General features: G+C 41.0%; 49 protein-coding genes and 1 tRNA gene (1 of these 50 cut by a window edge). 35 read left to right on the forward strand and 15 right to left on the reverse strand.

The features are described from left to right. Together MHO82_RS10450 and MHO82_RS10455 are read right to left on the reverse strand one after the other, a co-directional pair. A protein-coding gene (locus MHO82_RS10450; RefSeq protein WP_239183935.1) for a type I polyketide synthase crosses the window boundary here: on the reverse strand, positions 1-6,160 show its 5' portion. It extends 1,493 nt beyond the left edge of the window; only the first 6,160 of its 7,653 coding nucleotides appear in the window; it begins with the start codon at positions 6,158-6,160; its stop codon lies off the left edge, out of view. Next, positions 6,160-6,960 carry a hypothetical protein gene (locus MHO82_RS10455; protein ID WP_239183886.1) on the reverse strand — a complete coding sequence of 267 codons (801 nt, stop codon included), beginning with the start codon at positions 6,958-6,960 and terminating at the stop codon, positions 6,160-6,162. The genes MHO82_RS10450 and MHO82_RS10455 overlap by 1 nt, the downstream gene beginning before the upstream one ends. A gap of 385 nt (positions 6,961-7,345) precedes the next feature. Here MHO82_RS10455 and MHO82_RS10460 point away from each other — a divergent pair, with 385 nt between their 5' ends. The 4 genes from MHO82_RS10460 (at position 7,346) to MHO82_RS10475 (ending at position 10,925) form a co-directional block, all read left to right on the forward strand. Beyond that, complete coding sequence (locus tag MHO82_RS10460) at positions 7,346-8,143, forward strand: 4'-phosphopantetheinyl transferase superfamily protein (protein WP_239183887.1); 798 nt, start codon at positions 7,346-7,348, stop codon at positions 8,141-8,143. Between the two features lie 126 nt (positions 8,144-8,269). Then, a complete protein-coding gene (locus MHO82_RS10465) occupies positions 8,270-8,764 on the forward strand; it encodes an Lrp/AsnC ligand binding domain-containing protein (protein ID WP_239183888.1) in 495 nt (164 codons plus the stop codon). A gap of 103 nt (positions 8,765-8,867) precedes the next feature. Next, on the forward strand, positions 8,868-10,220 hold the full coding sequence (locus MHO82_RS10470; protein ID WP_239183889.1) for an MATE family efflux transporter: 1,353 nt from the start codon (positions 8,868-8,870) through the stop codon (positions 10,218-10,220). Positions 10,221-10,442: 222 nt separating this feature from the next. Then, positions 10,443-10,925 (forward strand): glutathione peroxidase, encoded by a 483-nt coding sequence (locus MHO82_RS10475; protein ID WP_239183890.1) that lies wholly within the window; start codon positions 10,443-10,445, stop codon positions 10,923-10,925. A 25-nt stretch (positions 10,926-10,950) separates the two neighbouring features. Here the strand turns inward: MHO82_RS10475 and MHO82_RS10480 are convergent, their stop codons facing one another. Further along, positions 10,951-12,120: a nucleotide sugar dehydrogenase gene (locus tag MHO82_RS10480; protein ID WP_239183891.1), complete on the reverse strand. Its 1,170-nt coding sequence runs from the start codon at positions 12,118-12,120 to the stop codon at positions 10,951-10,953. 337 nt (positions 12,121-12,457) lie between these two features. Between MHO82_RS10480 and MHO82_RS10485 the strand changes: the two genes are divergently transcribed. From MHO82_RS10485 to MHO82_RS10500, 4 genes are all read left to right on the forward strand, one after another. After that, on the forward strand, positions 12,458-13,219 hold the full coding sequence (locus MHO82_RS10485) for a transporter substrate-binding domain-containing protein (RefSeq protein WP_239183892.1): 762 nt from the start codon (positions 12,458-12,460) through the stop codon (positions 13,217-13,219). Positions 13,220-13,488: 269 nt separating this feature from the next. Further along, positions 13,489-14,964 (forward strand): MFS transporter, encoded by a 1,476-nt coding sequence (locus tag MHO82_RS10490; protein WP_239183893.1) that lies wholly within the window; start codon positions 13,489-13,491, stop codon positions 14,962-14,964. 86 nt (positions 14,965-15,050) lie between these two features. After that, a complete protein-coding gene (locus MHO82_RS10495; RefSeq protein ID WP_239183894.1) occupies positions 15,051-15,200 on the forward strand; it encodes a hypothetical protein in 150 nt (49 codons plus the stop codon). Between the two features lie 168 nt (positions 15,201-15,368). Then, entirely contained in the window at positions 15,369-16,934 is a 1,566-nt protein-coding gene (locus tag MHO82_RS10500; protein WP_239183895.1) for a CoA-transferase, read from the forward strand. A 220-nt stretch (positions 16,935-17,154) separates the two neighbouring features. Here MHO82_RS10500 and MHO82_RS10505 read toward each other — a convergent pair whose 3' ends face one another. Continuing rightward, entirely contained in the window at positions 17,155-17,892 is a 738-nt protein-coding gene (locus tag MHO82_RS10505; RefSeq protein WP_239183896.1) for a transporter substrate-binding domain-containing protein, read from the reverse strand. Positions 17,893-18,277: 385 nt separating this feature from the next. On the opposite strand from MHO82_RS10505, the gene MHO82_RS10510 reads away from it, so the two are divergent. Both MHO82_RS10510 and MHO82_RS10515 read left to right on the forward strand, forming a co-directional pair. Further along, entirely contained in the window at positions 18,278-18,826 is a 549-nt protein-coding gene (locus MHO82_RS10510; RefSeq protein WP_239183897.1) for a DUF2975 domain-containing protein, read from the forward strand. A 9-nt stretch (positions 18,827-18,835) separates the two neighbouring features. Further along, the gene (locus MHO82_RS10515) at positions 18,836-19,066 is read left to right on the forward strand and encodes a helix-turn-helix transcriptional regulator (RefSeq protein WP_239183898.1); all 231 of its coding nucleotides are present in this window, start codon (positions 18,836-18,838) and stop codon (positions 19,064-19,066) included. Positions 19,067-19,156: 90 nt separating this feature from the next. Here the strand turns inward: MHO82_RS10515 and MHO82_RS10520 are convergent, their stop codons facing one another. After that, entirely contained in the window at positions 19,157-19,780 is a 624-nt protein-coding gene (locus tag MHO82_RS10520) for a porin family protein (protein ID WP_239183899.1), read from the reverse strand. Between the two features lie 412 nt (positions 19,781-20,192). Here MHO82_RS10520 and MHO82_RS10525 point away from each other — a divergent pair, with 412 nt between their 5' ends. Next, positions 20,193-21,083 carry a LysR family transcriptional regulator gene (locus MHO82_RS10525; RefSeq protein WP_239183900.1) on the forward strand — a complete coding sequence of 297 codons (891 nt, stop codon included), beginning with the start codon at positions 20,193-20,195 and terminating at the stop codon, positions 21,081-21,083. Between the two features lie 44 nt (positions 21,084-21,127). On the opposite strand, the gene MHO82_RS10530 is transcribed toward MHO82_RS10525, so the two are convergent. After that, positions 21,128-21,784, reverse strand: a complete 657-nt coding sequence (locus MHO82_RS10530) for a CatB-related O-acetyltransferase (protein ID WP_239183901.1) — start codon at positions 21,782-21,784, stop codon at positions 21,128-21,130. Between the two features lie 89 nt (positions 21,785-21,873). Here MHO82_RS10530 and MHO82_RS10535 point away from each other — a divergent pair, with 89 nt between their 5' ends. Next, complete coding sequence (locus MHO82_RS10535; protein WP_239183902.1) at positions 21,874-22,776, forward strand: LysR family transcriptional regulator; 903 nt, start codon at positions 21,874-21,876, stop codon at positions 22,774-22,776. Positions 22,777-22,827: 51 nt separating this feature from the next. On the opposite strand, the gene MHO82_RS10540 is transcribed toward MHO82_RS10535, so the two are convergent. From MHO82_RS10540 to MHO82_RS10550, 3 genes are all read right to left on the reverse strand, one after another. After that, complete coding sequence (locus MHO82_RS10540; protein WP_239183903.1) at positions 22,828-24,300, reverse strand: BCCT family transporter; 1,473 nt, start codon at positions 24,298-24,300, stop codon at positions 22,828-22,830. Positions 24,301-24,474: 174 nt separating this feature from the next. Then, complete coding sequence (locus MHO82_RS10545) at positions 24,475-24,843, reverse strand: VOC family protein (RefSeq protein ID WP_239183904.1); 369 nt, start codon at positions 24,841-24,843, stop codon at positions 24,475-24,477. Positions 24,844-24,904: 61 nt separating this feature from the next. Then, on the reverse strand, positions 24,905-25,606 hold the full coding sequence (locus MHO82_RS10550) for a YafY family protein (protein ID WP_239183905.1): 702 nt from the start codon (positions 25,604-25,606) through the stop codon (positions 24,905-24,907). 171 nt (positions 25,607-25,777) lie between these two features. On the opposite strand from MHO82_RS10550, the gene MHO82_RS10555 reads away from it, so the two are divergent. Both MHO82_RS10555 and raiA read left to right on the forward strand, forming a co-directional pair. Further along, positions 25,778-26,554 (forward strand): siderophore-interacting protein, encoded by a 777-nt coding sequence (locus MHO82_RS10555; protein ID WP_239183906.1) that lies wholly within the window; start codon positions 25,778-25,780, stop codon positions 26,552-26,554. 272 nt (positions 26,555-26,826) lie between these two features. Next, on the forward strand, positions 26,827-27,183 hold the full coding sequence (gene raiA, locus MHO82_RS10560) for a ribosome-associated translation inhibitor RaiA (protein ID WP_239183907.1): 357 nt from the start codon (positions 26,827-26,829) through the stop codon (positions 27,181-27,183). 115 nt (positions 27,184-27,298) lie between these two features. Here raiA and MHO82_RS10565 read toward each other — a convergent pair whose 3' ends face one another. Beyond that, entirely contained in the window at positions 27,299-28,129 is an 831-nt protein-coding gene (locus MHO82_RS10565; protein WP_239183908.1) for an SDR family NAD(P)-dependent oxidoreductase, read from the reverse strand. Positions 28,130-28,325: 196 nt separating this feature from the next. Then, the gene (locus tag MHO82_RS10570) at positions 28,326-29,039 is read right to left on the reverse strand and encodes a glutathione S-transferase family protein (protein WP_239183909.1); all 714 of its coding nucleotides are present in this window, start codon (positions 29,037-29,039) and stop codon (positions 28,326-28,328) included. Between the two features lie 226 nt (positions 29,040-29,265). On the opposite strand from MHO82_RS10570, the gene MHO82_RS25870 reads away from it, so the two are divergent. The 9 genes from MHO82_RS25870 (at position 29,266) to MHO82_RS10615 (ending at position 37,611) form a co-directional block, all read left to right on the forward strand. Beyond that, positions 29,266-30,507, forward strand: a complete 1,242-nt coding sequence (locus tag MHO82_RS25870; RefSeq protein ID WP_239183910.1) for a LysM peptidoglycan-binding domain-containing protein — start codon at positions 29,266-29,268, stop codon at positions 30,505-30,507. Between the two features lie 36 nt (positions 30,508-30,543). After that, complete coding sequence (locus MHO82_RS10580) at positions 30,544-31,650, forward strand: peptidoglycan DD-metalloendopeptidase family protein (protein ID WP_239183911.1); 1,107 nt, start codon at positions 30,544-30,546, stop codon at positions 31,648-31,650. A gap of 11 nt (positions 31,651-31,661) precedes the next feature. Continuing rightward, on the forward strand, positions 31,662-32,270 hold the full coding sequence (locus MHO82_RS10585) for a hypothetical protein (RefSeq protein ID WP_239183912.1): 609 nt from the start codon (positions 31,662-31,664) through the stop codon (positions 32,268-32,270). Positions 32,271-32,441: 171 nt separating this feature from the next. Continuing rightward, positions 32,442-32,759 (forward strand): hypothetical protein, encoded by a 318-nt coding sequence (locus tag MHO82_RS10590; RefSeq protein WP_239183913.1) that lies wholly within the window; start codon positions 32,442-32,444, stop codon positions 32,757-32,759. Next, positions 32,747-33,070 carry a hypothetical protein gene (locus MHO82_RS10595; RefSeq protein ID WP_239183914.1) on the forward strand — a complete coding sequence of 108 codons (324 nt, stop codon included), beginning with the start codon at positions 32,747-32,749 and terminating at the stop codon, positions 33,068-33,070. Before MHO82_RS10590 ends, MHO82_RS10595 begins: the two co-directional genes overlap by 13 nt. 579 nt (positions 33,071-33,649) lie before the next feature. Further along, entirely contained in the window at positions 33,650-34,387 is a 738-nt protein-coding gene (locus MHO82_RS10600) for a nucleoside recognition domain-containing protein (RefSeq protein ID WP_239183915.1), read from the forward strand. After that, entirely contained in the window at positions 34,387-34,854 is a 468-nt protein-coding gene (locus MHO82_RS10605) for a YjiG family protein (RefSeq protein WP_239183916.1), read from the forward strand. Before MHO82_RS10600 ends, MHO82_RS10605 begins: the two co-directional genes overlap by 1 nt. A 12-nt stretch (positions 34,855-34,866) precedes the next feature. Further along, complete coding sequence (locus MHO82_RS10610; protein WP_239183917.1) at positions 34,867-35,991, forward strand: M20 family metallopeptidase; 1,125 nt, start codon at positions 34,867-34,869, stop codon at positions 35,989-35,991. A gap of 219 nt (positions 35,992-36,210) precedes the next feature. Then, the gene (locus MHO82_RS10615) at positions 36,211-37,611 is read left to right on the forward strand and encodes a serine hydrolase domain-containing protein (RefSeq protein WP_239183918.1); all 1,401 of its coding nucleotides are present in this window, start codon (positions 36,211-36,213) and stop codon (positions 37,609-37,611) included. 50 nt (positions 37,612-37,661) lie between these two features. On the opposite strand, the gene tyrS is transcribed toward MHO82_RS10615, so the two are convergent. After that, on the reverse strand, positions 37,662-38,945 hold the full coding sequence (gene tyrS, locus MHO82_RS10620) for a tyrosine--tRNA ligase (RefSeq protein WP_239183919.1): 1,284 nt from the start codon (positions 38,943-38,945) through the stop codon (positions 37,662-37,664). Positions 38,946-39,065: 120 nt separating this feature from the next. On the opposite strand from tyrS, the gene MHO82_RS25875 reads away from it, so the two are divergent. From MHO82_RS25875 to MHO82_RS10675, 11 genes are all read left to right on the forward strand, one after another. Then, positions 39,066-39,839 (forward strand): helix-turn-helix transcriptional regulator, encoded by a 774-nt coding sequence (locus MHO82_RS25875; RefSeq protein ID WP_239183920.1) that lies wholly within the window; start codon positions 39,066-39,068, stop codon positions 39,837-39,839. 219 nt (positions 39,840-40,058) lie between these two features. After that, the gene (locus MHO82_RS10630; RefSeq protein ID WP_239183921.1) at positions 40,059-40,796 is read left to right on the forward strand and encodes a hypothetical protein; all 738 of its coding nucleotides are present in this window, start codon (positions 40,059-40,061) and stop codon (positions 40,794-40,796) included. Between the two features lie 167 nt (positions 40,797-40,963). Beyond that, positions 40,964-41,557 (forward strand): VTT domain-containing protein, encoded by a 594-nt coding sequence (locus MHO82_RS10635; protein WP_239183922.1) that lies wholly within the window; start codon positions 40,964-40,966, stop codon positions 41,555-41,557. Positions 41,558-41,637: 80 nt separating this feature from the next. Further along, positions 41,638-42,717, forward strand: a complete 1,080-nt coding sequence (locus MHO82_RS10640) for a D-alanine--D-alanine ligase (RefSeq protein WP_239183936.1) — start codon at positions 41,638-41,640, stop codon at positions 42,715-42,717. Between the two features lie 17 nt (positions 42,718-42,734). After that, positions 42,735-43,283: a DinB family protein gene (locus tag MHO82_RS10645; protein ID WP_239183923.1), complete on the forward strand. Its 549-nt coding sequence runs from the start codon at positions 42,735-42,737 to the stop codon at positions 43,281-43,283. A gap of 4 nt (positions 43,284-43,287) precedes the next feature. Continuing rightward, the gene (locus MHO82_RS10650; RefSeq protein ID WP_239183924.1) at positions 43,288-44,079 is read left to right on the forward strand and encodes an NRDE family protein; all 792 of its coding nucleotides are present in this window, start codon (positions 43,288-43,290) and stop codon (positions 44,077-44,079) included. Positions 44,080-44,148: 69 nt separating this feature from the next. Continuing rightward, positions 44,149-44,589: a YHS domain-containing (seleno)protein gene (locus MHO82_RS10655; protein ID WP_239183925.1), complete on the forward strand. Its 441-nt coding sequence runs from the start codon at positions 44,149-44,151 to the stop codon at positions 44,587-44,589. A gap of 57 nt (positions 44,590-44,646) precedes the next feature. Next, positions 44,647-45,102 carry a hypothetical protein gene (locus MHO82_RS10660; RefSeq protein ID WP_239183937.1) on the forward strand — a complete coding sequence of 152 codons (456 nt, stop codon included), beginning with the start codon at positions 44,647-44,649 and terminating at the stop codon, positions 45,100-45,102. After that, positions 45,102-46,868 carry a GNAT family N-acyltransferase gene (locus tag MHO82_RS10665; RefSeq protein WP_239183926.1) on the forward strand — a complete coding sequence of 589 codons (1,767 nt, stop codon included), beginning with the start codon at positions 45,102-45,104 and terminating at the stop codon, positions 46,866-46,868. Before MHO82_RS10660 ends, MHO82_RS10665 begins: the two co-directional genes overlap by 1 nt. 111 nt (positions 46,869-46,979) lie before the next feature. Continuing rightward, positions 46,980-47,642 (forward strand): alpha/beta hydrolase, encoded by a 663-nt coding sequence (locus tag MHO82_RS10670; protein WP_239183927.1) that lies wholly within the window; start codon positions 46,980-46,982, stop codon positions 47,640-47,642. A gap of 96 nt (positions 47,643-47,738) precedes the next feature. Further along, positions 47,739-48,971: a GGDEF domain-containing protein gene (locus MHO82_RS10675; RefSeq protein WP_239183928.1), complete on the forward strand. Its 1,233-nt coding sequence runs from the start codon at positions 47,739-47,741 to the stop codon at positions 48,969-48,971. Between the two features lie 86 nt (positions 48,972-49,057). On the opposite strand, the gene MHO82_RS10680 is transcribed toward MHO82_RS10675, so the two are convergent. Further along, a complete protein-coding gene (locus tag MHO82_RS10680) occupies positions 49,058-50,104 on the reverse strand; it encodes a porin (RefSeq protein ID WP_239183929.1) in 1,047 nt (348 codons plus the stop codon). 3 nt (positions 50,105-50,107) lie between these two features. Then, the gene (locus MHO82_RS10685; RefSeq protein ID WP_239183930.1) at positions 50,108-50,584 is read right to left on the reverse strand and encodes a hypothetical protein; all 477 of its coding nucleotides are present in this window, start codon (positions 50,582-50,584) and stop codon (positions 50,108-50,110) included. A gap of 103 nt (positions 50,585-50,687) precedes the next feature. Here MHO82_RS10685 and MHO82_RS10690 point away from each other — a divergent pair, with 103 nt between their 5' ends. Then, positions 50,688-53,342 (forward strand): ATP-binding protein, encoded by a 2,655-nt coding sequence (locus tag MHO82_RS10690; RefSeq protein ID WP_239183931.1) that lies wholly within the window; start codon positions 50,688-50,690, stop codon positions 53,340-53,342. Between the two features lie 382 nt (positions 53,343-53,724). Here the strand turns inward: MHO82_RS10690 and MHO82_RS10695 are convergent. Beyond that, positions 53,725-53,801 (reverse strand) — tRNA-Asp (locus MHO82_RS10695). Positions 53,802-53,822: the final 21 nt, after the last annotated feature.

The raw sequence follows: 53,822 nt of genomic DNA on the forward strand, positions 1-53,822 counted from the left end.
GTTTTAGTAAGGCGTCCACTTTCTTTGGTGTTGGCTTGTCGCCTGTTGCTTGAAGATGAGCGATTGCTGCTGGTTTTAGCTGGTTCTCTTCTTTACCTTGTGCCCACTGTGGCAGCTCGTTGGCTGTGATGTGTTTGCTACGGCCAGCAAGAATGAAGTGTGATTGGCACTGTTTTGCTAGTGTTAAGGCACATTCAAATGTTACGCCTTTTGCGCCACCAGTAACCAAAATCTTATCTTCTTTTGCTAGGTTAGCGGCTTTGTGTTTCGTTGATGCTTCGCCAGCAATCAATGTTGCACGGCCAGCTTCGCTGATACCGACTTCTGTGTATTGAGTGTCAATATCAAACAGTTCAGCGGTAATAGCTTCTGCTAGGTGACGAGCATCGACAGCAGGTGCAATGTCAAGGGCGCGACAGTACACATTTGCCCACTCGTGGCTTAATGTTTTTGTCAGGCCTGATAGTGCTGCTTGGTTTAGCTCTGCGTTTAATAGCTGTGAAGATTCAAGGTAACCAAAACCACCATCGATACGGCTTACTGTTAGGTAGCAGTGACGATTAGTGTGTTTGTTGGCGGTGTTAGTTAGCTGCGACTTAAGTAGCTTCGCCCATAAGAAGGCTTGTTCTAGGCTTTCTTTGGCTTCTGAACTTAGCACTACGCCATTGTCATTTTGAGCGGCATGTTGAGGCTGAAGGTGGATAAAACCATTGATCTCGCCATGTTGCTTTTCAATGTCAGTGATTAGAGTTTGAACACTGTCTTGATCGGTTTTTGCCAATTGGTAGCTAGCAATATCACTGCTTAGCGGTGATTGTGCTTGCTCAAGAGTTGCTGGGCTGCGAACAACCGCCACTTTAAGGCCGTGAGTGGTCAGTTTTTCTGCTAATACACCCGCGTTATGGCCATCATCAGTAATTACGATACAAGCATTTTTTGCAAAGCAGTCGGCCAGCTTATCTGCCGCTGGTAACTTTTTTAGCGCTACCTCACTGTGAGGAGGAAGTTCTACATTCGCTTTAGCTGTTACTGCTGGTATTTCATTAACGGCTGTTGACGTGTTCTGTGCTGCTGAGCTTGAAAGCTTGCTTTGCATGTAAGTGACGATTTCACCCAGTGTGCGACACTCTGCTAAATCTTCTGGGTTTAGCTCAGGAAGCGCAGGCAGTTGGGCTTGCACTGTTCCTAAAATCTCAACACGTTTAATGGAGTCGATACCTAAATCGGCTTCCATGTCCATAGCGAGATCAAGCATTTCTGCTGGGTAACCTGTTTTGTCTGCTACTACATCAAGCATGGTGCTTTGAACGTGCGCGGCATTTAACCCGCTGTCGTTTGATGTCGCCGGGGCTGCTTCAGAAACTGCGGTAGCAGGAGCAACCACGGCTGCTTGTGCTGGCAATTTACTGTTCATGTAATCAACGATTTCGCCAAGAGTACGGCACTCAGCTAAATCTTCAGGGTTTAGGTCTGGAAGGGTAGGCAGTTGGTCTTGCACTGTTCCTAAAATCTCAACACGCTTGATAGAGTCGATACCTAAATCGGCTTCCATGTCCATGGCAAGATCCAACATTTCTGTTGGGTAGCCCGTTTTGTCTGCGACTACATCCAGCATAGTGAGTTGAACTTGTGCGGCGTCTAGACCGCCAGTGCTTTCTGCTGCTGTTGTCGTTACTGCTGTTGTTACAGGAGCAGCAACGGCTGTTTGAGCGGGCAGCTTGCTATTCATGTAATCAACGATTTCGCCAAGAGTACGACACTCAGCTAAATCTTCAGGGTTTAGTTCAGGAAGCGTTGGCAGTTGGTCTTGCACTGTTCCTAAGATTTCAACACGTTTAATCGAGTCGATACCTAAATCGGCTTCCATGTCCATGGCAAGATCCAGCATTTCTGTTGGGTAGCCTGTTTTGTCTGCAACTACATCAAGCATGGTGCTTTGAACTTGTGCTGCATCTAGACCGCCAGTTGCAACTGGAGCAGCAGCAGGGCTTGCTGTTACCGCGCCTTGTGCTGGCAATTTACTGTTCATGTAAGCAACGATTTCACCAAGAGTACGACACTCAGCGAGATCTTCAGGGTTCAGTTCAGGCAGGGTTGGGAGTTGGTCTTGAACTGTTCCTAAAATCTCAACACGCTTGATAGAATCGATACCTAAATCCGCTTCCATGTCCATCTCAAGATCTAACATCTCGGTAGGGTAGCCCGTTTTATCAGCGACAACTTCAAGCATGGTGTTTTGAACTTGTGCTGCGTCTAGACCGCCAGTTGGTGCTGGAGCTGCGGCAACCTGTGCTTCAGCAGAAGCTTGAGTTGGTTGTTGGCTACCTAGCTGATTGTTCATGTAAGTCACGATTTCGCCAAGTGTACGACACTCCGCCAAATCTTCAGGGCTAAGCTCTGGTAGGTTCGGCAATTGCTCTTGTACGCTACCTAGGATCTCAACACGCTTGATAGAATCGATGCCTAGATCGGCTTCCATGTCCATCTCAAGATCTAACATCTCAGTTGGGTAGCCCGTTTTGTCTGCAACCACCTCAAGCATGACTTTCTCAGCACTTTCAGTTTGAACTGCCACTTGAGCACTAGGTTGTGCAACTGGTGCTGTCGTCACTGATGTTGTGGCCACAGGGGCTGGTGTTTGTACTGGTGCAGCTTGTTGAGCGACTTCTTTAACAGGAGTCGGTGCTTTTACTGGCGCTGGTGCTTTAACCGCAATTGGTGTTGCCGTCGCCTGAACGATCGGTGCTGAAATCGCCACTGGCGCAGATGACAGCATGCCTAATGCCGATTGATTGTTTACGGTCTGCTGTTCAAGGTAAGACGTGTGCGCTTTTAGAGTTTCAGACTGGTGTTGGTGGAACATGTCCATTGAGCGTTGAAGGCTCTCTGGAATAGCAACACCTGCGTTAGCCATTTTCGCTTGTTCTGCCATTAATGCCGAGAACGTTTCACCGTATTGTTGCGGAATCGCAAGGAACTGTTGGTGAACTTCCGCTGCGTGTTGTTGTGCAGCAAAGAAAGCCGTTAATGAATCTTCACTGACAGAAGCTTGCACTGTCGGTTGAGTTATGGTGTTTTGAACGGGTGCGTCTACCATAGCTGGTGCTTGAGCGGTTGCTGTTTGGGTAGCTTCTGGCGTAGCAACAGCGACAGGTACTTCGCGGATTTCGGTTTTAATCACTTCTTTTTCCACTTCGACAATTTTTTCAACGACGGTTTCAACAATTTCAGTCTGCTTGCTTACCGTGCCCGCTTCTAACGACTTGGCCATTTTGGTACGAGTTGCAGGGCTGATGTAGTTGGTAGCATGCAGCTTAATGTTCATTGGTGAACTTGGCGCTGGTGGCGCAATTTCAGCTTGGTATGGGTCAATTGAATCCAGTGTGATGCCAGCAACGGCCAGTTGAACCGATGCTAAGCGAAGCTGTTGGTCGGCACAGCCTTTAGGGCTTGGATTCAGGCTGATGGTGAGCAGTTCATCTGCCTTATCTGTGAGTGTTTTTTCAACCAGTTTTTGTAGGATGTTTTTAGGGCCAAATTCTACAAAGACACGTGCACCTGCGTTGTACATGGCTTCCAGTTGGTCGCTAAAACGAACCGACTGTAACATGTGCTGCTTGAATGCTTTTTTGATGGCTTTGCCGTCGTTCTTGTAAAGCTCACCTGTTGCGTTTGAGTACAGTGGGTACTTAGGTGCACTGAATGAGGCTTTATCAATGGCTGTCGCAAATGGTTTTTGCGCGTGAGCAACCAACGGTGTGTGGAATGCGCCAGAAACAGGCAGAGCAATGGCTTTAAAGCCTTGAGCTTCTAGTGCTTTCGCTGCTTTTTGGGCATTGTCAGTTGGACCAGCAATGACCAGTTGAGTTGGTGAGTTATAGTTGGCAACTAACACCCCTTCAAATTGGCTAATGCCTTCTTCTACTTTTTTAACATCATCGCCAGATTGGGTGATCACCGCGTACATGGTGCCGCTGTCGCCTTGTTCTGGTTTAGTTGCCATGGCATGGCCACGCTCAAACGCTAATCTGTAGTAATCATCTTGTGAGATCACGCCAGAGGCATACAGTGCGCTCAGTTCACCAAAGCTGTGACCTGCCACCATATCTGGTGTGAAACCAGCGTTGGTTAATAGTGCGTATTGACTCATGGAAAGAGCACCGATGGCACTTTGTGCATTGGCGGTATTAGTGAGTTGAGCTTCTTGAGCGCTGATGTGTTCTTTATTGAATGCAGGGATTGGGAACAAGACTTGAGATAATGGTGTTTTATTATTTTCACCAAATACCTTATCGGCCTTGATCAGTTGCTCACGAGCTTCTGGGTAATGACACGCTAATTCACGGCCCATGTTCAAATATTGTGAACCTTGGCCTGCAAATAGAGCGGCGACTTTTGTCTCACCGTTTACTAGCCCTGAGTCACGGTAGCTAATGCCATTTGGTAGCTGCCAGCTTGTTTTATTGTTGCTCTCAAGGGTTGAAATAGCTTGAGAGAGCTGAGTTTTTAACTCGCCTAATGATGTCGCGACTAAGCCAAGACGCGCATGGCCACTATCAAGGTCGCGTAAGCCGTGAGCATCTGCCAGAGCCGTTAGGTCGGTTGCGTTAGCCGCAATGTCTTTTAGGTTTGCAATGAGTTCACTGCGAGATGTTGCGCTAAATAACAGTGTTTGTGGGACTTGGCGTTGGCGGTATTTATCACCACGTTGGTGCTCTGGTTTGTATTCTTCTAAAACGACGTGGAAGTTTGTGCCGCCAAAACCGAATGAGCTGATACCAGCACGGCGTGGTGTGCCATCTACACGAGGCATCCATGGGCGAGTTTCAGTATTCAAATAGAAAGGTGAATTTTCAATATCCAGCTTTGGATTTGGCTCAGACACATTAATGGTTGGTGGTAGCACTTTATGGTGCAGTGCTAAAGCCGCTTTGATTAGGCCAGCAGTACCAGCGGTGGATTTAGTATGGCCCACCTGAGATTTCACAGAGCCAAGTGCAATGTGTTGTTTTTCATCGTTGTTTTGGCTAAATACGGAATTTAGGCCTTTAAACTCAGCAACGTCACCCGCAGCTGTTCCCGTGCCGTGTGCTTCTAATAATCCTAGTGTGTGCGGAGCAAAACCTGCGTCGTCATAGGCGCGCTCTAACGCTTTAGCTTGGCCTTCAGGGCGCGGAGCATAAATACTCTTAAACTTACCGTCTGAGGATGCACCCACACCTTTGATTACTGAGTAGATACGGTCGCCATCGCGCTCGGCATCTTCAAGGCGCTTTAGCATCACCATGCCAATGCCTTCACCGATCATCATGCCTTTTGAATCAATATCAAATGGCTGGATGGTTTCATTGGTGGTAAACGCCGGTGTTTTAGAGAAACTCATGTACATGGTTGGTGAGTTATCCGTACACACGCCACCTGTGATCATCATTTCGCTGCGACCTTCCACCAGCTCGCTAAGGGCCATGCGTAGGGCGGCTAAAGAGCCAGCACACGCCGCATCAACCACACAGTTAATTCCGCCTAAATCAAAACGGTTAGCAATACGGCCAGCAATCACGTTGCCCAATGAGCCTGGGAATGAGTTTTCTTCCCAGTGAATGTATTGATCTTGAAATTTTTTGATCAGCATTTCGCTGTCTTCGTCGTTAATGCCACTGTTTTTAAATACTTTTTTAAGCACAGGGTATTGAAGACGAGAGTTTAGGCTTTGGCTGATTTTTTGTCCGCCACCCACACCTAGTGTGATACCAATTTTATCTTTGTCGTAACCTTCAGGTAAGTTCGCGTCGGCCAGTACTTCTTTCGCCACGATCAAAGACAACAGCTGTGAAGTATCGGTTAACTCAAGAATGTTCGGCGGCAGGCCAAACTCCATTGGGTTAAAGTCTACTTCAGGCATAAACCCGCCACGCTTACAGTAAGACTTATCCGCAGCACTTTTGTCTGCATCGTAATAATCTTCTGTTTTCCAATGCGTATCGGGAATGTCGGTAATGGCATCAATTTTTTCACTGATCAGATCCCAAAACTTATTTAAGTAACGGGAGTTAGCAAAAATACTGGCCATACCAACAATGGCGATAGGCATATCTTTAAGGCGTTTGTTTAGTCGCTTATCTTCCTGCGACTCTGGGGTTGGTTTTGGGTTTTGGCTCATCATGAGTCTCCACTGGACGCCCGCACATCGGGTGTCTTAATTTCGGGTAAGGCTTTTTCTTGATTGGAGCGATGACTTGAGCCTGCTCCGGGAAAACGCTGTAGAAAAGTTTGGTAGTTACGGGCAAGTAACTTTCGTAAATGAAAGGGCCCGTATTTGAGTACATAAGTCATGTAGCGGTTGGCTGCGTGTGTGTCGCCATCTTGGTAAATATCTACATAGACCCAGCCGCTACTTGGGTCCATACCAATCAGAACAGAGCTAGATGCGTTTTCATCCAGCTTTGGTGGAATAGAAACAGATTCAACTTGCACTACGGTGGTATTGTCTTGATTAGGCAGAGCTAGAGTCGCGGCGAGCGTTTCTGTATTTAGGGTATAAGTGGCTGCGTCACTGTCATGTGAAATAAGCAGTTGGTTAAAGTGTTTTTCATCGTGGCTGCTGCTGCCACGAATGCCATCTAACCGTGACACTCCATAGCGTTTTAAGCAGCGTGCTAAACCCGATCGAGAAACATTCGGATTAATGAATGTTTGGGTGACATGAAGTAATCGGTCTAAGGGGATTTTTAATTGATCCCGTAAACCAACCACCACGTACTCTTCAATGGGAGACAGAGTCGTATTTAGGTGATGCGGGGTATTAGACGCATCGGTAATGGAGTTTCGTTTACGCCATTTTCGAACCGTAGATTCACTGATCTTTAACTGTTTAGCCAATTGGCTGACACTCAGAGTTGAGTTTTGAATTAACCGTCTCATTTCTGGTGTTGTTGTGGCATTCCTGTGCCTTTTATTCAAAGGAATACTCCCTTCCCATTGACTACTAATATACAACCAATTTGTGTAATGGCTGAGCAGACTACCTGAGGTATTTAGTCGATACAATCACCTGGGACAGGGGTAAAAGCTCATCAGAACAGTTATTTTTATAAAATGAAAAACTAATGTTGAAAACAAGAGAGCTAAGTTGATGATTTGCATGTAAATCACTGATTTTATTAGAATATTTACTCTATTTTTTATTTCTGTGTGAGGTGGCGCACACTTTTTGAATTTACTTCATATGGGGGGATGTCACTCAGGTGGGCTGAGCACTTTATTAATGAAATTAAGGTTGTTTTTTAAAACATAAAAGCCCCACAATAGCCGCCATTAATCACTGCTATTTAGAGTTATTTTGAACATGAATTCGGTTCAACTTTGGTTTGCTTCTTTATTGTTTACTGAAAGGGATTTAGCACAATTAGAAAGCCGTCGTTGGTGGCTATCTGATGATGAATTAGTCAAAGTTGAGCGTTATCGTAAAGCTGAGGATCGACAGAAAGCGCTGTTTGTTCGATGTTGTTTAAGAGCTGTTTTGTCACATTACTTTCCATTGCCGCCTAATGAATGGAAATTTGAATATGGTGATAAAGGCAAGCCACGGTTGTGCCATACACAGAGATTGAGTTCGGGGATTGAATTTAATATCAGCCACAGTGGGGAGCATTTGGTCATTGCAGTGATGAAAAAAAATCATGCGGATGATGTGATTGAATTAGGCGTTGATATTGAAAGAAGCCGCTCAGATATTCAAATTGCTTCTATTCTTCCTCATCATTTTACTTTATTTGAGCACTCAGAATTACAGGCCTTACCGAGCGAGCAACAACGGCAACGCTTTTTCGATTTATGGGTACTAAAAGAGTCTTATATCAAAGCGAAAGGGCTGGGTTTAGCTTTGTCCTTAAAGTCGTTTGGTTTTGATTTGGTGTCGATGGTTCCAGAGCACTTATTAGTTGAAGGATCAGACATTTATTTAGAGTGCTACAGAGGAATTCAGTTACAGTTACTCGCTCCTTCGCAAGATGGATCTGAGTGGAATGTGTTTTTTGGCCGAATAGATGATCACTACCGATTTGCCGTGAGCCTTAATGGTGTTGGTGGGATAATTTCAATGGAAGCGAGATTATTTGAGTTGTGGTCATCACCTTTTGGGTGAGTACTTTCAGTTATGGCTATGTCTATTTTTGTGATCTTTGTGGAGAGCTTTTCGCTGAATCGCGGTTATTGAGTGATATATTAAATGCGAACTGTATGACACATAAAATGGAAAGGTAGTTAAACCATGCCAACAAAAGATCCTAATTCATTGGATAGAATAGATATAGAGATTCTGCGGGTACTGCAAAAACAGGGACGAATGCCCATTGTTGAATTGGCCAAATTAGTGAATTTAACCACAACGCCATGTTCTGATCGGGTAAAGCGATTGGAAAAAGAGGGCTTTATTGCGGGTTACCATGCGGAGCTATGCCCTGATAAGTTAGGCTTTGAAGTTCAGGTTTTCATTCATATTCGCCTCGATCAATCGAATTTTTCCATCTTTGATAAGTTTGCCAAAGCGGCAGAGCTGATGCCTGAAATTGAAGAATGCTATTCTCTTTCTGGTGATTTTGACACCATGATCAAAGTACGAGTTAAAAACATGCGTGAATACCAAAAATTCATGTCTGCTAAGTTAGGCTCGTTACCTGGAATTATTCAAACTCGCAGTGAAGTAGTGATTGCGGAACATAAAAAATCGACAGGGCTTGATCCGGACTTAATTGCGTTACCATAATTGAGAGCCCGCGAAATTAGCCATTAGTGAGGTAAATAGCTCTTACTAATTAACATCAGAGTCAGTAGAATGAGCGGTCATTCTGTTTTTTGGATCTGACTCTATGAGTGCCTCCACATCTTCATCTGTTGCTGAACATCGTCGTTTATCGCGTCAACTCTTTTCTATGACTTGGCCGATGATGTTTGGCATCTTATCGTTAATGAGCTTTCAACTGGTAGACAGTGCTTTTATTGGTCAGCTTGGGGTATTACCGCTTGCTGCACAAGGATTTACCCTGCCAATGCAAATGGTGGTAATCGGTCTGCAAGTTGGGCTTGGCATTGCCACCACCTCTTTGATTTCACGCGTGCTTGGCTCCGGTGAAATACAGCGAGCTCAGCAATTAGGAGGGCTTGTGGTGATCACCGGAGCTGTGGCGATTTTTATTTTGTCATGGTTGATTTGGTTACTAAGAGGGCCAATTTTATTGCTGCTTGGCGCGCCTGAGAATGTAGCCCCTGTGATTGATGACTATTGGCCTGTGTGGTTGGCAAGTGCGTGGACAGGAGCAATGTTGTATTTCGCTTATAGCCTGTGCCGTGCCAATGGTAATACCATGTTACCCGGTAGCATGATGGTGGTTACGAGTCTTCTTAATATGGCGTTTGATCCGCTATTTATTTTTACCTTAGATATGGGGTTACAAGGTGCTGCTTGGGCAACTATTGCTGCGTTTGGTATTGGCATGTTGGTGGTGTATCCCTTAGTCCTGAAAAGGCAGTGGATGACACTAAACTGGCAAGGTTTAGATATTGTCCCCTCCATTAAAGAGCTTGGTCATATTATGGCACCTGCTATGTTGAGCCAGCTGCTTCCGCCAATTTCTTCTATGCTTGCGACAAAGCTGGTGGCGGGGTTTGGTGCCACTGCTGTAGCAGCTTGGGCATTAGGCTCGCGAGTGGAGTTCTTTTCGATTGTGGTTGTGTTGGCGATGACCATGTCGATGCCACCCATGATCGGCCGTATGTTAGGTGCAAAAGAGATCGGCAGTATTCGTACATTGGTGAATATTGCGGTGAAATTTATTTTGTTATTTCAGTTAACTATTGCGGCGATTTTGTTTGTGTTAGCCAACCCTATTGCCAATTTACTGAGCAGTGAAGCCTCTGTGAGTGAAGTATTTTCCATGCATTTAGTTTGGATTCCATTTAGCTTAGGGCCATTAGGTGTGTGTATGCTAATGGTGTCGGTATGTAATGCATTGGCATTGCCGATGAGGGCGCTGTGGATCTCCAGTTTGCGCTTATTTGTGTGCTTTTTACCGATGATTTGGTTAGGAACACAGCTGTTTGGTTTGCAAGGCATTTTTATTGGTGCGACGTTAGGAAATATTGCCGCCGGCATTATGGCTTGGCTGCTGTATCAAAAGGCCATGCAGGCCACTCAAACTTCAGCTATGGTGACAGAGAAATAGCCAACTCTTCATAAGTTGAGTATGCTTCTGCGCAGTTATGGTTTAAAAATGCCTTGTTTAGTGATCTAAATAAGGCATTTTTTATTGCCTGAATTACACCTTGTTACTCAAGAAAAACACATATAATGGCATGATCAGCTGAGTTTTATTCGTTTCAGTTGTTGCGCAATTTAGTTGTGCGCTATATAGTGGCAATTAAAATACTATCAAGGAACGAATAAGATGAGCGAATTTCACCAATTTTCCATGACTACCCTACAAAATAAACCGCTAAATTTTTCTGACTTTGAAGGAAAAGTCGTTTTGGTGGTGAATACAGCCAGTAAATGTGGCTTTACCCCACAATACGAAGGCTTACAACAACTGCATAAAAAATATGCCGACCAAGGGCTGGTGATTGTAGGGTGCCCTTGTAATCAGTTTGGTAATCAAGAGCCGGGCAGTGCCAGTGATATTCAGGGAGAATGTTTGATCAATTATGGTGTCGATTTCACCATAAGCGAAAAAATAGAAGTGAATGGGGAAGGCAGTCATCCTGTATTTGCTTACTTAAAGCAGCAGTTACCCGGTATGCTAGGTAATCGTATTAAATGGAATTTTACCAAATTTTTAGTGGGCAAAGATGGTAGTCCAATTAAGCGTTTTGCACCAATGACCAAACCTGAGGCATTGGAAAAACACATTCAGAAAGCGTTAGGGCAATAAGACGGTTTTAAAGTGACGAGCGGGTTTATTCATCGTTGCCAAAAATATCGCGAGAGTAAACCTTATCTAGGACATCATGCAGCTCTGTGGTAATGCGGTTAGATACAATGACATCAACGTGCGATTTAAACTGGGCTAAATCTGTTGTAACGCTTGAGCCATAAAACGTATCGTTATTGAGTAATGGTTCATAGACTAGGATCTCAATCCCTTTGGCTTTAAGCCTTCTCATGATGCCCTGAATGGAAGAGGCTCGGAAGTTATCTGAGTCCGCTTTCATTATTAATCGATAGATGCCAACTGTGTTTGGTTTACGTTTTAGGATTGAGTTTGTGACGAAGTCTTTACGCGTTTTATTTGTATCCACAATGGCTTGGATTAAATTATTTGGCACATCTTGGTAGTTTGCTAATATCTGTTTTGTGTCTTTGGGTAAGCAATATCCGCCATAACCAAACGAGGGATTGTTGTAATGCGTTCCGATACGTGGGTCTAAACATACCCCGGAAATAATTTGCTTGGTATCGAGGTTATGGCTTTCGGCGTAGGAATCGAGCTCATTGAAAAAGGCAACACGCATAGCAAGGTAGGTGTTCGAGAACAGTTTCACCGCTTCGGCTTCAGTTGAATCGGTTAGAATTACTTCAATATCCTGCTTTATCGCCGCAGATTGCATTATCTCGGCAAATTCATGGGCTCTTTGACTACGCTCACCCACAATAATTCTTGAAGGGTATAAGTTATCGTACAGTGCTTTCCCTTCACGTAAAAACTCAGGTGAGAACATGAGACTATGGCAATTGAATTCTTGTTTGGTTTGATGGGTAAATCCAACGGGAACGGTTGATTTAATGACGATATGAGCTGTAGGGTTTATTGCTAGTACATCTTGAATGACGGATGTGACACTTGAGGTATCAAAACAATTGGTGTCGGTATCGTAGTTGGTTGGCGTGGCAACAATGACATAATCCGCGTCTTGATAAGCGTGTTGTTTGTTGGTGGTGGCTTGTAGTGTCAGTGGCTTGTTTGCTAAATAGTGTTCAATATCGTTATCTTTTATTGGGCATAAGTCATTGGCCAATAGCTCGATACGGTCTTGAGCAATGTCGTATACTGTGACTTTGTTTTTCTGCGCCAAAAGTACAGCATTAGATAATCCAACATAACCTGTACCCACAATCGTTATATTCATGTTTTCTCACTCAGTTTTTATGACAGTGTTTGTATCACGACACAAACAGAAGTGCGTTTCATTTAAAGTTGTTTTTAAGGCGTTTATTTCTACTACCTTAACTGCTGTGATTAATGTTAATCGACTTATGTTGCAGAATTTTGTGAGTAAAAAAATCTGTGGTTTTCTCGGTCACTTTTAGTGGGAATGAAAAGTTGCGGGTTAACCTAGTTAAGGAGGTTTTGCTAACGAGAACGCAGTAGGGTGAAAAAGAGCATGTACTATGATTAATAGATAATAACAACAAACACAGTAGGCTAAAGCGAGTTTGAGAATATATTAACCATAGGGATGCGCTATGTGGCTAAATCTCATGAAGTTCGTACTTTGCGGGTGTTTTCTGTTTTGGACTACAGCTGGATCTTCTCGAGTATTGCAATTAGTTACTTTGGAATACCCGCCATATGAATACCAAGAAGATCAGAAAGTTAAAGGTATTGCGGTTGATATTATAAGAGAAGCATTTCGACGTTTATCCCAGCCTATTGAGATAAAAATTCTGCCTTGGCCTCGGGCAATCAGTTATATTGAAAATGGTAAAGCAGACGCGATTTTTACTGCATTCAAAAACCCTCACCGTGAAACCTTTGCCGATTATTCAAACGAAGTGCTGTTTCCTCAGACCATTTCTCTTTTTGTTCGCGCCAATTCAAGCATCGTGTATGACGGTCAGCTCAGCAGCTTACAGCCTTATTCTGTCAGTGTTACGAATCAAGTCAGTTATGGTCAGCGCTTTGATACGGCAGTCAAAGAAGGCGTATTAACGAAAATTAAAATTAATAATTCAGGTAAACAGAGTGCAAAAATGTTGTTGGCTCGACGAGTGGATATCTGGATCAGTAACAAATATGGCGCTTTACATATTGCGAATCAGTTAAATCAATTGGAAAAAATTCGAGTTTTAGAACCCGATATACAAAGTGTACCTAGTTACATTGCTTTTTCTAAAAAGCGAAATTTAACACACGTGAGAGATAAGCTTGATGTGGTGTTAAAAGCCATGAAGGAAGATGGTAGCTACGAGCGAATAATTAATAGCTATTTTTTAATAAAGCGGTAAGTTTCTTATTCGTTGTTTTAGATCAATGACTTACTAATATTACTGTGATCGTATTATTTGGTTATTAATTCTAATTTTAAATATTAAATAAGTCCTGTTAACTATTTATAAGTATAAAACTGGTATCAATATCTAATATTTTTTATATATTAGGTTTAATTAACTATTTAGAATTCTTTTTTCTACTTAGATCTCAGGTTGGTGAAATGATCGGTGTTATGGTGCGCGAGCATTAACTCTAATTCATTCATAAACAAAAGAGATTGGTTATGTGGAATAAACTGAATAAATCAATGATGTTCTGCCAGATGATGTTTGGCTTATCGTTTTATGGTGTGATGGTTATCTTGACCCGTTTCTTCTTAGAAGATCTGCAATACAGTGAAGCAGATACGATGATGGTTGTCGGGGCTTTTTCATCAATAGGGCCATTGTTTGCTATTGCGGGTGGCTTTATTGCTGATAAATTTTTGGGTGCATATCGTTCATTGACTATCAGTTACGCTGGTTTTACGAGTGGTTATGTTCTTTTAGTTCTGGGGGCATCCACAACGAATATTCCGCTCAGCCTTGTTGGTATTGCCTTAGCGAGTTATGCACGAGGATTAATGTCTCCATCTTATCCAAGCCTTTATAAACGCACCTTTGCAACAGAAGAAGATTTTGAAAATGGCTTTCCAGTTAACTATTCCGTTAACAATGTGGGGGCACTATTGGGACAGTACCTGTTCCCTATGTTTGTGCTTGTGATTGGCTTTAACGGTAGTTTTATGTTATCGATGGGCATGGCATGTGCTGCATTGATTGTTTTAATTTCGTTTCGTAAGCAATTACTGACGGTTGGGGCTGAGATTGATAAAAAGCCAGTGAGTGCGAAAAATTGGTCTATTTTCGTGGCGATCTCCATTGCCATGATTGGTTTGGTATTTTTCATGTTCTCGAATATGGAAATTGGTAAAAACATTGTTTATGCCATTGGTATTGCAGCGATTGGTTACTTCATCACATTGATGTTTAAGGCGAAAAAGTCAGATGCGTTGAAAATGGGTACTATCTTGATTATGACGGTACTCACCACGGCTTTTTTTGTTTATTACGGGCAGATGATGACGTCTATGACCATGGTGACCATAAATACCATGCGTGGTGATTTATTCGGCATTATTCCTATTGTTCCTGAAGCTTCAATGGCCATGAATCCACTGTGGTGTATTGTGGCAGGGCCTGTGATTGCTATGACATTTTCTTCATTAGAAAAACGAAACATTAATTTTTCTACGGCGACTAAAGTGGGTTTTGCGTTTATCTTTACCGCCATTGCATTTGGTATTTTGACTGCTGCCGTTATGATGATTGGTCCTGATGTGGTTATTCGTCCTGAAGTGTTTTTAGCGATTCATTTTTTCCAAGCGTTTGCAGAAGTGATTGTGGGCAGTTTGGTGGTGGCGTTCATTCTTTCAGTGGCACCTAAGCATATTGAGAATTTTTCCGTTAGCTTATTTTCGGTAGCGATAGCACTGAGCGGTATTGTTGGTGCGGTATTCTCGACTTCTATTGCCTTAGAGAAAGGACAGGAAATTACACAAGACATCGTGAAAACCGTTTATGGTGGCTATTTTAGTACGTTGACCATCTTGGCGGTTGTTATGGTTATAGTGGCATTTATTGCCTCGTTTGTTATTCGTAAAATGCTCGCGAGCAGTGAAGCATCGTCTGACATGGTGCTCTCGCAAGCGGAAAGCTAAATGGATGAGTCTTTTTTGAGGTGTCGCCACGTCTTTTCCACAGGGGTGCTATGTTTAAAGAAGGATTAGCCACGAGGGGAACTCGCATGGAATTGACAAACGAAAAAGGCGAAACCACCCGGTTAGCCGACGACCTTACTCTGAAAGAAATGGTCGATATGGGCTTTATGGTAGAGCTCACAGATAACGAGTCCGATAGCAACGAGCATTGGCAAACAAGGCAAGAAAAAGAATAGCTATAAACCCCGATATGTAAAATGTCGGGGTTTTTTTATGGCTTTATAAATGATTGTTTTCATTGTGTTATAGGTCACAAAATACATACTAATAATGCCGAGTCAGCTTGTTATTATCAGATAGCTTCTACACTAACTAAATATCAATAATAAGTAAGGAGAGGGAGCTTGAAAACTCAAGTGCTGACAGCAGAGCAAGCCGCAGAATGGGTTCAGGATGGGGCAGAAATTTTCTTAGGTGGGTTTATTGGTTCCGTTGTTGCTGAGTCGCTGGCTAGAGCGACGGCTGAACGCTTTATCGCAACCGGACACCCCAAAAACCTTAGTGTGGTTTTTGCAGCAGGGCAAGGGAATGGCACAGGAAAAGCCGCCAACCATTTTGCACACCCGGGAATGTTAAAGCGTGTGATTGGTGGCCATTGGGGGCTTGTTCCTGAATTACAAAAAATGGCATTGGCTAATCAAATTGAAGCTTATAACTTACCTCAAGGGGTGATTTCTCATCTGTTGCGTGATTCTGCAGCAGGTAAGCCGGGTACGCTCTCTCATGTGGGGTTAGGAACTTTTGTTGATCCTCGGTTCGAAGGCGGGAAAATCAATGAAGTGTCTCGTGAAGATATTGTCAGTGTGATGGAAATAGAGGGCACGGAATATCTGTTTTACAAAAAGCTGAATGTGGATGTGGCTTTTTTACGCGGCACAACTGCTGATGAAAATGGCAATATAACCATGGAAGATGAGTGTTTAATTGTTGAAAACTTAGCAGCAGCACAAGCCGTGAAAAACAATGGCGGTAAAGTGATTGTACAAGTTAAGCAGTTGGCAAAAAATGGTGAACTTGACCCACATGCTGTCAAAATTCCAGGGATTTTGGTAGATGCCGTGGTGATTGCTCACGGTTCTAAAGAGCACATGCAGACTTTCGGCGAGTCATATAACGAATCTTATGTTGGGATTGGCGATAGGGACGAACACCAGCATGTTCAACGTGAATTGGACGACAAAAAGGTGATTGCACGCCGAGCTGCCATGTTCTTACAAAAGGGGGCAATTCTAAACTTAGGTATTGGGGCTCCTGAAGTTATTTCTAACGTGGCAGAAGAAGAAGGTGTTTTGGATCAACTGGTATTAACGGTTGAACCTGGTGGTATTGGTGGGGCCCCTGCGGGTGGTCTGAGCTTTGGTGCATCAGCATTTCCTGAAGCAATAATCAGCCAAGATCAGCAGTTCGATTTTTATGATGGTGGTGGATTAGATCAAGCCTTCTTAGGGCTAGCTGAATGTGATGAAGCTGGGAATATTAATGTTTCTCGTTTTGGTGATAGCATTTGTGGCTGTGGTGGGTTTATTAATATTACTCAGAATGCCAAACAAGTTTTTTTCTGCGGCACTTTTACTGCGGGAGAACAAAACATTGAAGTCATTGATGGTCGATTAGTGATTCATAAAGATGGTGATAGATGTAAATTTATTGAGCAAGTACAACAAATTACATTCAGCGGAAAAGTTGCACTTGAGCGTAATAAGCCTGTTTTTTACATTACTGAACGAGCGGTTTTCAAGTTGACAGAAAAAGGACTCACATTGATTGAGATTGCGCCGGGGGTGGATTTAGAAAGAGATATTTTAGCAAAAATGTCGTTTACTCCTCAGTTTGAATTACCAATCCCAGTGATGGATGAGCGCATATTTTCTGAATGTACTATGGAATTAGAATTGCGAGCCGTAGAATAATGAAACACGCTTTTTGAGATTAGTACGTTTTAGAGCAGTAAGTAGGCCCGCAATAACAAGATCTTGTTTGTTAGCACGGGTCTTCTGTTTGTGCAAAAGTTAGGTTAAATAAGAGGTAAAGTAGAGCATGAAAAGTCGGTGTTGATTCGTTTACAGTTGATAGTATGTAACAAGCGTAATCAGCAGTGCCTGCATTAAAATGGCTTAGCCTGAATAAGTGTTATGGGGAATATTTTTTCAGAATACGTTCAAGACTTCCATTGTCTTGTATGGCTTTCAGCCCCTGATTAAAATGCATTATTAACATTTTAGATTGTTCCCCACCGACCTTACCTGACACCACATAGAATGCGCCATCAAAAAATAGGTGTGGATTGTATGTTAGCTGTTCTTCATACGCTTTAGGTAATCCGGCAAGTAAGTAATGGCCAACTTTTTTATCTATAGGAAAAGCATCGACTCTCCGGTAGAACACTTTGTGAATATTTAAGATATCGCTCGGTGCCGTTTCAATGGTAACGCCATGAGACTTTAATCGCTTGATGTGAGAATACCCTAAAGTTCCACCTAACCGATATTTTTTCAAGTCTTGGGCTATCGTCCACGAGAATGGGTTATCTTTACGGTGGATCAACGCTTCTTGTACGTCAACAAACGTATCAGAATACCAAAAGTCTGCAGCTTTTGCGGGAGTTTTCAACCATGGGAAAGTAATATCAACCACTCCAGCCCTTGCTTTTTCTAACGCTCTTTTCCATGGAGTGCGGTGAATTTTGAGCTGATAACCAGAAGCTTCAAAGGCGGCTATCACGATTTCTTCCGCTAATCTTGCATTGATGTCAGATTCTGAAGTGTAGGGCGGATAATCTCCAATAGCCGCTGTAATCGTCAAAGCGTGAAGTGGTGTGCTTAAAGCACCAATATAAAGGAATATGAAGTATTGTACCCATCGCTTCATCCCACTTCCTCATAACAACACTGATGCCTTACTTTAAAATTTAACACAATATGATCTTGGAGGTTGTTTAAATGGGTAAAAATCCCCTCACAGGTAAAGAAAGTAGCAATGTAATGGTCAATTAAACCAGCTTGGACGAGCTTCCTTTAACATCGTCACTAAAGCTTTCGAATGTGTGAGGTTGAGTTTGAGCCAACGCCTACCATGAGTACCTTTAAGAGAAATTAAGTGAGAATAGGCCTTCTATTAAGCTGATTTAATTGATTGAACTACGTATTTATTCATTGTTAAACAATCTAAAATTATCGATAAACGATATTTTATTGTTGATCTTCAATTTTTACTGTCTTAGTATTTACCCATCAACGAAATGGGGTGTTTACTTATGTCTAAGATTCAAAAACAGAGCCGTCGTGTCCGTCTATTTTTTCAATGTTTACTGGCACTGACGCCAATGATGGTGTGTTACTACTGGTTAACGGTTGAGACGTCGTATGATTTTTTAACGTCACTGGGTGTGATTCAGCTGAGCTATAATTTTGACAGCTATACACAGTTGCCGTTCACTATGACGACTCGTGTGTTATCTGCAATGGCGAGCTTATTGTTGTGTAGCATCATTATGTATGCGTTAACGCTATTAATTCGGTTATTCCGTAATTACGAAGGCAATGACATTTTTTCTCTCGATAATGCGGCTATCTTCCAGAAATTAGGTTACTGCTTATTTTTCTGGGTTGGTGGTTCTATTGTGTATGGGGCGTTGATGTCGGTGATTTTGTCATTTAATAACCCACCAGGTGAGCGTATTTTAACCGTGAGCTTTGTCGGGATGGACTTTTTAACTTTGGTGTTTGGGTTTATTGTTTTGATCATTTCATGGGTAATGAAGGAAGGGTACACTCTTGCCGATGAAAACAGCCACACCATTTAAGGGATCTCTATGACTATTCGTATTAACTTAGACGTGATGATGGCTAAGAGAAAAATGCGCTTAAAAACCTTGGCACAAGAGGTTGGGATCACTGAAGCTAATTTGTCTGTACTAAAAAATGGTAAAGCCAAAGCGGTGCGTTTTTCTACTCTTGATAAATTATGTGAAGTGCTTGAGTGCCAGCCTGGGGATATTCTTGAATTTGAAGCTAATACTGATGATAGTGTACTTGCCGAGTAACTTTTTATTGTTCAGTGTAAACCGCTTTTGATGGTATAAAAATAATGCAGGGAAAAGGAGAGTGGAGGCACTCTCCTTTGATCGGTTATCTTAAAACTTATATGAAACACTCATGTAGAATGAATCTAAAGTGAAATCATAAATCTTAGAAAGTGTGTAATCCGAGTAAATTCCGTGGTAGATGTATTCTTCATCTGCATAGAAAAAATCGGCTTCATAACCAACTCTAATGCTCAGGTTACGTAATGAGATAGGAGCATACTCTAAACCTAGCCCGTAACGCAGTCCAAGGTAGTTTTCTTTATCGAGTACTTTTGCCGATTGGTTTAAATCTAGGATGGATAGCCCAAGAATACCAAAAGGTCGCAGCCCATTATTAAATGTGTAACCCGCATTTGAAGATAATGACAGTGCTTGCGGTGACCAGTCATATACTGTTCTGTTTTGAAGTGAAGGAACTTGGAAATTCACGTCTCCATACTTCGTATATTGACCTTCAATAGCAAGAATTCGGTTCACTTGATAACCAGCGATTAGTTTATACGTATTACTATCTTCACTTATAGTCGCGATATCACTAAAAAAGTTGTCTTTATCATCAAGGCTGGTTGAACCAACACCTGCGCCGATATAAAAGCCTCGAGTTTCATCTGCCTGTGAAAGTGGAGTTATAAAAAAAGCAATTAGAATAGCAAGTAGTTTAATAGTTTTCATTGAATAGTATTAATTGTAATGATTAATAATTAAGAATGAAGAACAATAAAAATTGAACTATTAGTATTTTTATTCATATTTTCGATCTTTTATTAATTTAATGACTTTTAATAAGAACAATAAATTAACATATTTCATTCCGTTTTTTCTCGTTTGGTTTATTCTCATCAATTTAAAGTAAGCTCAGTTTATTTTTATTGGTTTAACTGAATCGTATTTGATGAAAAATCATTCACTATACAGTCATGTGCACTTTGTTGTTCAAAAATTTTAGAACTGAAATATACAGTTAAAACAATGAGTAATAATTAAATGTACAAAAAGGATAAGCGATATTATTTAACGAGATATTGGATAATAAACTTGTTATTATTGATAATATATATATTAAAACTCAAATCACTGTTACCTAATGAGCAACAATCTCTCTTTGTCAGACATAAAAACCTTTGTCACCATCGTATCACTTGGAAATTTAACCAAAGCCGCTGAGAGGCTTGGCTCTTCTCGTGCACACGTATCTAGGCAGCTTAGTCAATTAGAGAAAGATCTAGGGGTGCAGTTATTAATTCGAACCACGCGAACCCAGAAACTCACCGAAGAAGGGAAGGCGTTTTATCGTACTTGTTCTAATTCTCTAGAGGAAATTGATAAAATTGCGTCCGATATTGTTGATTATAATAGCTCTATGGTGGGCAATATTAATGTCAGCAGCTTAGGTGGTGTATTTGGTGAAGAGTATGTAGCTAAGGCATTAGCTGAATTTTCATTACTTTATCCAAAAATTAATGTCGTTTTGTCATTTGATAGCCGCCATGTGGATTTAATGAATGAGGAATATGATGTGGTTATTCGGGCTGGTGAGTTGGTTGATTCTCAATTAGTGGCACGCCCGTTAATGATGATGGAAATGGGGTTATTTGCTTCCCCAGAGTATTTGAATCGGTATGGTCTAGTAAATAGTCCTGATGAGTTGAATAAGCATCGCTGCATAACTGGCCCGATTTCTAAGTGGAAGTTTTATAATTCTGAAGGTGATACTAAAGAAGTATGTGTCGATTCGGTAATGAATTGTAATAATAGCCGAGTGTTACGCCAATATGCATTAGATGGTGTAGGGATAATTCGGTTACCTTATATATATATACAACAAGATGTTGAAGAAAAGAGGTTATTATCAGCAATAACTGGCTGGAAAATAAGCTCAAGCCCAATTAATTTACTCTACAATAAACACAGCTTTCAGCCAGAACGTTTAAGAGTATTCATCCAGTTTATATGTGATTGGTTTTCTAATTTATGATATCAAAATAACTACGAGCCTAATTCTAACTAATGATAAGTGGATTAGGCTTTTATATTCTCCACATAGTAATGTTCCAGCCCGTTAATGTTGCCACTGCATAATAGCGACATGGCCTTTTTTAAATGCTCTAAAGGCCAGTCCCACCATTGTATTGTTAGCAAAGTTTCTATGGATGGAGTGTCAAACCGCTGCTTTATTACGTGATTGTTACCGACCACGATAGCATAAGGAGCCACATTTTTTGTGATTACCGATCTTGCCCCAATAACGGCTCCGTCCCCAATGGTTACACCGGGCATGATCATCGCTTCGCTGCCAATCCAAACATCGTTCCCAATGATGGTGTCGCCAGCTCTCTGAAAGCCACTCTGAACATCTTCACCAAATATGTCGGCTGAAAATGGAAACGTGGAGATCCAATCCAGTCGATGACCTTGGTTTCCTGCCATCATAAATATCGCCCCTGATGCAATAGAGCAAAACTTACCAATACGCAGTTTATCCACCTCTCCATACAGACTACTTTGCCATGCATTCTTGGTGAACTTGTCACCCAATAAATAACGAACGGCCTGATCTTCAAACGACTTTGAATGATAAAAACCGGAATAGTAGCTATGGTCTCCGACTTCAATGTTCGGGTTGGTTATGTGATCTTTTAAGTTTTGTCCTTCAAGCCAGCTTTCAAATACCTTCATGTGGTTACTCTTTTTTGGTTACTGTTGCGATAGTGTAGGTAACCGTTATTATTTCCAGAAGTGTTCATTCAGATAATCAGAATTACCATATGGAAATAAAATGGCTTCATTATGTGCCTATTTATGTCGCACTTTGTGAAGAGAAAAGCATTGCAGGGGCAGCGCAAAGGCTAGGGTGTTCCAATGCACATGTCAGCAGGCAACTGAGGCAGCTGGAAGAGCTTGTGTCTGTGCAATTGATTCAAAGAACCACCAGGCAATTCAATTTAACTTACGATGGTGTTGAGTTTTATAAACAAGTGAAGCAGTTACTGGAAAGTGCAGAGAGCATTAATGACACCTTAAGATCTAAAGAGAAGGTTGCAGGCAAACTGCGTATCGCTGCTTCTGCGTCATTTGGGTCGCTGTTGTTAACTGAACATTTAGCTGAATTCAGCCAAGCGTATCCAGAATTAGACATCGAGATGATTTATACCGAAACACCGTTAGATCTGATCGAATCAGGTTTCGATGTGGCTTTCTTTCTTACTGACTCGCCACCGGAAGGCTATGTAGGCTATTATTTACGTTCTTTGCATTGTCGGCCATTTGCCCATCAGAGCTATGTTGAAAAGTGCGGCGAAATTGAACATCCAGTAGAGCTAGCACAATACAGGCATATTCTTTATAAAAACACGGAATTTACATTAGATCGTTGGCTGTTTGCCAATAAACAGACGAAAGAAGAGGTACATATAAAATTACGCGGCAACTTTAGTGTTAATTTGGTCTCATCCATGGTGGATGCAATGTTGAATGGTTGTGGTGTGGCCATGCTGGATGAACTTGCTTTGTCTAAGTTATCTGAAAACCAACGAGGTGAGGTAGTGGATTTGCTTCCCCACTGGGAGACGAATCGAATATTGCCTTTGTATATTCTTTACCCTAAAAGGTTGCATTTGCCGAAGCGTACTAAGTTGTTTGTGGAGTTTTTTCGTGATCGTCTGAGGTAGGGCGTGCTAGCCGAGATTAGCTAGCACGTTTTAGATCAGGCTGACAAAGCTCTATTCTTTGGCACTCAATGCTTTTTCTGTATTTTGTGAAGATATGGCCATTATTTTTTCAAATACTGCTGCCAACAGCTGCGAAATCATCACTAAGGTGAAAGGTATTGCTCCGGCAATGGCCACCTGTTTATTGAGATCGACATCGTTGATGGTGGCGAGTGCAATCCCCATGGTCACCACAATCACAGACCAGCTGATTTTACTTGAGGTGCGAACGTCGTCAGTCAGCATTCCTGCGGCGTAAATAGCAGAATCTGAGCTGGAGATGACAAAGGTAAGCAGCAGCAACAAAGCCACAACAGATAGCACTTCACTAAAAGGAAGGTGGGCAAAGAAGGTAAACAGCCCTTTGGTGTAATCGTCATTAACGGCTTTTATAACCTCATTCAGGTATGGGCTTTCAAATACTGCCCCAGCAAAGCCTGAAAACCAAAGAATAGAGGCGAAGGTTGGGATCAAAATAGTACAGATAAGAAATTGGCGCACGCTTCTACCACGGCTGATCCGTGCGATAAAAGGGCCGACAAACGGTGCCCAAGCTATCCACCAAATCAGATAAATGACTGACCACCCTTGGCTCCATTTTTCGCCACCTTCGATGGTGCTCAAAGAGACTTGCGGTAAGATCTCGACATAAGCGATAACAGAGCTCACCATGCGGGTGGCTACAGCGACCACATCGACATTAATCAGCACAAAGATAAACAGCCCCATCATCAGCCACATATTAAAGGTGCTTAATCGTTTAATCCCCTTGTGTACGCCAAGCGCACTGGAAATAGTGAACAAGATCCCAACAAGGGCAGTTAGGCCGATGCGTACAGCACTGAGATCTTTTTCTGTGCCAGTGACACTGCGAATACCTTGTTCAACAAGGGCCATGGTGTTTGCCAATACTCCGGCAATGCCAAATAAAATGGCTAACACCGCAATAAGATCCAGCCAACTTAACCAGCCAGGTTTCTCTGTTTTTGAAAATGAGGCACTCACGCGCATGGGTCTTTTTTTCACATACGCTAGCCATCCCATCAGTAACCCCGCTAAAGCGTATAAGCTCCAGGCATGGGCTCCCCAGTGAAAGTAAGTTAGGGCTAACGCGGTGTCTTTTTCATCACCGCGTAAGGAGACTGGGGGCATATTAGAAAGATGGAAAACAGGCTCTGCCACACCCCAGAAGATCAAACCTGAGCCCATGCCTGTGGTAAAAAGCATGATTATCCATGGCCAAAAACCAAATTCGGGTTTGCCATCACCCAGCTTTACTCTGCCGAAAGGCGTTACGCATAATACCGCACAGAGAACAAAGGCCAATGAAGAAAATAAAATGACCTCATCATCCATTTGGGTTATCACCACTTCAGTAAGAGAGGCGAGTTGATAAACGCTAATTTGTGGGAAAAATGTGAAAAGTGCGGCGATAATTGCGGCAACAAACATCAATAGTCGCGGCTGGTGATTAGTTGATTCCATTATTATTAACATGCAGTCAAAGAAATTAACGTTACTGTGCCTATCTGTGCATAGACCGTCCACTATTCAATGAAAAAGAGCAGTAGATTGAGCACTTAATCACACACCGCTCAGAAACCAACAGCCCCGCAGTTTGATAGCGGGGCTACGAATTCATTTTTTAGCAGTGACGGTTTATGGATTGGCTGCAAATACTCTGATTCGGTGCCCATCAGGATCAATGGCAACAAAGGTCAGCCCGAACACCAACTCAGTCGGAGTTTGAAGAAATTGAATGCCTTTGTTTTCCCATTGTTCGTAAAGTGTGCGTAAAGCTTGTTGGCTTTTGGCTACCAAGGAGAGCTCTGTTCCTCCTCCGGTTATATCGGCTGAAGGAGAAACGTTATCGAGCTGTTTTAACTGAACGGTAATGTTTGTATCCAATGAAAAAGAGACGAAGGTTGGAGATAAAACTTGCCCTTCACACTCAAAGATTTCGGAATAGAAGTTTTTACTGGCCTCAATATTTGCTACATAAAGGACAAACGAATCTAGCTTAAACATAGTATTTCCTAACGTAGAATGGTTAAGCAGGAAATATAACGGGTAGGAGTGACAGTTTTTGTCAGTAGTGAATCTCTTTGTCACCAATACCTTCCAACTGTCGCCATTCTTTAAGTAATTCACTGCGAAGAGGTTGGTACTTTTGTTCCAGTGTTTGCCAGTGCTGGATTCGATCAAGCCTGAAATTACGAAACGCCGATCTAGTTTCACACCAAGCCACCAGAAGATAGTGCTGCTGAAATAAACCAATCAGCATCGGCCATATAGTTCGTGAACTAACATTGCCTTGTGCATCTGTGTAGCCAATTTCAGCTTTATACTGCTGTTTGATGGCATGGCGAATTTCAGATAGCCCTGTTGTCACTTCAGGCACTTCAATAATAGAAGCCACGCGCATGAGATCTTCACGACGTTTCGCTACATGATCTGTGGGTAAGACCGCTGATATTTTAGCGATGGCGTTTTTTGCGGTGTCACTAAACTCCCCGTTGGCTTGCTTACTGACCCAATCAGCACCAAGCAGTAGAACTTCTAATTCCTCTGCTGAAAACATCAGCGGCGGTAAGGTAAACGTTGGTTTTAGTATGTAACCAAGCCCAGCTTCCCCTTCTATTTCTGCGCCTTGCGTTTGTAATGTCGCAATATCTCGGTAGATAGTCCGAACACTCACATTAAGTTGTTGTGCCAAGTGCTCAGCAGGTACTGGGTATTTATGGCAACGAAGTAATTGGAGTAAATCGAAGAGTCGTTGGCTTCTGGACATGGCAAGCACTGATCAGATGAAGAAGGGAGTTACTGTATCAATCTTTTTACGTAAGTCTAGGGCGTATCTCGACTTGTTGGAGTGTAAATAAAAGTAAATGATAATTGTTATCATTGTGTTGATCGGATGCTTGGCGATATACTGAAAGGTAAATTACTAAAGAGAAGTACTATGAAAAAACCAAACTCTATTTCGCTTGCTGTTCAATCAACGACTCTACTTACCCCAAATATGCAACGTATAGTGATGCACGGTGAAGGGCTGTCAGGTTTTCCTGCTGATTGTGCTGGTGGGTACATTAAATTGATGTTCAACGAACAAGGCGGAACAGATCTTAGTTTACTGGCAGAAAATGAACGCCCAGTAATGCGAACTTATACCATTCGTGAATTTGATGCTGAGAAGCATTTGATCACGGTGGATTTTGTTCGTCATGAAGTGAAAGACTGCGGCTGTGGGCACGCTGCTCGTTGGGCGATGAATGCCAAAGCGGGAGATGAAATTCATATTGCGGGGCCGGGGAGCATACAAAATATTAACTCAGAAGCGGATTGGTTCTTCCTTGTGGCAGACATGACCGCACTGCCAGCGTTATCGGTAAAGCTTAAATCCTTACCTGAATCTGCAAAAGGGTATGCTGTTATTGAAGTGCTGAGCCAAGAGGATATTCAATCACTTGATGCCCCTAAAAATATGGAAGTGATTTGGGTAGAAAAGCAGGCTGATGCAAATACCTTAGCCGATCAGGTTATGCAGCAAGCATGGATGGAAGGCACGGTTGCGGTTTGGTGTGCGTGCGAATTTGATTCAATGCGGGCGCTACGTCAGTATTTCCGTAACGAGAAAGACGTTGAACGAGACAACATTTACATCAGCAGTTATTGGAAAAACGGTGTGACTGAAGAAGGACACAAGGTAATAAAGAAGGAAGACGCCGCAAAAGCTTAGCCTTGAACTATATACCTTTGAGCAATATTGCTTCGAATAAGCGCTACGATATTGTTGCCGCTGAAGAAATGTCATAGCGATTTAGGTACTGGAATCCTCTCTGTCGTTATGACATGGCAATATATTCTGTCGAAGGTCGGCAGATTCAAGGTATAGAGGCAAGATTATTTCATAACAAAGAAGTTAATCACACATGTGACAATCTGCACTTGGTGAAAGTACACTGAATTTGATACGTTTAAATGACAGAGTGATTGGAAAGGTATCATTATATGAAAGTAAATGTTCAAACACAGCATGTATCAATTAATAGCGAATCACGTAAAGAAATTGAAGCGAAATTCGATAAAATATCTACTCACTTTCCACAACTAATCAGCTGCGACATTATCATTACCAAAGAGCATGGTAAGCATGAAGCGGAAATCTTCACGAACTATGAAGGTGTGCGCGTTTCAGCCAAATCCACAGACGATGTGATGTATCCTGCTATTGCATCGGCTTTGAAAAAACTAGAAGCTGGGCTGCGTAACCGCAAAGGGCAACTAAAAGCAGATCTTCATGCTAAGCCAACCAGTACGAAGCCAGAGATTGCTTCCGATATTATCCAAGAGATGAAGTTAGTTTAAGTTAAAAATAATTAATCAGATTCATAAAGCCAGCAGTGAAATGCTGGCTTTTTGCATATAAATTATTTTGAGCTTAGGTTCGTTCATTTTTTATAACCGTATGCGGCCATAGTTGTTACTTCTGTACGGTCAGCTTAGCGAGCGTCTTTTCAATAACGTCCATGACTTGCTGTACTTTTGCGTTATTCAAGGCATCCGAATGAGGATCGCTAAATCTTTTAATGTCATTGTCAAAGTACAGGCCCGAAGCTTTGCTAAATTCGTCTGATAAAGCGGCTCGACACAGAATGTCTGATCCAATACTCAAATCTCCTCCCGCAACACCAAATGCATCTTTGACCATTTTACTGCCCAACAAAGAGGCTGGGTTTACCGCGACAATGATCGGTTTTTCTTTATTGTCAGAATTATCTGAAAAGGTATGCGCTAAAGCCCGAGTCCACATGGTAATGGCCAGTTTGCTCTGGGCGTAAGCTTCGTTATCTGATAAAGAAACCTTCCCTGAAAGAGCCTCTAGATTAACGCTAGCCTGAGCCGCAGAAGAAAGATTAATGACTCGTCCATTTTCGTCTAGCAGTGGCAATAGTTCTTTGGTGAGAAGATAGGGAGCTAATGTATTAACGACAAAGCGTATGTCCAACCCATCAGGAGTAATTGGCTCAGGAGAGTTAAACACACCAGCATTATTAATTAGTACATCTAACTTGTCATGGCGTTGGGTAACCTCTTCTATTAACTGATAAACATCGGCTATGCGAGATAAGTCCGCCACATAGGTTTCTATTTCAGTAGTCGCAAATTGATTGGTGAGTTGTTGTTTTACTTTCGTGAGCTTTGTGGGGTTACGTCCGTGCAGCAATACGTGGTGGCCTTGAGAAATGAGTGCTTTTGCTGTTTCTAAACCAATGCCATCCGTTGCTCCTGTTATTAGTATGATTTTTTTCATGCCGTGCTCTCCCAAAGGTGGTTAACAGTGTCTATGAGCAAAATAATAGCTTGATTGTATGTCATGTACATCCACCTAAACGTGGAAACACTTTCAAGAAAAAATTGAAAATCGCAGTATTGTATGTGTGCTTGCCTCTCCCTGTGCAGTGCGAGAGAGGCCGCAGATCAGTTGCTATCTAATCAGAGAGGCAGGGTTAGCCACAGCATGAGTTTTCTGATGCTGTGCAGCAGTCTAGCTCGGAGCAATTGGCGTTAGCATCATCCATTAAACTGGCTAGGTACGTATTCTTCAAATAAAAATTACTGAATGTATTCACAAAGTCTTGCGGTACTGTTTTTTCAGTAAGGCCAGACTTAATAAGAGCGGCTTGCCATTTTTGGACTTTAGGGAACCCTTCAAGCATATCAAAGCAGGAACGCTGTTTGATGACAGCAGCACGGTGCAGCAGTGGCAGCCAAGCTATATCAACATTAGAGATATAATTACCTTTGAAAAAGACAGAATCGCCTAATTTTTTCTCTGCCTTTGCAAATGCTTTTGAAAGGTTCGCTAATCGAGCTTCGAAAGTCTCTTTATCTTTACTTCCCATCGTTCCACACTGAGGCATGTAATGTTTACTTGCTTGGTATGACCATGCACGATCAAGCGCTTTTTGTTCTGGAGATAGCTCTTCAATTGGCGCGTACTTATCATCTAAATATTCAACAATCGCATCCGATTCAAATAGCACGGCTTCATTTTCGGTTACTAATACCGGAACTTGGCCATTTGGGGAAATATCTAAAAACCACTGTGGCTTGTTACTTAGCTCGATATATTCAATCTCAAACGGTATGTTTTTTGTGACTAAGGCACCCATTACACGTTGTACGAATGGGCAGTTTTTAAAGCTAATCAATTTGATCATTCTACGACTCCAAAGTGGTCATCTGTTTTTAATTACACTTATAAGACGGAGGAGCTTTGAAAAAGACGAAAAATAAATGAAAAATTTTCGATTTTCTTTTTTATTGAGAAAATGATCTTGATCTAAACTCTGCAGCTTAGTTACTTTACCTAATCATTCAGTAAAAACGCATTTACCTTTTCGGTTAATATTGGAGACGTGGATCTAAATGAGAGGTTAGGCGGCTGTGCGAGAACAGGGTGAAGGGAAATATATTATTGATGAAGTAATTAACAAGCCCAAATCGAGGTGTATTAATGCATACTACCCGTGGAATGAAAATCTGGCAAAGAGTACTCAGCAAGATATTCTTCATTGTGAAATAGTGGAAGAAAAGCAAGAGCCTATTGCTGAATTTGAATACTCAATAGAGATTGCATGTGCATTAAGTGAATTAACTACTCATCAAGTAGGTGTTTTTTATCTTGGGAGTACTCAAGGTGAGTCACGGATTTCATCTTGGCAAAAATCGGAATCCACAGAAACAGGTTATTCTATTTTAACTGCTAGTGTTCAGGTTAAAGAACCAAAGGCGTTATATCGAGAATTTTTTGAATCAAGTGGAAAACCTTTATCCTTTAGTGATGTTCAGCCGCATAAAAAAGGTAGCGGAAAAATATCTGAGTCATTTGTGCCGATTAAACCGTCAGTTCAAGTTTATGAACGCCTCTCTTGGCCTAAGGTGGGATTCTTCTATCATTTCATCAGTGATGAATTGGTGAATGAGTACCAATTATCAGGAGGTAATAAATGGGCATTTAAAGTCACGCGCTCAGAAGAGGGGACTTTATCTAACGACATGCTTTCTGAACATGAGTATGGATTTATCTTATTGCCTTGGAAAATCAATAATATTGTTATTGCCCGCCAGCATCTGCTTTATACAAGAGAAAAAATTACTCAAGAGCAATTAAGTGAGATTGATCCTCAATGGCTTGATGATAATGCTTGTTTTCTAAACCCTGAGGAGATTGTAAAGGCTTGTTCTGAGCCGTTGTTAGAGCGAGAAAAAACAGAAGGTGGACTGACTACATATACTGTACAGTCAGGTGACTTGTTGAGTATTATTGCTAAAAAGCATGGTATAAAATATGAAGAAATTCTTGCATTAAATCCACAAATTAGTGACCCAGATGTAATCCGGCCTGGCGACGTTGTTGTTATAAAGAAAAGTGAAGAAGATATAAATGCAGTACGCATCCATATTTGTCAAATCAACCTCGCAACAGGAAAACGTGAGACTTGGGGAGAAGTTGCGGCACAATATGGTAAGAGTGCAAAAGAGTTATTTGATTTGAATGCGAATAACCCAGCACATAAAGATGGTGCATTAGCAGTTGGTGATGAAGTTATCGTTAATTCAGTTATGTTAGGTAATGAAGATAACAATTCATTTAGAAATACACTTAGCCCTGAGGATGTCACTTAAGATAAACCAGCGTTTCCTTTTGCGAATATTTGGAGTTTGATTGAAAAGCAATATTCAAAACTAGCGTATTTATATGTACAGGCAGACAAAGCAATAGGCAATAGTACAGCGATTGTGAAAGTAAGTGAGGTTCGTCTTCAATCTAAAGTATTATCAACTTCAGAAACTCTTGAGACTTTCGCTAAAGAAGGTGTTGATCCTTTTAAAAAAGGTTCGAAAGGAGATGAAGTTAAACTGATTCAAGAAGCTTTACTTATGCTTAATTTTGATTTAGGTAAGTATGGTGCTGATGGACATTTTGGTTCAGGAACACATAAAGTAATCGTATCTTTTCAGGAAAAATTCATACCAACACATGAAATTCACCCTAACTACAAAATAAAAGAAGCCAATGGTATTGTAGATAGCCAAACACTATTAGCCATAGATGAAGCTGTTGCTATTGGGTGGATAAAACCAATACCGCCATTTAAATGGTGTGAGCCATTATTAAACCCAATGAGTACGAATTATTATCAAAGTGGTGGTGGTGGCACTAAAAAGGCTCGAGCATGGGGGTTGTTTGGTAAAAAGATTCGAGGAACGAGTCGGCATGATGGCTTGGACTTATTTGCAAAAGCAGGTACTGATGTGTTTGCTTGTGTTGATGGAGAAATTGCTATGAATTATAAAATACCAGGACCAGGGTATGGGCATGTAGTTTTACTAAAAGTAGCAGAGTCTGAGTTAATGTGGGAAAATCGGAAAGAGTTTAGTGCTAGGAAAAATCTAACTGATGTTGAGTTAGAACAATATGATACATTTGAAAGTGAGTATAAAAAGAATAAACAACTTTATTTAATGTATGCTCATTTAAGTAGTGTTGAGAGTAAATTGAAAGTTGGGTCTAGTGTTAAGGTAGGTGAAATAATTGCTAAGACAGGGGTTTCAGGGATTAAAGAAACAGGAGTAATAAAAGCTGGCACATGTGCTCCTCATTTACATTTTGAAGTGAGAACGAAGGCATCAATACCTAAAAGTGATATGGGACGCTGTAACCCATCTCTTTTTGTGAACTTTAAAGACTATTCTCAGCAGTCGGAAGCAGAACGTAAGCAACAAAAAGATGAACGAGATAGACAATATAAAATTTTGAAAAAATAAAAGGAATGTTTGTGAGAAATATTAATATTATATTAATAGTTATTTTAATGTATTCAGGAACTTTATATGCAAAAAGTAGTTTTGAATTTAAATGTGAAATAGATTATTCACAAAGTGTTGTAACGGAGCAGGCTGAATATATACGAAATAAGTCTTATGATAGTCAATACGACTTTAGAGAGTTAGGTGTTATTGTTGCGTCTAAAGATCACTTTGAATACCCAGAAAGATTCTTGATTATAAATGAAGGATTGGTTAGAGAGTATAAGATCAATATCATTGATAATGAATTTTTATTTAAAAGTAATGATAAGGTTTTAATTCATACTGAATTAAGTGAAAAAAATAAAAAATCCACTTTAAGTTATGAAGTTATAGCAAATGATTCTACATGGATGTTAGTTAACTTTTCATTTTATAATCCTGAAACAATGAAAAATAAATTAAACTTTAAAATCAATGTAGGGAAAGGAGAAATAACAAAAGATCTAGTTGGAAGAACTTTGTTCTTTAATGATATATCTGGTCTTGAATGTAATAATAGCATTCAAAAAACTACATTTAAAGACTATAAGATGCAGTGGTTCTCACTTATGGATTATATCGACGAGTATAAATAATAATTTACTCTATATGTCATATATATCATCTTCATCATAAAGTTAAATGGTTTTTATTTATTAAAAAATATAACGGTTATGGATAGGTAAAATAAGTTAATTATTTACTTTAAATTTTTAATTATCAAGGTTTTTGTAATTAATTGGTATGTCAGGTAAGAGCGATTTATTATGAAAAATAGAATTATTACCACTATGGCACTTCTTTTGACTTCTCAGAATTCATACTCTAATGGCAGTTTTTCCTATATTTGTGAAGTGGATTACACCCAAGACATTATAAGTGAACAGGCCAATTATATAAGAAACTTATCCTATAAAACAGAGCATGATTTTGATGAGCTGGGTATTACTGTTGCTACAAATGATCATCATGAATATCCAGAGCGTTTTTTTATTTTAAGTGAACCACTTGTTAGAAGTTATAAAATTGAAACTGATGGAAGTAGAATAAAGTTTAAAAGTAATGAAAAATATTGGTTGATGTAGATCTAAAAAAAATACCAACAGATATAAAAGTAAAATCCAATATTCAATCCTATACAGATTTTTATTTGTTAGTAGACTTTACCTTCTACAATCCGAGCACGATGTCAAGAGGTTATACTTGGCAGGTTAACTTTGGGGATACTGAAATTAATCGTGAATATGTTGATCGAAGTTTAGGCTTTGAGGGAACGTATAATTATTTTGACTGCAAAAATGAGATTGAAGAAACAACGTTTAAAGAATATCAGAAATATTGGGTTAATTTAGTTGAAATTATAAATAATAATGAAGTTAATTACACTAATAGATGATTTTTTATAATATAAACCAGACTATTCTTGATTCGATAGCCTGGTTTTATTTATGGAGATTGGAGATCGTGAATAATTATGAGTTAATTCTTTAAGGGGTATCAATAACTTTCATGTTTTCTTTTTTCTCCACCATAATTACTTTTATAACCCATAGTTTTCATTATTATCAGCATCATAGCGCCGCATATGAGTAGGTTAACAGTTACATGAACAACGGCATTTTGAAGGTGGTATAGGAAAAGCTACGCACTTTCTTTAGGGAAGCCTAGCTGTGTTATTTTATAAAATTAAGCTACTTAATGTTCACTGAGTTCATGGCTAACCGTGTTTCATAACAGAGCTGTAAACTTTATTCCCGTTTTTTCATAACTTCCGCTTATTGTTAATTATTTGGCATTTATTCCTATATTCTGACTTATATCACAAAATAATAAACTGCTTAATCAATGGTAAGTCTTTAGATAATTCTATTGATTATGGTCAATATTCGTTTCATATGATCCTCTCACAATGACTTTAAATGGTTAGCAATGTTGTAACCGCCATTTTTTTTCATAATGATAAATAGAGGTATGTATGACTCAAGCGGCTGAAAAAGCTCGTAAAGTCACAATTGGCAGCTATATCGCGTTGGCTTTTGCGGTGGTGTTCTTTTCTGGTTTTATGAAATCTAACGAGTGGTATGGGGTACTGGATTTTACAACGCTGAATGGCTCTTTTGGTAAGGTGGCTTATTCTGTTTCTGAAACTGCAGAGGGAGTTGAAGCGGCGACCACATCCATGCGTGGTAAAGGGGGCAGTGGTGCACGTGATGGCTTCTTATTTGCGTTAACACTGATCCCTACCGTTATGTTTGCCTTAGGGATGATCAACGTATTAGAGCACTATGGCGCGCTGGATGCGGCTCGAAAATTATTAACGCCACTATTACGCCCATTGATGGGTATTCCCGGCAACTCAGGCTTAGCCTTGATCGCTTCTTTACAAAGCACGGATGCCGGTGCAGCAATGACAAGGCAATTAAAAGATGAAGGCCACTTAACCAAGCGTGAAACTGATGTGTTCACCATGTTCCAATTCACTGCTGGTGCCGCCATTGTTAACTTTTTCTCATCCGGCGCTGTGCTGTTCACGTTAACGAATTTGGATGGTTCTACGGCAGTTACTTCTTCCATTGGTTTGGCTGTGATCATTATGTTTGTTTTTAAATTTGTAGGGGCCAACTTATTCCGAATCTACCTAAATATAACCGAAGGGAAAGAAGACAAAAGTGGTGATTCTAAATCAGAAAACATGGTAGAGGAGAGAGCCTAATGAGTGATGTACAAGCGAAAAAACCAATGGTGACAGACATCTTTGTCGAAGGTGCAAAAAAAGGCTGGGTGATCGCCACAACGTCTACTGTACCGAACGTGTTAATGGCCTTTGTGATCATTAAGGCGCTTCAAATTACCGGTGCATTGGATCTTATGGGGTCAATTTTCTCTCCAATTATGGCGATTTTTGGTTTGCCTGGTGAAGCCGCTGCTGTGTTAATTGGAGCTTGGATGTCCATGGGCGGCGCAGTTGGTGTTGTGATCACCTTATTTGACCAAGGTATCTTGAATGGTACACACATTGCGATTTTGGCTCCGGCTATTTATTTAATGGGCTCACAAGTGCAATACATGGGGCGGATTATGGGGCCTATTGGTACAGAAGGGCGCTATATCCCAGTCATGATTGCAATCTCAGTGTTAAACGCATTTGGTGCCATGTTCGTAATGAACGTACTGCTGTAATAAGGATCTTTTATGAACTTTTCTCTACAAACTTATTTAGAAGAACTGCGCCCATTAATTGATGTGGATTGCGGCACGTATACGCGAGACGGCATTAATGTGGTTGCCGATCTGATGCAAGAGAAGTATCAGGCAATGGAAGGTTGGTCTGTAACACGTATCGATTGTGGTAAAGCTGGAGTTGGACTGGAAGTTCGAAATAAGCCAGAAGCAGAGCATATTGATGTGATGTTAATGGGGCATATGGATACGGTTTTCCCTGAAGGCACAGTGGCTGAGCGCCCGATGAGTGTAGACGCTGAAAAAGCTTATGGCCCAGGGGTGTCAGACATGAAATCAGGGCTACTTAATATTGTGTATGCCCTTAGAAACGTAGATAAAGCGGTATTAGATACGCTTTCTATTTGTATTTGCATGAACCCAGATGAAGAAACGGGATCGTTAGACTCGGTGGATTGGATTCAAGCGACGGCAAAAAAAGCCAAGCATGTGTTAGTGGCTGAAGCGGCCCGTGCTGATGGTGGTTTGGTGAAAGCACGTAAAGGCATGGCTCGCTATAAAATCACTTTCCATGGTAAGGCTGCGCATGCGGGGAATGAGCCAGAAAAAGGCCGCAGTGCCATTACTGAAATGTCTACTTGGGTATTGGCCATGAATGACATGACGAACTTCACTTCTGGTACGACGCTAAATGTCGGCGTAGTATCCGGCGGTTCTGGTGCGAACATAGTGCCGGATTCGGCGACGGCGATTGTGGATGTGCGTTTTTGGGATAACACTGAGTATGACGATGTGGATACAAGGCTCAATGGTTTAGCAATGAACCCATTTGTGAAAGGGGTGATTGTGGATCTAGAGCGAGAAGCGTATAAGCCATCGATGGTTCCTACCGCGCAAACAGAGCAGCTAATGGCGTTAGTGGAAGAATCCGCTAATGAGCTAGCCATTGATATTAACTGGAAAGAGGTTGGTGGTGGCTCTGATGCTAATAACACGGCTATTTTAGGTGTGCCTACATTAGATGGCCTAGGGCCTATTGGTGCTGGTTTCCATAGTGATAGTGAGTACCTGCTACTGGAGTCTATTGAGCCGCGTATCAAGCTCTTGATGACAGTATTAACTAAGTTGGCTCATTAGTTGGTAAATGGAGTAAAGTACTCCGAGAGCAGGTGAAGTAGATAAAGCAGCGAGCGTTATGGCTCGCTGTTTTTATGTGTACAGGCTTTTTGTTGTTAATGTTTGTTGCTTCAAAAGCATACATGAAACGCATATTTTTAGTGTGGTTTATAAAATTCTTGGTGTTTCCTGCTTCTTTGTAGATTAATAGAGGAAGTCCTAATTTATGAGGAAGATCAGATGGTAAGAAACGGCGGTTATTCACTAAAGGCAATGAAGAGCTGGCAAAAAGCCTGTTTACTTGTGTCTGTTGGTGTTATGTCATTTTCGGCAGCGGCTCACAGAGATTTTGATCAAGGAAAAATGAATCAGTATTTAGAGGCACTGGTAAAAAATAACAAAGCCATGTTAAGCGTTTCTATTTATGAAGAAGATAAGCTGGCTTATGAAAAATCAACGGGCTATGCCAATCTTTCTCAAGGATTAAAAAGCACTAATAAAACCAAATATAAAATTGGCTCCATAAGCAAAACGTTCACATCGGTCTTAGTCTTTCAGTTGATTGAACAAGGTAAACTCACGCTAACGACGCCCCTTAAAGACTTTTATCCCGACTTTCCTAACTCAGAGAAGATCACGATAGGAATGCTGCTTTCTCATCGTAGCGGGATTTTTAATTTTACAGAATCTCCTGAGATTGAAAGTTATTACACACAACATCAAACCAAACAGGCGATGTTAGATCGATTAGTTGCTTTTGAGCCTGTGTTTGAACCAGGGACGTCACAGCAGTACTCAAACTCAAATTATTTATTACTCAGCTATATTATTGAAGATGTTACCAAAAAATCGTACGGTGAAGTACTTTCGCAAAACATTACGGATCCACTTAAGTTAGAGAATACTATTTATTGCCCAAGTGCTCATGTATGTGGTGATGAAGCTCAATCGTACTTTTATCAGTACCCTCAATGGTCACCCTATTTATTAGGATCCAGCAGTGTGTCTCTAGGGGCTGGAGCTATTATCTCGACATCACACGATGTTAGTGTATTTATGCGAGCGTTATTTAATGGAGAGCTAGTGTCTGATTCTTCATTATCTTCCATGAAAGGTGCATCCAACGAGACGAGTAAGGGCCTATTTAAAGTGCCTTTCTACGAAAAAATGGCTTATAGCCACAACGGTCGTATTGAAGGCTTTAACTCAAACACCAGCCATTTCGAGCAAGATAACGTTACTTTTACCCTTACTTCGAATGCCATTAATTATACTTATAACGATATTTTAATCGGTATTATGAGTATTTATTTTGGCAAAGATTTTGAATTGCCTGATTTACATGTTGATTCTAAAGATCTGCCCATCGAGCTTTCGACTGATCAGCTGAAAAAATACGTAGGCGTGTATTCATCCGACTCTTTTGAGCTGGATATAACGGCGTTTATTGAGAACAATCGTTTGTTTGCGCAAGCGACAGGGCAAGCTGCATTGCCGCTTAATGCCTACAGTGAACAAGATTTTAAGTTTGAGCCTGCGGGGATCCATGCTGTTTTTAGTACTACAGAAGAGGGCGGTATTGATTATACGCAATTTATGCTCCATCAAGCAGGAACGATATTTTTCTTTGAGCGTAAATAGTATGTATTAGCTGTGCTTATGTATTGTTGATAAGCACAGCTTGAGTGAGCTTAAGCTGCCATTTTTAATAAATGAAAATGTTTCTTACCTCGTTTGAGTAGCCAGTAACGCTGATGTAAAGCTGGCTCATTGTTTATATCTTCATCTATATCTTCTTTATTACACACTTTACCATTGATCTGAATGGCCTTATTACCAATAAACTCTCGTGCTTGGCGGTTCGACGTTGCCAGTTTTGTTGCCACTAACGCTTGAGTGAGCGTCATTATCTCAGACACAGGGCTACAAGGAATACCATCTAGTTCTAGTTGCTTCAAATCTTCTAGAGAAAGCCGCTGAATATCATTGCTAAATAGCGCATCGGTAATTCGTTGGGCTGATAGTAATTGCTCTTTGCCGTGAACAAGTTCTGTTACCTGCTCGGCTAAAATACGTTGGGCTACTGGTTTTCCTTGGCTGCTTTTATCTTCATGTTCAATATGTTGGATCTCTTGCTCACTCAAAAAGGTGTAGAAGCGCAAAAAGTTGTACACATCGGCATCGGCAGTATTTAACCAAAACTGGTAAAAAGCGTAAGGGGAGGTCTTTTCTGAATCTAACCAGACTGTGCCACTTTCTGTTTTGCCGAACTTCGTCCCATCTGATTTTTTAATGAGTGGTAAAGTTAGCCCGTAAACCGTTTCATTATTTAATCGGCGGGTTAAATCAATGCCGCTGACAATATTGCCCCATTGATCGTTACCACCAATTTGTAAGCGGCAGCGGTGAATTTGATTGAGTTTAGCAAAATCAAACGATTGCAGCAGTGAGTAAGAAAACTCAGTAAACGAGATCCCTTGGTCGTGTCGGTTTAAACGTTGCTTTACGGATTCTCGGTTTAGCATCGCATTCACTGAAAAATGCTTACCTACGTCTCTTAGAAAGTCGATGGTATTTAAGTTGCGGATCCAATCAGCGTTATTAACAATTTGAAGCTGAGATTCACCGTCATGTAAAGATTGCATGATGGTTTGGATCTGCTCAGAAAGCTTATTTGCCCATGTATTGACGATATCGTCTGAATTTAGGGTTCTTTCCGTTGCTTTAAAACTTGGATCGCCAATTAACCCCGTAGCACCACCGATGAGTGCAATAGCGGTATGACCTGCTTTTTGGAGCCGAGCCAGCATTAATAAAGGCACTAAATGGCCAATGTGCAAACTGCCTGCGGTCGGATCAAAGCCACAATATACGAAAGTTGGTTGAGAAAGTAGCGATGTGATCGCCGCTGGATCGGAAGATTGAGCCACAAGCCCACGGTCAGTTAGTTCGGTAAAAATATCAGTGTTATTCATTACAGGGCTCCTTGGTACATAGGGGAGGTATCTTCAGGGACTTTCTGTATTGCGGCTATGTCCCTTTGGGGATATAAATGAGGATTAAAGGTGAAGTAATAAGAAAGTGGGCGAGACAAAGTGGCAGAATTAGATTTAATTACAAAGGTGGTAAAAGCCATTCAGACGCCAAGCTTTACCCGGGTTTTGAATCGGTTTATTACTGAAATTATTGATGTCGATAGCACGGTTATTGTGGGCTATCAAAGTGGTAAGCGCCCTGTCTATCTGTTTGATTCTTTAAGTCGTCAGCGTGAGCTTTTGTTTAATCAGTATTTGCCGCATCATTACACAGATGATCCTTTTTTTAATCTGATGAGCACTGAATGTGAGAGTGGTATTTACTGCTTAAAAGCACTTATTGCCAATCAAGGTTTTAATCAAAACTTTCAAGCGGATTTTTATCAATCGACTCATTGGAAAGATGAATTAGGAATCATCTGTAATCTGGGGAATGGACGTTATATCGCTATTTTCTTAGGCAGATTTGATCATCACTTTTCACAAGCCGATTCTGTGCTGTTAACTCTCTACCTTGAGCTGGTGGTTTCGCTGTGTGGTCAGCATTGGAAGTTCGAGGCATTTGATATGTCATCGCCCCCTAATTCAGAATTAAAAACCATGATTGAGCGAGCGTTAGACGGCTTTGGAGAAGGGTTACTTACGAATGCAGAGCACCGGGTGGCGAAGTTGCTGCTTCTTGGTTTAGACAGTGAGGGCATTGCTAAGCAGCATGGAGTGAAAGTAGGAACTGTGAAAAATCAGCGTAAGAAGATTTATAAGAAGATGAAAGTAGCCAGTTTGGGTGAGCTGTTTTCCTCTTTTCTCAACCATGCAATTAACAGTAATGAATAGCCCCTCATTTAAGTGAAGGCATGCGTCTGAATAAGGAGGTATGGGGTTGGGGGCTTATCGTCTATTGGGTATATAAGCCATTGTATCGTCGATATCCTAGCGCTATTACTGCTTGGGCTTCAAAATAACATATAGTATTAAATGACTGGCGGTTAATGATTGAGTCGTAATATGGTAAGAAGCCTCGCCTTCCTTTTATTTTTGTATGCAGTATCGAGCATGGCGTCTGAACATGAAAAATTCCCCTTATTGGATGTTCATCTCGGTACATTTGAATCTCCCCCTCTGTATTACACTTCAGTAAAAGGAAACTTTTCAGGTCCGTTAGGAGAAACAGTAAAAGCGCTGTGCCGAGCCAGCCGTTTAAATTGCAAAATCACGATCTTTCCTGTCGCCCGAGCTTATCGAAACATAGAAGTTGGGGAGACTCAGGTTTTACTGACGGGAAAATATGACAGGTTTAATGAATGCTGCGCAGCCACAGCATGGGAATACCCTTGGAAAGCTGGGCTTTTTTCCGCTTTACCTGCTGATCAAATCCCAGAGAATGAAGAAGAGTTGGTAGGGACCTCACTCATCATGGTGAGAGGTTGGCAGTCGATTTATCGTATTTTTCCTAATTTAGAGCGCCTTGCGACGGACAATTTAGTCACAGTTTACACTGCCCCTAGTGATGATCATGGCATTGAAATGCTTCACCACAAGCGTGCTACTTTTTTATGGGGAGGCGATTATTACTTATGGAAGATGAGTAACAAAGGGTTTAGAGATCAATTCCATTATCGTCCCTTATTAACCGTTCCTGTGGTGTTGTGGGTATCTAAAAAGGAGCCTGAGATCCTTAAACGTTTGGATTATGGGTATAAGCAGCTACTGGAGGCCAACCAGTTGGGAGAGAAACAATTGCTGCTTCCTGCTTTACTTACCCCAATCTTAGAAGATCCAATTGTAAAATAGCTATTCCTTATTTATATATTTAACACTTTCTTATCCTTTTGTTTTTGTTAGTTAAAATTAGTTTTTTCACGCCTTTATTATTAAGTTACTAAAAATTAAACCAAAAAAGATGAAATGAAATCTCGCTTATCTAGGTCATGTAAGAATATGTAACAAGAGGGAAGATAATGGCAGAAAATAACGTATTGATTTGGCTTACTGAACTGGGTTTTGGAAACGGACCCGCAGTGCTATTTCTTTCTATCATTTTACTTTCTTATTTACTTGAAGATTTAGCGATTGTTACCGCTGCAGTTTTGGCCGCTGACGGTAGCATGGGAGTAGGTTTAGCCCTGAGTGCCGTATTTGTTGGCATTGCAACGGGCGATTTAGGTTTGTATTACCTTGGAGCTTGGTCTGCTCGGTGGCGAAGCTTTCGCTATAAGTTGCTGACTAACCGAAGTATGCGATATGTGCGAAGCCGATTAAAAAATAATACGACAACGAATATTTTTATTATCCGGTTTATTCCAGGTCTTCGTACCCTTGGGTATTCATTATGTGGATTATTTAACATTGATGTGTGGCGTTTTATGGCCGCAGTTTTATTAGCGACAGGACTGTGGACGGGGCTGATTTTTGGCCTTGTTTATCAACTGGGTAGTAGTGATTGGCTACAAACGAGTGAGTATAAGTGGTGGTTAGTACCGATTGCGGTGGTACTTTTGTTCAGCACAAATCGTATTGCAAAACAAAAGGTTATTAAAGGAAGGGTTAAATAATGACGATCAAATCCAAGTTACAGAGTGCTCATCCTCTTCATTTATCCGTGATTGAATCTGTGAGTGATGTCAACGTGGGAATGCCACCTATGGAACCAGATACCGGTGACAGCGTGTCGCGTTATGAATTTTGGCCTACATGGTTTTTTTATACTCCCGTTGTGTTGCAAAGTTTGTGGCATGGCATTAAATACCGCAACTTAGCGCTACCATTAATTGCGAATCCGGGTATTAAGCTCAGCGGCATGGTGGGAGAGTCAAAAAATGACATTTTAGAGTTAGCGGGTTCGAAAGCAAAAGAGTGGATTTCTCCTTTTGTAACGCTGACAAAAACTGAGCAAAGTATTGTTGTGCAGCTGAACAATGCATTGCTTGCCATGGAAGATGAAGATCTGGATTTCCCCGTTGTGGCTAAGCCTGACTTAGGGTGCCGAGGGGTTGGAGTTAAACTCATTGAATCAAAAGAACAGTTATTTGAGTATATTAAAAGTTTCCCTTCTCAAGCACGATATCTGATCCAACAAAAAGCGCCGTATGAAGCTGAAGCGGGTGTTTTTTATATTCGCTACCCAGGTGAGAAAAAAGGGAAAATAGTCTCCATTACGTTGAAATATGCTCCATTTGTTGTGGGGGACGGCGTAAGTACGTTAAAAGAGCTGATTGAGAAAGATCCAAGAGCGGGTCAATTAAGCCATCTTTATTTTCCACGTCATGAAGAGAAATTGGATTGGGTTATATCGAAAGATCATAAATTCCGTTTAGCGTTTGCAGGTAGCCACAGTCGAGGCAGCATTTTTAGAAACGGCAATAAATACATTACAGAGCAACTTGCCGAAAGGTTAGATCATATTTTTGATGATTTGCCTGGTTTTCACTACGGTCGATTAGACATCAAATTCAAAAACATAGAAAAACTGATGAAAGGGGAAGAATTGACTATTCTTGAAATAAACGGAGCAAGTAGTGAGGCCGCACACATCTGGGATCGCAACACCCCCTTAACCGAGATCTTTAGTACGTTATTGTTTCAATATAGAACCCTATACAAAATAGGGGCAATGCAACGAAAGTCTGGCCACGCAGTTCCATCATTGTTATCGCTTTACAAAGCATGGCAAGAAGAAAAAAAACTCGTCGAACACTATCCGTCGACAGATTAAAAAGGCAGGGAATAACTATGACAGTTGCAACATCAATAGATCATCAAGTGGTAGAAGAATTAGACTCGTGTGTATTGGGGAATTTAGATGTGATTGAACAAGGCATCGAGTTGCTTGAAAGTTTGAATGATGAACAGTATCAATTTAAAGCAAAACCGTATGTTGAAAGTAGTATTGGCGAACATATGCGCCATAATTTAGATTTGTATTTTTCTCTGATAGAAGAAAAAACCAAAGGAATTATTGATTACGATTTTCGTCGTCGTGGAGCACCAGTAGAGCATTGTCGCCAAACTGCTATGGCAGAATTAAAGCAGATTAAGCAATGGCTACTAGAACTGAAGCTAGAAGACATTTATCGACAAGTCGAAGTAAAAACAGAAGTACGCTTGAATGTCAGTTGTTCTGAGCAATTAGGTTCGAGTATGGCCAGAGAGCTGATTTTTGTGGCTGCTCATGCCGTGCATCACTACGCATTAATTCGTGTTTCCGCTTTGTTTTGTAATGCAGAAGTCGATACTGGTTTTGGTTATGCGCCTGCAACAACGACGTACTTAAGGGGCTAGATTAATGTGTACAGCAACTTGGCTGTTAAAGCCAAATGGTTACCAATTATTTTTTAATCGTGATGAACAGAAAGGGCGTCCTGAAGCCTTACCTCCAGCGAGATTTGCTCAAGAAGGTGTTGAGTTTGTGATGCCTGTGGATCCCGTCGGCGGTGGAAGTTGGTTAGCAATGAATGAGCAAGGTTTATGTCTTTGTTTATTGAATTACTATCAAGGTCATATGCCTCAGCAACCATTGGTGAGTCGCGGGTTATTGATAAAAAAATTGGCGGTAGCGACATCGGCAGAACAAGCCTTGTTTATGTTGGGTGAGCTGAATTTAATTAATTATGCGCCATTTACATTAATGATATTTGAGCCAGGTTTAACGTCAACAAATGGTCATGTTGCAGGGGTATGCTGGAATGGTGTCAATCTTGCGGTGATTGAACCCAAAGCTCCAATGGTGTCGTCTGCGGTGGATGTGGATACCGTGACTAAACACCGTAAACATGAGTACCAACAAATTCTGAAATCGGCGAGTACAACAGAGCAAGCACTGCGACAGTTTCATGGTAGCCATAGTCCTGAAAAGGGCCATTTATCTGCGTGCATGCATCGTCATGATGCCCATACTGTTAGCTTTACACACATTGATGTGACTCCTCGTTATTTGTCCATGACATATCGACCTGGTGCGTTATGCAAAAAAATTAAAAAAAATGGAAATAAAAACGGCGAAACCTCGTTCTTATTAATTAGAAAACCGATGCATGAAAATCACGACATATTATTGAGTGAAAAATGTGGAATGTAGTGCTCTGAAAATACATTGAGCGCTGCCGTTAATATTAAATAAACTCTATTTCAGAAATAAGGAAGTAACATGAATAAACTCATGGGGTTGCTGCTGCTTGTAATTAGTCATTCATCAATTGCAGGTGATGCCATTTATACCAGTTTTTTTAGTAATAAAGCCGTAGGTGGATATGACACTGTCGCTTATTTTACAGAAGGTAAACCAGTAGAAGGTGTCAAATCGTTTAAAACGGAATACAAAGGGGCAGAATGGTACTTCTCTTCTCAAAAAAATTTAGACCTGTTCATTGCACAACCTGAAAAATACGAACCTCAATATGGCGGATTTTGTGCGTGGGCAGTGGCGGCTAAGAATGATCGTGCTCCGGGAGATCCAAAGCAATGGAAAATCGTAAATAACAAGCTGTATCTCAACTACGACAAAGATATAAAGCAATTGTGGGAAACAGATATTCCGGGCTTTATTAAAACAGCGGATCAAAATTGGCCTACATTATTAAACAAGTAATGTCATATCGGCGTGTAGATATAAAAATAATTATAAAGAGAGTGAAGGATTAGAATGATGAAAAAAATCAGCTTGAAGTGGGTATTATCTGGATTTATTGCTTTTGTGTTTATTCAGTCACTATTTTTTAAATTTACTGGCTCATATGAAACAGAGCATATTTTCGGCACGTTAGGGGAGTGGTCTGGGCTTGACTGGTTTGGTACTTACGGCGGCTATATGGTCGGTGGTGCTGAGCTGATTGCCTCTATTTTATTATTTACTTCATTACATGGCTTAGCAGCACTCATGTCGGTTGGTATTATGAGTGGGGCAATTTTTTTCCATCTATTTACTCCTTTAGGCATTCAAATGCCAGAATTTAACGCAGCGGGTGAAATCATCGGTTATGACGGTGGGTTACTGTTTGGCATGGCATGCTTAGTTTGGTTGTCAGGTGTGGTGTTGAGCTACCGAGATTTAAAAAATGAAGGTGGTCTTCTGTATGCGCTAACCAACCGCGGAGGTGCTTAATGGACAGTCCCTTTCGATTACCTCGGGTTACACCGTTTGGATTAGGTGAGTCGTTTGCAGAATGGGCGACAGGGTTAAACCAGCTTGATCAACTGTACCAACAGCGGCCAGCAGGGTTAGATTCTTTTGCGTTCATGCGCCATGCTTTAGATGCTCTTGGCATTGATTATCAGGTTGCTAAAGGCAGTTTAGATCAAGTACCTAAAACAGGCTCTGTGGTTGTTGTGGCGAATCACCCCTTGGGGGCCGTTGAAGGGGTGATTTTAGCGGAACTGTTAGGGCAAATTCGTTCAGATGTTAAAGTATTGGCCAATCATTACCTTAAGCGCCTGCCTGAGATCAGCGATTTATTTATTGGTGTTGATGTTTTTGAAGGTAAAGATGCGGTTAGAGCGAACGTTAAAGCCATGCGTGAGGCGTATCAGCACCTTGAAAATCAAGGGCTATTGCTGATTTTTCCTGCGGGAGAGGTATCTACTTATCAAGGAAAGAGTAAAGATTTAGCGGATAAGGAATGGAGTCGTTCAGTCGCTAAACTGGTTGCTAAAAGCCAAGCGACGACGGTACCTATGTTTATTGATGGCCAAAATAGCAAAGCTTTTTATTTAGCGGGTAAAGTGCACCCAATGCTGCGTACATTAATGCTGGGTCGGGAGCTGCTTAATAAACAATCGCAAACGATAAAAGTTTCTGTTGGTGAGGCCATTCCGTATTCTGAGCTAAAAGGCTTGGCTGATGATCGAAAAGTAGTGAATTACCTGCGTTTAAATACGTATCTTCTTGGAGCAAAAAAGCTGAGCGGTGTGACTTCGCCACCTGAGAGCAGCACTGCCCAAGAAATAAATCGTGCTGAGCCGATCATTGATGCCATTTCACCAACTCTTCTGCAATCTGAGTTAGCCAGTTTATCTGAAGATGAGCACCTACTATCTCAAGGTGATTTTGAAGTGTATTGCATTCGATCACACAAGATCCCGATGATGATGCAGGAAATTGGCCGGATCCGAGAGCTAAGCTTTAGAGCTGTGGGGGAGGGTACTGGTTTAGCCTGTGATTTAGATGAGTATGATCCACACTATCATCAGTTATTGGTGTGGCATAAAGAAAAAATGGAACTAGTGGGCGCATATCGACTTGGTTTGGTGGATGAGTTAATGGCGAAAAACGGCCTGGAAGGTTTGTATTCTCGTAGCTTATTTAATTATGACGAAGCGTTTGTGGAGCAGTTAGACCAATCCATTGAGTTGGGGCGTTCAGTGGTTGCAGAAAACTATCAGCGCAGTTTAAGTGCATTGTTACTGCTTTGGAAAGGCATTGCGACGTTTGTTTCTCGTCACCCTAAATACACCCATTTGTTTGGTCCGGTGAGCATCAGTAATGATTACAGTTTAGTGGCGCGGCAGCTTATGGCTTCCACATTAAGCATCCATCATTATGATCAAGGAAAGGCCGCCTTAGTGAGTGCGACCACACCATTACCAAAAGAGAAGCAGGCTTTTTGGCATACGGATATGTTGGCTGCGTTGGGCGATGTGCAGATGCTGTCTAAAGTACTTAGCCGTATTGAACAAGGGAAAGGTTTGCCAGTGTTGCTACGACAATATTTAGGTTTAAATGGCAAATTAGTGTGTTTTAACGTCGACCCAGCTTTTAATGATGCGTTAGATGGATTAATTGTGGTGAACTTGAAAAACGTGTCTGAACGGACACTGGGTAAATACATGGGTCGAGAAAAAGCGGCTAATTATTTATCTATTCATCAATAAGATGTGATCATGAATGGGATCTTGAATAAACTCTTTGAGTAGTAATGGTCAGCCTCCCATTCTTCATTGTAAGGTAGTCATATTTCTTAACTAATATAAAGTAATAGTGATATGACTTACCTTTCTTGTGTTGAAGTTGAACCTTCCGTTGAAGCAACCGCTTCTGTCATTTGGCTTCATGGCCTTGGATCTAATGGTCATGATTTTGAGGCAATTTTACCAGAATTGAAGTTGCCTAAAAGCGCACCTGTACGATTTATTTTTCCTCATTCACCCTCGATGCCTGTGACAGTAAACGGTGGAATGGTGATGCCTGCATGGTATGACATTATTGAAATGGGCGCAGGAAGAAAATTAAATACCGATCAGTTACTTGAATCTGCGAATGAAGTGGTGAAATTAATACAACGTGAGCAGCAGCGCGGAATACCAAGTGAGCGTATCGTTCTAGCAGGTTTTTCTCAGGGCGGGGCCGTTGCATACCAAGCTGCATTAAGTTTTCCTGAAAAGCTGGCAGGGTTGTTGGCACTATCTACTTATTTTCCTACCGAAGATACGATTCAGTATTCTGAAGTCAACAAAACCTTACCGATTGAAATAATGCATGGTCGCTTTGATCCGGTTGTATTTCCACCAATGGGAGAAGAAGCACACCGCTGTTTAGAGCAAGCGGGTTTTTGTCCTAATTGGCGCACCTATGCGATGGATCACAGTGTGTGCATGGAGCAGATTACTGATATTTCTACTTGGTTTAAGCGAATTCTTAAACTGTAAGTCACAGCCTTGTATTTTCATTGACTTGTAGCTTATTGATAAGAAGTCTAATAGCTATAATTAAAGACAGGCGTCGGTGAATGAAAGGGCAAGTGTATGCTGGGGATGAAGGATGATGATTGGAAAGGTATTTTAAACCAGTGTGATAATGGCATTGTGTTGTTTGACGATGCCTGCAACATAACATTTACCAATTGCCGATTTTCAACTTACCCAGCGTATGTACAACAAAAGTTGTTAAAAAAATACGCGTGCAAAAATGCGCTTTTAGAGCCACCAGGTTGTGTATCGGGTTATATGATTTCTTACGAAAAAGTGGCCCAAGGTTATGCCCTGATCGTTAAGCAAGATGATGAGCACCATACACACAGTGATGCGGTGTTAAGCACAATGCTGGCGAATATCAAAGAAGGCAGCAATATATATCAAGCTACCGTTGAAGCGATTCACCGTGCACTAGGGTGGAGATGGGTTTTAGTGACACGTTTCTTGCCAGAAGGGGTAGAAACACTGGCTTATTGGAATGGCGATGGTATTGATGAGAATTTTTCATTCGAACTTGCTGGTACCCCTTGTGAAGCAATGATAGCAAACGAGCGTTATACACTATTTACCGATGTTGCAAAGGCCTTTCCTCAAGATACAGATTTGCAGGAAATGGGAGCCAAGACCTATGCCGGTTTGATTTATCGTGACTCCAACCAAAAGCCCATTGGCCACATTATGGCAATGCATGATGCCCTTGGGGTTGATTACCACTATGCTGAAGATGTTATTACCCTGTCGTCTTTGGCTTTGTCTGCTAATTTACTGCTGGCTGATGCACAAAGCGAGTTGCGTAATGTGGAAGAAGAAGCCCGAACAGACAGTTTAACCAATCTCTATAACCGAAAAATGTTTGATGAGCATTGTCTGCTAGCGGGTGAAAACTACACTCAAAAAGGGCAAGACAGCTGTTTAGTCTTGATCGATCTGAACCGTTTTAAACAATATAACGACGAATATGGACATCAAGAGGGTGATGTATTATTGCAGCTGTTAGCGACGGAGCTCAATAAGATAGGCCGAGACAGCGATTTGGCATATCGTATCGGTGGTGATGAATTTACGATTATTCTTTCGAACTCCTCACCGAGTATTGTGCCTCGGGTTAATTCAAAATTCGAAACGGCTTGGCGTCGCCTTTCTTTGATCACTTCAAATCATATTCAAGGTAGTATTGGTTATGCTTTTTTAGATGAATGCCATGGTGATATAGAAACATGGATTCGATTGGCTGATGAGCGCATGTATGCACAAAAACGCTCACTAAACCAGTGTGCTGAATAGTCACGAGTTATTTGAAATACGGAAGAATGGGAAAGACACTCACCCATTGGATGAGTGTCGATAGGCTGTTAGTTTGGAAAAGTCGATTAAAAAATAAAATTAAGCATTAAGGTGATTATTTGAGCGTCTTTCTCTTCTTGAAGAAGCAAAGGTGAAGTAATGAATTGCCCTGTTTGCCCTTTCGCATAATCTTCGGCTTTCATCGTAATGTTTTGCCATTCAGCATTTACGGATACGGTATAAGTAATATCATATCTAAGACCAGCGGTGATGCTATGGGATTGGCGGCGGTGGTGACTTTCTCCATAAGTGATATAAGGTGTTAACTTATCAATATTGTAGGCACCACTGATATACCAATTTGCTTGGGTATTATCAGCTTCGGCTTCGGCCATAAACTGCCATTCGTCGTAGAAGTACTCGGCACCTAAGGTATAGATATTGATAATGGTGTCTTCAGTTGAAGGGAAGAGTTTAAACTTTGTATGCATGTAGCCGGCGTGTAAGCGATAGTTAAAACCTGAAATTTCCGTGGAAAGCCCAAAAATTCGGCTTGTATCGAATATCATCTTCGATTGTGCTAACTCGACAGTGAACTCCTCAGGGTACGCAACAAAAGGGGAGACCGATAATAAGGTTTCATCGGATAAGTGGTTCTCCCAGCGGACTGAAACACCATCATAAAAGGTAAACCCGAGAATACTGTCATACACTTCTTGGGGAGGGCGAGCCCATGTATAGGCTTGACTCACATAATAGTATTCAGAAGCTAAAAACATTGGCAGTCGGAGTCGGCCACCTTTAAAAGAAAAATCTTCATATTGGTAGGCAATATACGCCCATTCTATTTCAGGGTTAGACCACTCATCTTGTGGGCGCTTGACTAACTGCACCGAAGTGTTGAAATCTTGGTTGATGTTCCAGTCAGCCTGTAAACCAAATGTCGTATCACAGTCATAACATGTGTCTTCCGTGATTTCCCTATGAACAAAAATAGGTGTTTTATTATCCGATTTAGTAATAGAAGTTGAACCAAAGCCACTAACAGATAAAGAGTCAGAGATTTTAATTGCGCCTAGAGAGCTTAAAGGGAAAAGCAGAGCAAAAACATAAAGAGCGTAGGTTTTGTTCATGACTTACTCTCCTTGTAATACGGTAAAAAGAATATTGGCGTTTTCTGGCACAAGGTCAGAAGGAGCGTAGGCGATACCATCAGGATTGTTTTTCAGCCACTGAATCACGGTATCAATATTGTCATTGTTTATTTCTTCAGGGGGAACTCCTTTTCCGGAGAAGGATAAGCTGGCCCAATATCCATTCATTTGAGAAACTGACTTTCCTAGCAGACTTTTATAAAAAATCTTTCTTATTTTTGAGCTTTTAGGAAGATCAAGTAGTACAAAGTTATTATTTCCGCTGAGTTTTTTAACTTTACCTTTATAAAGCATTCGTGCCTTACTTTTGCTTAATGGTGAAAAATCAGAATTAAGTGAAAATATAGTGATCCCCTCAGGTGTATTTGTCGCGGTTGCATTTCCTAAAGGAAAAACACAAAACAGTACAACAATCCAGACTTTCATGAGGTAGAGTCGAATATATAGTCCATTATTCATTAACTCGGTTCCATTCGGTTAGAATTAGTTCTAATATAAAGGATAGAATACAGATATGTAACTAAAAATAGTCATATTTTTAGCTCTTACTCAAGGAGCCGACATGGAGTTGTTGAACCGGACATCCATTAAAACCAGAATATTGTTACTGGTTCTATTACCCCTTTCATTTGTAGGGGTATTTTCCGGGGTGGAAATAAATAAATTAATAAAAAATATAGATTCACTAAACGTATTGAACTCTAGAATTAGCTTACTTGAAGAAATATCGACATTTTCAGCATTATCTCATCATGCAAAAGTCAATAAATTAAGCGTTGCTAACGGTGAGTTTGATACCGGTCAACTCAGTACTTCATTAAATAAAACAAAGGGCTTTCTCAGCTTTTCTTTTTCTGGAGAAGAATTGGAAGAAATCTCTTCGCTAAGAGGGGAGCTTGTAGAAGCTAATGAAGAGTTTGGTATTCTGGAGGTGGATGAACTAAGTGATTGGTCAGAGTGGATAACTGATATTATAAAACAGGTGCTCACCCATCTTGAGAAAAGTTCATCTAATATAGAAAACCCTAATATAGAAAATGATGTTCGTGTTTTATATCAACTACAATGGTTGCTTATTTGGGCGCAAGATGAGAATTGGTATATAAATGAGATATTGAGGAATAATTCAAAAGAAAGCCGAAATCAGTTAATTTCAGTGATTGAAAGGCAGCAATTATATGTTGAACGTTTTACTTCGATTGAAGCGAGTCCAGCACAAATTAATTTATTATTGAAAGTGTTTTCAGACCCATCTTTTTCCCAAAGTTATAAGCTAAGGGAGGGCCTATTGAGTGATAATATAAATACAGGTGATGTAAAAAGTGGGCTTAATGCATTCGAAAAACGATTCGAACTTATAAATTTAGTGGTTTCAGAAGTCAGCAATCAACTCGTCGATAATATTCACAGAACCATTACTAATTCAAAATGGTTAATGGGAATTTATGTTTTTATAATCGTATTCCCTATTCTTGTTATGAGTTGGTTAGGTTCTAATTTGGCATTCCGTATCATCACGTATTTGAAGCGCGTTATTGATACAATGTCTCAAATTGAAGTGAAAAAAGGCGAATTACATAAAATAAAATTAGATGGTCACGATGAATTTACCGTGTTTACTCAGAAGTTAAATACTTTAATTGAAGATCGTTATATTAATGAAACAAAAATGATTCAAGCTAAAGAGGAGGCAGAGAGAGCGAATATTGCAAAAAGTACGTTTTTAGCCAATATGTCGCATGAAATACGAACGCCACTTAATGGCATTATAGGGATGTCAGGGGTGTTGGCTGATACTGAATTAAGCCCTTCTCAAACCGAGTACTTACAAACAATCGATACCTCTTCTCAAACCTTGTTGCTTCTGATTAACGATATTCTTGATTTATCTAAAATAGAATCGGGGAATTTGTCGTTAGCTCCTCATGAATCGAATGTGGTCGAGGTGGCTTATGACACGATGGCGATCGTTCAGGCTAAAGCCTCACAACAGGGGTTAGATCTTCAGGTAGAACTAGATACGCACCTTCCTCATACCGTTTTTATTGATGAGCATCGCTTACGGCAAGTTTTAATGAATTTGATGTCGAATGCCGTTAAGTTCACTTTAGAAGGCTCGGTAACATTATCAATAAAGAGTGAATATAACGAAGAGGGGAACGTGGCGCTTTCTTTTTCTGTCACTGATACAGGAATTGGGATAGAAGAGAGTAAACAGCAGCAGGTTTTTGCTCCGTTTGTACAAGAAGATGGATCCATTACTCGGCAATTTGGTGGTACTGGACTCGGTCTTGCGATATGTCGTCAGCTTGTTGAGCTTATGGGTGGAGAAATCAATCTTATTTCTGACAAGGGAAAAGGCAGTATTTTCTTTTTTACTATAAATGTTGGAGTGCACCAAAAACGTCCTGTTGTGGTTTCTGACATTAGTGGGAAAAAATGTTTGCTGGTGACAAATCATGTTTCCTTTGCGCCTTATTTACATCAAGAATGTAAAAGAACAGGCTTAGCGGTTACGCAGTTTACTGCTGATATAGAAAAGGTTTTACCTATTATTGAGAAATATGATCTTGTGCTGTACTGCCATGATGAGCTGAATCAAACCGTTTACGATGTTGAGCAATTCCGGGCTGTTTCTGATAACACTGCGGTGATTGTATGTTGTAGTTATCGAGACTCTTTATGTGAGTTTGGCAACAATATTGATGGGCTAATTACGTTACCGCTATTAGGGAAGCGTTTTACCAAAGCAATCAGTGCGGGGTTGTGTGATGCAGTGCATCGCCATGTTAAGGTTAAAGGTCAATTAAGTCCGGAAGTTTATGCTCAAGAAAGAGAAGAAACCGTATTAATTGTGGAAGACAACCGAGTTAATCAGCGAGTGGCGTCGTTAGTATTGGAAAAAGCAGGCTACTTAGTAGAAGTAGCGAATGACGGCAAAGAAGCACTAGAAGCGGTTAAAAAAGGTAAACAGTATAAAGCGATTTTAATGGATTGTATGATGCCAGTAATGGATGGCTTCACTTCTACTGTAGAAATTCGTAAATGGGAAGCGGGTTCGAATCATAGCCCGTTACCCATCATTGCATTAACAGCCAGTGTATTAGATGAAGATATTCAGCGATGCTATGAAGTGGGGATGAACGATTACATAGCAAAACCATTTAAGAAAGAACATTTGTTGAGTAAGTTAGAGAGCTTGTTACAAGAAGCGTAAATTTATACCAAGGTATAAAAATGACTGCTTTGGTGAATCGCTGGCATTAGCTCAAACGAGGTTTTCCTCGGTATATTCATAACCCATAAACTCTTATATTCTAGATACAAAAAAGCCCCGTCATTTCTGACGAGGCTTCGTTGTAGTGGCGGGTCGGCCGGGCTTACGCTCAATCGGGACTCGCTCCGGTGTATTCATAACCGATAAAATCTCAAATCACAGATACAAAAAAGCCCCGTCATTTCTGACGAGGCTTCGTTGTAGTGGCGGGTAGGCCGGGCTTGCGCTCAAGCGGGGCTCGCCCCGTTGTACTCATAACCAGTAAAATATTAAATTCTAGATACAAAAAAGCCCCGTCATTTTTGACGAGGCTTCATTGTTGTGGCGGAGCGGACGGGACTCGAACCCGCGACCCCCGGCGTGACAGGCCGGTATTCTAACCAACTGAACTACCGCTCCAATTCTTTCTCAATTTGAAAT

This window comes from Vibrio sp. Of7-15 (assembly GCF_022347565.1).
GTDB lineage: Bacteria > Pseudomonadota > Gammaproteobacteria > Enterobacterales > Vibrionaceae > NORP241.

Coding starts and splice junctions, on each gene's coding strand:
- MHO82_RS10460 (WP_239183887.1), top strand. CDS start 7,346: ATGAATTCGGTTCAACTTTGGTTTGCTTCTTTATTGTTTACTGAAAGG.
- MHO82_RS10465 (WP_239183888.1), top strand. CDS start 8,270: ATGCCAACAAAAGATCCTAATTCATTGGATAGAATAGATATAGAGATT.
- MHO82_RS10470 (WP_239183889.1), top strand. CDS start 8,868: ATGAGTGCCTCCACATCTTCATCTGTTGCTGAACATCGTCGTTTATCG.
- MHO82_RS10475 (WP_239183890.1), top strand. CDS start 10,443: ATGAGCGAATTTCACCAATTTTCCATGACTACCCTACAAAATAAACCG.
- MHO82_RS10480 (WP_239183891.1), bottom strand. CDS start 12,120: ATGAATATAACGATTGTGGGTACAGGTTATGTTGGATTATCTAATGCT.
- MHO82_RS10485 (WP_239183892.1), top strand. CDS start 12,458: ATGTGGCTAAATCTCATGAAGTTCGTACTTTGCGGGTGTTTTCTGTTT.
- MHO82_RS10490 (WP_239183893.1), top strand. CDS start 13,489: ATGTGGAATAAACTGAATAAATCAATGATGTTCTGCCAGATGATGTTT.
- MHO82_RS10495 (WP_239183894.1), top strand. CDS start 15,051: ATGGAATTGACAAACGAAAAAGGCGAAACCACCCGGTTAGCCGACGAC.
- MHO82_RS10505 (WP_239183896.1), bottom strand. CDS start 17,892: ATGAAGCGATGGGTACAATACTTCATATTCCTTTATATTGGTGCTTTA.
- MHO82_RS10510 (WP_239183897.1), top strand. CDS start 18,278: ATGTCTAAGATTCAAAAACAGAGCCGTCGTGTCCGTCTATTTTTTCAA.
- MHO82_RS10515 (WP_239183898.1), top strand. CDS start 18,836: ATGACTATTCGTATTAACTTAGACGTGATGATGGCTAAGAGAAAAATG.
- MHO82_RS10520 (WP_239183899.1), bottom strand. CDS start 19,780: ATGAAAACTATTAAACTACTTGCTATTCTAATTGCTTTTTTTATAACT.
- MHO82_RS10525 (WP_239183900.1), top strand. CDS start 20,193: ATGAGCAACAATCTCTCTTTGTCAGACATAAAAACCTTTGTCACCATC.
- MHO82_RS10530 (WP_239183901.1), bottom strand. CDS start 21,784: ATGAAGGTATTTGAAAGCTGGCTTGAAGGACAAAACTTAAAAGATCAC.
- MHO82_RS10535 (WP_239183902.1), top strand. CDS start 21,874: ATGGAAATAAAATGGCTTCATTATGTGCCTATTTATGTCGCACTTTGT.
- MHO82_RS10540 (WP_239183903.1), bottom strand. CDS start 24,300: ATGGAATCAACTAATCACCAGCCGCGACTATTGATGTTTGTTGCCGCA.
- MHO82_RS10545 (WP_239183904.1), bottom strand. CDS start 24,843: ATGTTTAAGCTAGATTCGTTTGTCCTTTATGTAGCAAATATTGAGGCC.
- MHO82_RS10550 (WP_239183905.1), bottom strand. CDS start 25,606: ATGTCCAGAAGCCAACGACTCTTCGATTTACTCCAATTACTTCGTTGC.
- MHO82_RS10555 (WP_239183906.1), top strand. CDS start 25,778: ATGAAAAAACCAAACTCTATTTCGCTTGCTGTTCAATCAACGACTCTA.
- raiA (WP_239183907.1), top strand. CDS start 26,827: ATGAAAGTAAATGTTCAAACACAGCATGTATCAATTAATAGCGAATCA.
- MHO82_RS10565 (WP_239183908.1), bottom strand. CDS start 28,129: ATGAAAAAAATCATACTAATAACAGGAGCAACGGATGGCATTGGTTTA.
- MHO82_RS10570 (WP_239183909.1), bottom strand. CDS start 29,039: ATGATCAAATTGATTAGCTTTAAAAACTGCCCATTCGTACAACGTGTA.
- MHO82_RS10590 (WP_239183913.1), top strand. CDS start 32,442: ATGAAAAATAGAATTATTACCACTATGGCACTTCTTTTGACTTCTCAG.
- MHO82_RS10600 (WP_239183915.1), top strand. CDS start 33,650: ATGACTCAAGCGGCTGAAAAAGCTCGTAAAGTCACAATTGGCAGCTAT.
- MHO82_RS10605 (WP_239183916.1), top strand. CDS start 34,387: ATGAGTGATGTACAAGCGAAAAAACCAATGGTGACAGACATCTTTGTC.
- MHO82_RS10610 (WP_239183917.1), top strand. CDS start 34,867: ATGAACTTTTCTCTACAAACTTATTTAGAAGAACTGCGCCCATTAATT.
- MHO82_RS10615 (WP_239183918.1), top strand. CDS start 36,211: ATGGTAAGAAACGGCGGTTATTCACTAAAGGCAATGAAGAGCTGGCAA.
- tyrS (WP_239183919.1), bottom strand. CDS start 38,945: ATGAATAACACTGATATTTTTACCGAACTAACTGACCGTGGGCTTGTG.
- MHO82_RS10630 (WP_239183921.1), top strand. CDS start 40,059: ATGGCGTCTGAACATGAAAAATTCCCCTTATTGGATGTTCATCTCGGT.
- MHO82_RS10635 (WP_239183922.1), top strand. CDS start 40,964: ATGGCAGAAAATAACGTATTGATTTGGCTTACTGAACTGGGTTTTGGA.
- MHO82_RS10640 (WP_239183936.1), top strand. CDS start 41,638: ATGCCACCTATGGAACCAGATACCGGTGACAGCGTGTCGCGTTATGAA.
- MHO82_RS10645 (WP_239183923.1), top strand. CDS start 42,735: ATGACAGTTGCAACATCAATAGATCATCAAGTGGTAGAAGAATTAGAC.
- MHO82_RS10650 (WP_239183924.1), top strand. CDS start 43,288: ATGTGTACAGCAACTTGGCTGTTAAAGCCAAATGGTTACCAATTATTT.
- MHO82_RS10655 (WP_239183925.1), top strand. CDS start 44,149: ATGAATAAACTCATGGGGTTGCTGCTGCTTGTAATTAGTCATTCATCA.
- MHO82_RS10660 (WP_239183937.1), top strand. CDS start 44,647: ATGAAAAAAATCAGCTTGAAGTGGGTATTATCTGGATTTATTGCTTTT.
- MHO82_RS10665 (WP_239183926.1), top strand. CDS start 45,102: ATGGACAGTCCCTTTCGATTACCTCGGGTTACACCGTTTGGATTAGGT.
- MHO82_RS10670 (WP_239183927.1), top strand. CDS start 46,980: ATGACTTACCTTTCTTGTGTTGAAGTTGAACCTTCCGTTGAAGCAACC.
- MHO82_RS10675 (WP_239183928.1), top strand. CDS start 47,739: ATGCTGGGGATGAAGGATGATGATTGGAAAGGTATTTTAAACCAGTGT.
- MHO82_RS10680 (WP_239183929.1), bottom strand. CDS start 50,104: ATGAACAAAACCTACGCTCTTTATGTTTTTGCTCTGCTTTTCCCTTTA.
- MHO82_RS10685 (WP_239183930.1), bottom strand. CDS start 50,584: ATGAATAATGGACTATATATTCGACTCTACCTCATGAAAGTCTGGATT.
- MHO82_RS10690 (WP_239183931.1), top strand. CDS start 50,688: ATGGAGTTGTTGAACCGGACATCCATTAAAACCAGAATATTGTTACTG.